General features: G+C 55.4%; 60 protein-coding genes (2 of these 60 running past the window's edge). 35 read left to right on the top strand and 25 right to left on the bottom strand.

Annotation, left to right across the window (positions count from 1 at the left end):
- Positions 1–631: the 5' portion of a tRNA pseudouridine(38-40) synthase TruA gene (gene truA, locus OSB_RS11750; RefSeq protein WP_049835186.1), read on the bottom strand. 140 nt of this gene lie to the left of the window's left edge; the window shows 631 of its 771 coding nt (coding positions 1–631); its start codon is at positions 629–631; the stop codon falls past the left edge of the window.
- Positions 632–731: 100 nt separating this feature from the next.
- Between truA and OSB_RS11745 the strand changes: the two genes are divergently transcribed.
- The 6 genes from OSB_RS11745 to OSB_RS11720 all read left to right on the top strand — a co-directional run bounded on the left by OSB_RS11745 (position 732) and on the right by OSB_RS11720 (position 6045).
- On the top strand, positions 732–2147 hold the full coding sequence (locus tag OSB_RS11745; RefSeq protein ID WP_049835185.1) for a YcjX family GTP-binding protein: 1416 nt from the start codon (positions 732–734) through the stop codon (positions 2145–2147).
- A complete protein-coding gene (locus OSB_RS11740) occupies positions 2144–3145 on the top strand; it encodes a YcjF family protein (RefSeq protein ID WP_049835184.1) in 1002 nt (333 codons plus the stop codon). The genes OSB_RS11745 and OSB_RS11740 overlap by 4 nt, the downstream gene beginning before the upstream one ends.
- A gap of 235 nt (positions 3146–3380) precedes the next feature.
- Positions 3381–3884: a type III secretion system chaperone family protein gene (locus OSB_RS11735; protein WP_049835183.1), complete on the top strand. Its 504-nt coding sequence runs from the start codon at positions 3381–3383 to the stop codon at positions 3882–3884.
- Positions 3885–3956: 72 nt separating this feature from the next.
- The gene (gene proC, locus OSB_RS11730; protein WP_049835182.1) at positions 3957–4769 is read left to right on the top strand and encodes a pyrroline-5-carboxylate reductase; all 813 of its coding nucleotides are present in this window, start codon (positions 3957–3959) and stop codon (positions 4767–4769) included.
- Positions 4766–5101 carry a tRNA-binding protein gene (locus OSB_RS11725; RefSeq protein ID WP_049835181.1) on the top strand — a complete coding sequence of 112 codons (336 nt, stop codon included), beginning with the start codon at positions 4766–4768 and terminating at the stop codon, positions 5099–5101. Before proC ends, OSB_RS11725 begins: the two co-directional genes overlap by 4 nt.
- Positions 5095–6045, top strand: a complete 951-nt coding sequence (locus tag OSB_RS11720; RefSeq protein WP_049835180.1) for a 2-hydroxyacid dehydrogenase — start codon at positions 5095–5097, stop codon at positions 6043–6045. Before OSB_RS11725 ends, OSB_RS11720 begins: the two co-directional genes overlap by 7 nt.
- A 50-nt stretch (positions 6046–6095) precedes the next feature.
- Here the strand turns inward: OSB_RS11720 and OSB_RS11715 are convergent, their stop codons facing one another.
- Together OSB_RS11715 and OSB_RS11710 are read right to left on the bottom strand one after the other, a co-directional pair.
- Positions 6096–6521, bottom strand: a complete 426-nt coding sequence (locus OSB_RS11715; protein WP_049835179.1) for a hypothetical protein — start codon at positions 6519–6521, stop codon at positions 6096–6098.
- The gene (locus tag OSB_RS11710; RefSeq protein ID WP_049835178.1) at positions 6499–7095 is read right to left on the bottom strand and encodes a thymidine kinase; all 597 of its coding nucleotides are present in this window, start codon (positions 7093–7095) and stop codon (positions 6499–6501) included. The genes OSB_RS11715 and OSB_RS11710 overlap by 23 nt, the downstream gene beginning before the upstream one ends.
- A gap of 317 nt (positions 7096–7412) precedes the next feature.
- Here OSB_RS11710 and OSB_RS11705 point away from each other — a divergent pair, with 317 nt between their 5' ends.
- Together OSB_RS11705 and arsH are read left to right on the top strand one after the other, a co-directional pair.
- Positions 7413–7865 carry a phage regulatory CII family protein gene (locus OSB_RS11705; RefSeq protein ID WP_049835177.1) on the top strand — a complete coding sequence of 151 codons (453 nt, stop codon included), beginning with the start codon at positions 7413–7415 and terminating at the stop codon, positions 7863–7865.
- Between the two features lie 16 nt (positions 7866–7881).
- Positions 7882–8574: an arsenical resistance protein ArsH gene (arsH, locus tag OSB_RS11700; protein WP_200802543.1), complete on the top strand. Its 693-nt coding sequence runs from the start codon at positions 7882–7884 to the stop codon at positions 8572–8574.
- 91 nt (positions 8575–8665) lie between these two features.
- Here arsH and OSB_RS11695 read toward each other — a convergent pair whose 3' ends face one another.
- A complete protein-coding gene (locus OSB_RS11695) occupies positions 8666–9784 on the bottom strand; it encodes a beta-ketoacyl-ACP synthase III (protein ID WP_049835175.1) in 1119 nt (372 codons plus the stop codon).
- A gap of 185 nt (positions 9785–9969) precedes the next feature.
- Between OSB_RS11695 and OSB_RS11690 the strand changes: the two genes are divergently transcribed.
- Positions 9970–10461: a BrnA antitoxin family protein gene (locus OSB_RS11690; protein ID WP_049835174.1), complete on the top strand. Its 492-nt coding sequence runs from the start codon at positions 9970–9972 to the stop codon at positions 10459–10461.
- A gap of 238 nt (positions 10462–10699) precedes the next feature.
- Here OSB_RS11690 and OSB_RS11685 read toward each other — a convergent pair whose 3' ends face one another.
- Both OSB_RS11685 and carB read right to left on the bottom strand, forming a co-directional pair.
- Positions 10700–11389 carry a DUF3800 domain-containing protein gene (locus OSB_RS11685; protein ID WP_049835173.1) on the bottom strand — a complete coding sequence of 230 codons (690 nt, stop codon included), beginning with the start codon at positions 11387–11389 and terminating at the stop codon, positions 10700–10702.
- Positions 11390–11436: 47 nt separating this feature from the next.
- Complete coding sequence (gene carB, locus OSB_RS11680) at positions 11437–14877, bottom strand: carbamoyl-phosphate synthase large subunit (protein ID WP_049835172.1); 3441 nt, start codon at positions 14875–14877, stop codon at positions 11437–11439.
- Between the two features lie 174 nt (positions 14878–15051).
- Here carB and OSB_RS11675 point away from each other — a divergent pair, with 174 nt between their 5' ends.
- The 4 genes from OSB_RS11675 to OSB_RS11660 all read left to right on the top strand — a co-directional run bounded on the left by OSB_RS11675 (position 15052) and on the right by OSB_RS11660 (position 20109).
- Positions 15052–15432, top strand: a complete 381-nt coding sequence (locus OSB_RS11675) for a DUF1761 domain-containing protein (RefSeq protein ID WP_049835171.1) — start codon at positions 15052–15054, stop codon at positions 15430–15432.
- Between the two features lie 111 nt (positions 15433–15543).
- Positions 15544–17397: an aspartate--tRNA ligase gene (aspS, locus tag OSB_RS11670; protein WP_049835170.1), complete on the top strand. Its 1854-nt coding sequence runs from the start codon at positions 15544–15546 to the stop codon at positions 17395–17397.
- Between the two features lie 120 nt (positions 17398–17517).
- On the top strand, positions 17518–18897 hold the full coding sequence (locus OSB_RS11665; RefSeq protein ID WP_049835169.1) for a DUF1800 domain-containing protein: 1380 nt from the start codon (positions 17518–17520) through the stop codon (positions 18895–18897).
- Between the two features lie 3 nt (positions 18898–18900).
- Complete coding sequence (locus OSB_RS11660) at positions 18901–20109, top strand: DUF1501 domain-containing protein (RefSeq protein WP_049835168.1); 1209 nt, start codon at positions 18901–18903, stop codon at positions 20107–20109.
- Between the two features lie 5 nt (positions 20110–20114).
- Here OSB_RS11660 and OSB_RS11655 read toward each other — a convergent pair whose 3' ends face one another.
- Positions 20115–20303 carry a Flp family type IVb pilin gene (locus OSB_RS11655; protein WP_049835167.1) on the bottom strand — a complete coding sequence of 63 codons (189 nt, stop codon included), beginning with the start codon at positions 20301–20303 and terminating at the stop codon, positions 20115–20117.
- Between the two features lie 111 nt (positions 20304–20414).
- Between OSB_RS11655 and OSB_RS11650 the strand changes: the two genes are divergently transcribed.
- Positions 20415–21131 carry a GNAT family N-acetyltransferase gene (locus tag OSB_RS11650; RefSeq protein WP_049835166.1) on the top strand — a complete coding sequence of 239 codons (717 nt, stop codon included), beginning with the start codon at positions 20415–20417 and terminating at the stop codon, positions 21129–21131.
- On the opposite strand, the gene OSB_RS11645 is transcribed toward OSB_RS11650, so the two are convergent.
- Positions 21128–21844, bottom strand: a complete 717-nt coding sequence (locus tag OSB_RS11645; protein ID WP_049835165.1) for a response regulator — start codon at positions 21842–21844, stop codon at positions 21128–21130. The two genes, OSB_RS11650 and OSB_RS11645, sit on opposite strands and share 4 nt — an antisense overlap.
- 155 nt (positions 21845–21999) lie before the next feature.
- On the opposite strand from OSB_RS11645, the gene mce reads away from it, so the two are divergent.
- Together mce and OSB_RS11635 are read left to right on the top strand one after the other, a co-directional pair.
- On the top strand, positions 22000–22398 hold the full coding sequence (gene mce / locus OSB_RS11640) for a methylmalonyl-CoA epimerase (protein WP_049835164.1): 399 nt from the start codon (positions 22000–22002) through the stop codon (positions 22396–22398).
- Entirely contained in the window at positions 22398–22685 is a 288-nt protein-coding gene (locus tag OSB_RS11635) for a DUF1467 family protein (RefSeq protein WP_049835163.1), read from the top strand. The genes mce and OSB_RS11635 overlap by 1 nt, the downstream gene beginning before the upstream one ends.
- Here OSB_RS11635 and OSB_RS11630 read toward each other — a convergent pair.
- Together OSB_RS11630 and OSB_RS11625 are read right to left on the bottom strand one after the other, a co-directional pair.
- On the bottom strand, positions 22675–23376 hold the full coding sequence (locus OSB_RS11630; protein ID WP_049835162.1) for an EI24 domain-containing protein: 702 nt from the start codon (positions 23374–23376) through the stop codon (positions 22675–22677). The genes OSB_RS11635 and OSB_RS11630 overlap by 11 nt on opposite strands.
- A complete protein-coding gene (locus OSB_RS11625) occupies positions 23373–23951 on the bottom strand; it encodes a nitroreductase family protein (RefSeq protein WP_049836141.1) in 579 nt (192 codons plus the stop codon). Before OSB_RS11625 ends, OSB_RS11630 begins: the two co-directional genes overlap by 4 nt.
- A gap of 83 nt (positions 23952–24034) precedes the next feature.
- Between OSB_RS11625 and OSB_RS11620 the strand changes: the two genes are divergently transcribed.
- Positions 24035–24376 (top strand): RidA family protein, encoded by a 342-nt coding sequence (locus tag OSB_RS11620; protein WP_049835161.1) that lies wholly within the window; start codon positions 24035–24037, stop codon positions 24374–24376.
- A 97-nt stretch (positions 24377–24473) separates the two neighbouring features.
- A complete protein-coding gene (locus OSB_RS11615) occupies positions 24474–25274 on the top strand; it encodes a hypothetical protein (protein ID WP_049835160.1) in 801 nt (266 codons plus the stop codon).
- Between the two features lie 2 nt (positions 25275–25276).
- Here the strand turns inward: OSB_RS11615 and OSB_RS11610 are convergent, their stop codons facing one another.
- Entirely contained in the window at positions 25277–26377 is a 1101-nt protein-coding gene (locus OSB_RS11610) for a class II histone deacetylase (protein ID WP_049835159.1), read from the bottom strand.
- A gap of 56 nt (positions 26378–26433) precedes the next feature.
- On the bottom strand, positions 26434–26670 hold the full coding sequence (locus tag OSB_RS11605; protein ID WP_049835158.1) for a hypothetical protein: 237 nt from the start codon (positions 26668–26670) through the stop codon (positions 26434–26436).
- A 146-nt stretch (positions 26671–26816) separates the two neighbouring features.
- Here OSB_RS11605 and OSB_RS11600 point away from each other — a divergent pair, with 146 nt between their 5' ends.
- A complete protein-coding gene (locus tag OSB_RS11600; protein ID WP_049835157.1) occupies positions 26817–27560 on the top strand; it encodes a M48 family metallopeptidase in 744 nt (247 codons plus the stop codon).
- On the opposite strand, the gene OSB_RS11595 is transcribed toward OSB_RS11600, so the two are convergent.
- The 3 genes from OSB_RS11595 to OSB_RS11585 all read right to left on the bottom strand — a co-directional run bounded on the left by OSB_RS11595 (position 27557) and on the right by OSB_RS11585 (position 29609).
- Positions 27557–27853 carry a CBU_0592 family membrane protein gene (locus OSB_RS11595; RefSeq protein WP_234967378.1) on the bottom strand — a complete coding sequence of 99 codons (297 nt, stop codon included), beginning with the start codon at positions 27851–27853 and terminating at the stop codon, positions 27557–27559. The genes OSB_RS11600 and OSB_RS11595 overlap by 4 nt on opposite strands.
- 185 nt (positions 27854–28038) lie before the next feature.
- Complete coding sequence (gene trhA / locus OSB_RS11590) at positions 28039–28692, bottom strand: PAQR family membrane homeostasis protein TrhA (RefSeq protein ID WP_049835156.1); 654 nt, start codon at positions 28690–28692, stop codon at positions 28039–28041.
- 86 nt (positions 28693–28778) lie between these two features.
- Positions 28779–29609, bottom strand: a complete 831-nt coding sequence (locus OSB_RS11585) for a DUF1444 family protein (RefSeq protein WP_049835155.1) — start codon at positions 29607–29609, stop codon at positions 28779–28781.
- Positions 29610–29712: 103 nt separating this feature from the next.
- On the opposite strand from OSB_RS11585, the gene OSB_RS11580 reads away from it, so the two are divergent.
- From OSB_RS11580 to OSB_RS11570, 4 genes are all read left to right on the top strand, one after another.
- Positions 29713–30063, top strand: coding sequence for a YigZ family protein (locus OSB_RS11580; protein WP_049835154.1), 351 nt, complete (start codon positions 29713–29715; stop codon positions 30061–30063).
- Positions 30064–30408, top strand: a complete 345-nt coding sequence (locus OSB_RS11575; protein WP_049835153.1) for a diacylglycerol kinase — start codon at positions 30064–30066, stop codon at positions 30406–30408.
- Positions 30409–30514: 106 nt separating this feature from the next.
- Complete coding sequence (locus OSB_RS16710) at positions 30515–30691, top strand: hypothetical protein (protein WP_158454119.1); 177 nt, start codon at positions 30515–30517, stop codon at positions 30689–30691.
- A gap of 177 nt (positions 30692–30868) precedes the next feature.
- Positions 30869–31972 carry a Hint domain-containing protein gene (locus OSB_RS11570; RefSeq protein ID WP_049835152.1) on the top strand — a complete coding sequence of 368 codons (1104 nt, stop codon included), beginning with the start codon at positions 30869–30871 and terminating at the stop codon, positions 31970–31972.
- A 247-nt stretch (positions 31973–32219) separates the two neighbouring features.
- Here OSB_RS11570 and rimO read toward each other — a convergent pair whose 3' ends face one another.
- Positions 32220–33605 (bottom strand): 30S ribosomal protein S12 methylthiotransferase RimO, encoded by a 1386-nt coding sequence (gene rimO / locus OSB_RS11565; protein WP_049835151.1) that lies wholly within the window; start codon positions 33603–33605, stop codon positions 32220–32222.
- 120 nt (positions 33606–33725) lie between these two features.
- Between rimO and OSB_RS11560 the strand changes: the two genes are divergently transcribed.
- From OSB_RS11560 to OSB_RS11545, 4 genes are read left to right on the top strand one after another with little or no spacing between them, the layout of a single operon-like run.
- Positions 33726–34388 (top strand): tyrosine-protein phosphatase, encoded by a 663-nt coding sequence (locus OSB_RS11560; RefSeq protein WP_049835150.1) that lies wholly within the window; start codon positions 33726–33728, stop codon positions 34386–34388.
- On the top strand, positions 34389–35090 hold the full coding sequence (locus OSB_RS11555) for an acylneuraminate cytidylyltransferase family protein (RefSeq protein ID WP_049835149.1): 702 nt from the start codon (positions 34389–34391) through the stop codon (positions 35088–35090). It abuts the gene before it with no gap.
- Positions 35077–35877 carry an SDR family NAD(P)-dependent oxidoreductase gene (locus OSB_RS11550; RefSeq protein WP_049835148.1) on the top strand — a complete coding sequence of 267 codons (801 nt, stop codon included), beginning with the start codon at positions 35077–35079 and terminating at the stop codon, positions 35875–35877. Before OSB_RS11555 ends, OSB_RS11550 begins: the two co-directional genes overlap by 14 nt.
- The gene (locus OSB_RS11545) at positions 35871–36803 is read left to right on the top strand and encodes a Gfo/Idh/MocA family protein (RefSeq protein WP_049835147.1); all 933 of its coding nucleotides are present in this window, start codon (positions 35871–35873) and stop codon (positions 36801–36803) included. The genes OSB_RS11550 and OSB_RS11545 overlap by 7 nt, the downstream gene beginning before the upstream one ends.
- Here the strand turns inward: OSB_RS11545 and OSB_RS11540 are convergent.
- Positions 36800–38077, bottom strand: a complete 1278-nt coding sequence (locus OSB_RS11540; protein ID WP_049835146.1) for a 3-deoxy-D-manno-octulosonic acid transferase — start codon at positions 38075–38077, stop codon at positions 36800–36802. The genes OSB_RS11545 and OSB_RS11540 overlap by 4 nt on opposite strands.
- Positions 38067–39185, bottom strand: coding sequence for a UDP-N-acetylglucosamine 2-epimerase (neuC, locus tag OSB_RS11535; RefSeq protein ID WP_049835145.1), 1119 nt, complete (start codon positions 39183–39185; stop codon positions 38067–38069). Before neuC ends, OSB_RS11540 begins: the two co-directional genes overlap by 11 nt.
- Before the next feature lie 83 nt (positions 39186–39268).
- Between neuC and OSB_RS11530 the strand changes: the two genes are divergently transcribed.
- A complete protein-coding gene (locus OSB_RS11530; RefSeq protein ID WP_049835144.1) occupies positions 39269–40030 on the top strand; it encodes a glycosyltransferase family protein in 762 nt (253 codons plus the stop codon).
- Between the two features lie 39 nt (positions 40031–40069).
- Positions 40070–40741: a class I SAM-dependent methyltransferase gene (locus OSB_RS11525; protein WP_049835143.1), complete on the top strand. Its 672-nt coding sequence runs from the start codon at positions 40070–40072 to the stop codon at positions 40739–40741.
- Here OSB_RS11525 and OSB_RS11520 read toward each other — a convergent pair.
- From OSB_RS11520 to OSB_RS11505, 4 genes are all read right to left on the bottom strand, one after another.
- A complete protein-coding gene (locus OSB_RS11520; RefSeq protein ID WP_049835142.1) occupies positions 40738–41427 on the bottom strand; it encodes a sulfotransferase family 2 domain-containing protein in 690 nt (229 codons plus the stop codon). The two genes, OSB_RS11525 and OSB_RS11520, sit on opposite strands and share 4 nt — an antisense overlap.
- Entirely contained in the window at positions 41424–42452 is a 1029-nt protein-coding gene (locus OSB_RS11515) for an N-acetylneuraminate synthase family protein (RefSeq protein WP_049835141.1), read from the bottom strand. The genes OSB_RS11520 and OSB_RS11515 overlap by 4 nt, the downstream gene beginning before the upstream one ends.
- Positions 42453–42585: 133 nt before the next feature.
- Complete coding sequence (locus tag OSB_RS11510) at positions 42586–43083, bottom strand: hypothetical protein (RefSeq protein WP_049835140.1); 498 nt, start codon at positions 43081–43083, stop codon at positions 42586–42588.
- A 178-nt stretch (positions 43084–43261) separates the two neighbouring features.
- Positions 43262–44131, bottom strand: a complete 870-nt coding sequence (locus OSB_RS11505) for a lysophospholipid acyltransferase family protein (RefSeq protein ID WP_049835139.1) — start codon at positions 44129–44131, stop codon at positions 43262–43264.
- 133 nt (positions 44132–44264) lie between these two features.
- Between OSB_RS11505 and OSB_RS11500 the strand changes: the two genes are divergently transcribed.
- The 3 genes from OSB_RS11500 (at position 44265) to OSB_RS16825 (ending at position 51334) form a co-directional block, all read left to right on the top strand.
- Complete coding sequence (locus OSB_RS11500; RefSeq protein WP_049835138.1) at positions 44265–45176, top strand: pirin family protein; 912 nt, start codon at positions 44265–44267, stop codon at positions 45174–45176.
- Positions 45177–45353: 177 nt separating this feature from the next.
- Entirely contained in the window at positions 45354–47462 is a 2109-nt protein-coding gene (locus OSB_RS11495; RefSeq protein WP_049835137.1) for a hypothetical protein, read from the top strand.
- Positions 47459–51334, top strand: coding sequence for a peptidoglycan-binding domain-containing protein (locus OSB_RS16825; protein WP_049835136.1), 3876 nt, complete (start codon positions 47459–47461; stop codon positions 51332–51334). The genes OSB_RS11495 and OSB_RS16825 overlap by 4 nt, the downstream gene beginning before the upstream one ends.
- 88 nt (positions 51335–51422) lie before the next feature.
- Here OSB_RS16825 and OSB_RS11485 read toward each other — a convergent pair whose 3' ends face one another.
- Positions 51423–52019, bottom strand: coding sequence for a GcrA family cell cycle regulator (locus OSB_RS11485; protein ID WP_049835135.1), 597 nt, complete (start codon positions 52017–52019; stop codon positions 51423–51425).
- Between the two features lie 144 nt (positions 52020–52163).
- Here OSB_RS11485 and OSB_RS11480 point away from each other — a divergent pair, with 144 nt between their 5' ends.
- A complete protein-coding gene (locus OSB_RS11480; protein ID WP_082166459.1) occupies positions 52164–52970 on the top strand; it encodes an ABC transporter permease in 807 nt (268 codons plus the stop codon).
- Here the strand turns inward: OSB_RS11480 and OSB_RS11475 are convergent.
- Together OSB_RS11475 and OSB_RS11470 are read right to left on the bottom strand one after the other, a co-directional pair.
- A complete protein-coding gene (locus OSB_RS11475) occupies positions 52967–53401 on the bottom strand; it encodes a hypothetical protein (protein ID WP_049835134.1) in 435 nt (144 codons plus the stop codon). The genes OSB_RS11480 and OSB_RS11475 overlap by 4 nt on opposite strands.
- 42 nt (positions 53402–53443) lie before the next feature.
- On the bottom strand, positions 53444–54379 hold the full coding sequence (locus OSB_RS11470) for a DMT family transporter (protein WP_049835133.1): 936 nt from the start codon (positions 54377–54379) through the stop codon (positions 53444–53446).
- An 82-nt stretch (positions 54380–54461) separates the two neighbouring features.
- On the opposite strand from OSB_RS11470, the gene OSB_RS11465 reads away from it, so the two are divergent.
- Together OSB_RS11465 and OSB_RS11460 are read left to right on the top strand one after the other, a co-directional pair.
- Positions 54462–54956 (top strand): ClbS/DfsB family four-helix bundle protein, encoded by a 495-nt coding sequence (locus OSB_RS11465; protein ID WP_049835132.1) that lies wholly within the window; start codon positions 54462–54464, stop codon positions 54954–54956.
- A 224-nt stretch (positions 54957–55180) separates the two neighbouring features.
- Positions 55181–55588, top strand: the 5' end (the start) of a protein-coding gene (locus tag OSB_RS11460) for an aspartate aminotransferase family protein (RefSeq protein WP_049835131.1). It continues 774 nt past the right edge of the window; 408 of the gene's 1182 nt are visible here — the first part of the coding sequence; it begins with the start codon at positions 55181–55183; the stop codon falls past the right edge of the window.

Below are 55588 nucleotides of genomic sequence, written 5' to 3'. Positions count from 1 at the left end.
GTTCCAGTGTTCCCACAAAGCTGCGTACCTGATTGTGCAAGAAGGACCGCGCACGTACGTGAAAGCGGAATTCTTGTGCGCCGTCGTCGCGTTCGATTTGTTCAATGTCCAGCGTATCAAGGGTGCGCATCGGGCTGTTCGCCTGACAAATTGTAGATCGAAAGGTTGTGAAGTCATGACGCCCCAACAGGCGGTTCGCCCCCTCTTGCATCGCCGCAAGATCAAGCTTTTGGCGCACTTGCCAGATTTTTCCAGTTTCCAAAACCAGCGGCGCACGGCGGCTGACGAGGCGGAACAAATACCGCCGTTCAAGCGCGGAAAACCGTGCATGCCAGTCTTCTGAAACCCGCACGCAGGCTGAAATCGCGACTGGAGCTGGCTTGAGGTGGTAATTCAGCGCTTCAAACAAACGGAAAGGCTCCCAATCCTTTTCCATATCGCAATGCGCTACTTGGCCCGTCGCATGAACACCCGTATCCGTTCGTCCCGCCGCCGTAATCGCGTGTTCACGTGGTTCCAGCTTCGCCAAAGCGTCCTCAATCGCGCCCTGAACTGTGGACAGGTTCGGCTGGCGTTGCCAACCACAATAGGGCTGGCCGTCATATTCGATTTTGAGGGCATAACGGGGCATAAGGGCGGCTTAGGGGGACAATCGCGTGAAATCAATCCCTACACATCGTGAGGCGCGGCGCTTATCTTAACGGGGACAAGTTTTCGAAAGGTACCAAAGCGTGGTGATCACAACCGTAGCCGACACGATCACGCGCAGCGTTGGTGCTGTGACAGACACGCTATCGGCCCCGTTTACTGATCCGGTGATCCGCCTTGGGGTGACTGGATTAAGCCGAGCAGGAAAGACGGTGTTTATCACGTCCTTGGTGGCGAACCTGTTGAACCGTGGGCGCATGCCGCAGCTTCAGGCGGCGGCGTCTGGGCGTATCGAAACGGTATACTTGCAGCCGCAGCCGGACGATACTGTGCCGCGCTTTGACTACGAGAACCATCTTGCCGCCCTGACGGCGAAACAACCGTTCTGGCCGGAAGGCACGCAGCGTATATCTGAGCTGCGTTTGTCGCTGAAAGTGAAGCCCAGCGGGTTCTTCAGCGGGCTACAGGGGCCGCGCACGGTGCATTTGGATATTGTGGACTACCCTGGTGAGTGGCTGTTGGATCTGTCCCTTTTGGACAAAGACTTTGCGACATGGTCGGCCGAAGTTCTGTCGCGTCTACCGACCCGCCCCGCTTCCGAAGCGTTCACAGCTGAACTTGCGTCCTGTGACCCTGCAAGCGGGTTTGAAGAACCGCAAGCGCAAGCTCTCGCGGCATCTTTTACGGCGCATTTGAATACCGCCCGCGAAGCCGGGTTTTCAGACTGCACGCCGGGGCGGTTCTTGCTGCCCGGTGAACTGGAAGGGTCACCCGTGCTGACCTTCGCGCCGCTACCGCTTGTTGATAAGCCGGCACGTAAATCGCTTTGGCGAGAATTTGAGCGTCGCTTTGAGAGTTACAAGAAAAACGTTGTCCGCCCGTTCTTTCGCGATCACTTCGCCAAGATAGACCGCCAGATTGTCTTGGTGGATGTGTTGGGTGCGATTCATGCTGGCCCGCAAGCGGTTGAGGATATGCGCCGCGCGATGGGCGATATTCTGGGGGCATTCCGACCGGGGCGGAACAGTTTTCTTAGTCAATTGTTCCAGGGCCGTCGTATCGACAAGATCCTTTTCGCCGCGACAAAAGCGGACCACCTGCACCACCAACAACATCCGCAACTGACGGCCATAACGCAGGCCTTGCTACGCGACGCGCAAGACCGCGCTGAGTTTTCAGGTGCTACGACAAACGCGATGTCCATTGCCGCGTTGCGCACTACGGTTGAGGATACCCGCAACCATAATGGCGCGAACCTTGGTGTTGTGCGTGGTCAACTTTTGGATGCGGATAAACAGGCAGCGTTCTATCCCGGTACGCTCCCCAGTGATCCTGCCCATTTGCTGGGGCCCGCCCGATCGGGCGCTGAAAACTGGCTCGATGCGGATTACGAAGTGATGCGTTTTGCACCCGCGCCGCTGACCCTGAAACCGGGGGACGGGCCACCTCACATCCGACTTGATCGCGCAACGCAATTTTTGTTGGGGGACAAGTTATGACAAACGGTCCGGTTCTTTTTGACCTTGAAGACAATGATGACGTTACGCCGTCTACTGCGCCGCCCGTTCCTGAGTTGGACGTTGCTGCAACCCCCGCCGCCATGCAGCGCGTTGCGAGCATGGCCGCCAAGCGCCCAAACCGATTGGCACGTTGGTTTTGGGGTTTGCTGGTCTCGCTTGTGGGGTTTTTCGTCGGTGTTGCGGTGTGGGATTTTGTCACTGGGCTACTTGCACGGTCCCCGATTTTGGGTTGGATCGCGGTTGGTCTTGTAGGTCTTTTCTGCGCTGTTTTGTTGCTTATTGCGTTGCGCGAATTGGCGGCCTTCGGGCGCTTGCGTCGTGTGGATCGCATTCAGCTCGGCGCGGCTGAGGCTTTGTCGGATCACAATTTAAGCCGCGCACGCGAAGTCACAGCGCAAATTACGGCACTTTATCGTGGGCGTGATGATACCCAATGGGGTCGCGAAGCGTTCGCGGAACGGCAGGGTGATGTTCTGGATACTGATGGACTGTTGGGCTTGGCGGAAACCACGATTCTGTCCCCGCTTGATGCCCGTGCCCGCCTAGAAGTTGAAGTAGCAGCGCGGCAAGTCGCAACTGTGACTGCGATTGTTCCACTGGCTCTGGCGGATGTGTTCACGGCCCTGACGGCTAATATGCGAATGATCCGACGGATCGCTGAAATCTATGGCGGGCGATCTGGCACGTTGGGGTCGTGGCGGCTTACGAAACAGGTTCTGTCACATCTTGTGGCGACGGGCGCGGTTGCGGTTGGTGATGATTTGATTGGATCCGTTGCCGGTGGTGGCGTGTTGTCCAAGGTTTCGCGTCGTTTTGGCGAAGGCGTAATCAATGGCGCGCTTACCGCGCGGGTCGGCGTCGCCGCGATGGAGGTGTGTCGTCCAATGGGCTTTGTGGCGGAATCCAAACCTTCGGTGACGTCTCTTGTGAAACGCGCGCTGACGGGGCTCTTTGGTGGCAGCCCAAAACCCGAATAGCTTCCTAATACGCTTCAGAATCAGGACAAAGGTTAACAGTTTCACCTGAAAACGAAGCTTATCCCCTGATTTTTGTGCCGAAACCCTGCTTATCCCCAAGAAAAGGGTTTACAGAATGCCCCTCCAGACCGCACGATATGTAGTAAGGAAGGGGCTATGTATCCTTTCCCATTGAGCAGTACACCAGATATAGCCTCTGCCAAGGCGCTCTGGATTGGACAGGAGGCTACATCGCATGGCACTCATCGAGCACTTTGAAAACGGCGACGACACGCATCCCATCGACTTGGTCGAGCACATTGCGGAACATCACGCGTGGGAATTTGATCGCATCCACGACGACCAAATCGCGTTTCAAATCGAAGGCCAGTGGCGCACCTATGCCATTACGCTTGCATGGTCAGCGTATGACCAAACCCTACGTCTGATTTGTACGTTTGAAATGGAACCACCTGCGGATCGCATGGCAGAACTTTATGAATGCCTAAACCTGACCAACGACATGTGTTGGGCGGGCGCGTTTACCTTCTGGGCTGAACAAAAGCTGATGGTTTACCGCTATGGCTTGGTGCTTGCAGGTGAGCAGGTTGCCGGACCAGAACAGATCGACACGATGATTAACGCGGCGGTCCTTTCAGCTGAACGTTTCTACCCAGCGTTTCAACTCGTCACATGGGCTGAACGCAAACCTGCAGACGCATTACAGGTCGCGATAACGGAAGCCTACGGTCGCGCGTAAACAGTTACCGACTATCGCTTGAACCCCCGCTTGGCGCGCCCTACGATCCGCGCAAACAGGTGGGGGTTTTTCATGTCACTGGCATCAATCGAAACACACGGCATGGTTTTGCTGGGGTGCGGTAAAATGGGGTCCGCAATGTTGGCGGGCTGGTTGGCGAACGGGCTTTCGCCCTCTGCGGTTTGGGTGTTGGATCCGTATCCGTCCGAGTGGTTGAAAAGCACGGGCGTGCATATTAACGAAGGTGTGCCTGAGGTGCCCGCGGTTGCCTTGATCGCAGTTAAGCCACAGATGATGGGCGAGGCATTGCCGTCAATGAAGGCGTTAGGCAACGGTGAGACCGTGTTCTTGTCAGTTGCAGCGGGCACATCGATTGCCACGTTTGCTGATGCCCTCGGTGCGCAAAGCCCGATTATTCGCGCTATGCCAAACACACCTGCGGCCATCGGGCGCGGGATTACGGCGATTGTCGGCAATGAACATACCAGCGATGTGCAAATGGACCTCGCGGACGCGTTGCTAAGCGCGGTTGGTCAGGTCGTGCGTTTGGATGATGAGGACCAAATGGATGCGGTCACGGCTGTGTCTGGCTCCGGTCCGGCCTATGTGTTCCACCTTGTTGAAACACTCGCAGCGGCAGGGGAAGCCGAAGGGTTGCCAGCAGAATTGGCAATGAAATTGGCCAAGGCAACGGTTGGTGGTGCTGGGCAATTGGCCGAGGACGCAGAAGATGAACCCGAGCAATTGCGTATTAACGTGACCTCACCCAATGGTACGACCCAAGCAGCGCTTGAGGTCTTGATGGAGGCTGAAACCGGCTTTCCGAAATTGCTACGCCGCGCTGTAAAAGCCGCCGCAGATCGCAGTCGGGAGTTGGGGAAATGAGCGACATTACCTTTGACGATTTCATGAAGGTCGACATCCGCGTTGGTCGCGTGACCCGCGCAGAACCTTATCCAGAGGCCCGCAAACCCGCGATTAAGATGTGGGTAGATTTCGGAGATGAGATTGGCGAGCGTAAGACTTCGGCCCAAATTACCGACCACTACTCTCCTGACTCGCTTGTCGGGCGGCAAGTCATGGGCGTGATCAACTTTCCACCACGCCAGATCGGCAAGTTTATGTCCGAAGTCTTAATATTGGGCGCTTACGACGACACCGGCGTTGTCCTGATCGCACCGGATAAAGAAATCCCATTAGGAGCGCGAATGTGCTGAAGAAACTATTGATCACCCGCCCAATCGCGACCCCAGTTTTGGAACAAGCGCAAAAAACGTTCGATGTGACCCTGCATGAGGGCGGGGCGCTGTCCGTAGAGCAAGCAGCACTGGCATTGGCAGAGTATGACGCGATTTTGCCAACCTTAGGCGATGCATTCACGGCTGAAGCCTTTGGTGGTGACATTCGCTGCAAGATGATCGGGAACTTTGGCGTTGGCTATAACCATATCGATGCGGATGCTGCTGCGGCGGCGGACGTGATCGTGTCCAACACACCGGATGTCCTGACGGACGCAACCGCCGACATCGCCCTGACGTTGTTGTTGGCCACGGCGCGACGTGCGGGCGAGGGTGAACGTATGGTGCGCAGTGGCGCTTGGGGCGGTTTCGATGTTAAAGGACTACTTGGCACCCATGTTACCGGCAAAACGCTTGGCATCGTTGGGATGGGGCGGATCGGTCAGGCGATTGCAGAACGCTGCCACTACGGATTTGGGATGAAAGTGGTGTTCCACAACCGGTCCCCGAAATCGACGAAAGTTGCCGCACTGCAGTTGGATGACTTGAATGCCGTAATGACGGAGGCGGATTTCGTTGTCGTTGCGACCCCAGGGGGCGCAGAGACAATGAAACTGATTGATGCGGCTGCGATTGCGGCGATGAAGCCGACAGGCATTTTCATTAACATTTCTCGCGGCGAAGTCGTGGATGAGAACGCGTTGATCGATGCACTCGAGAAGGGTGCTATCGCTGGTGCCGGGCTTGATGTTTATGAGAACGAGCCGTTTGTGCCTGAACGTCTGCGTGCCATGGAAAACTGTGTTCTGCTGCCGCATCTTGGGTCAGCCACGCAAGAAACCCGTCAAGCGATGGGGCAAATGGCGCTTGATAACATCATTGTGTGGCGGGACGGCGGTAACCCACCGCAGCGGGTGAACTAGGCTGGCTTGGGCGTTTTGAGTATTTACGAGCCAAAGAAGGCGGGGGGTGGCTAGTTGGGACAGGTCGTGCCTTCGCCACTAGCGTAAGACCAATCGACTGAACAACCGTCGCTATCAAACCCGTAGAAGGCCGCGTTCTCGTCTTCTGTGGACATGAGGAGTGAGGGTTCGACTTGGACGCGCAACCAATTTGAAAGACCTGTTGGGGCGTGGCACCAGAAGAAATCTGACTGGTCTCTTACAGGCCAATCGCGCCGATTTGCTTCCTCGATAATGGTTTCGCGTGTCAGGCAAGTTTGCGTACTAAGTGAGGCTTTAAATTCGTCACGCGCGGCCAAATGCGCATCATCCATTCCTGAAAGTTTCCAAGAGGAGTCGCCTATGGTCCAAATGACGTAGGCGAAAGCCGCGGCGGCACAAATCGCAAGGCTGCAAAGTGCAATTAGGGTGATCTTAAACCAACGTGTCGTCGCCATCGTCCATCGCTTCGCGCCAATGACGGCGGCACAGGCTGACGTAGGACTCGTTGCCCCCAATCTGAACTTGATTGCCGCCGGTAACCACATCGCCATTCGCATCTTTGCGCACCACCATCGTGGCTTTTTTACCGCAAAAACAGATAGTCCTGACTTCGCGCATTTCATCAGCCAGCGCGAGAAGCGTTGCAGAGCCGGGGAATAGCTCTCCTTGGAAATCAACACGCAGACCGTATGCCATGACCGGAACGCCAAGGTCATCAACCGCGCGGGCAAGCTGCCAGACTTGATCGGAACTCAGGAACTGTGCCTCGTCGATAAACACGCAAGCGCAAGGGCCTTTGCCAAGGCGGCCCTCGATTTTGCGGAAAAGATCATCGCTGATGGAAAACGTATCTGCTGCTTCGCCAATCCCGATCCGACTGGCGATTCGTCCTTCGCCCGCGCGGTTGTCGAATTGCGCCGTAAGCAGGTAGGTCTGCATGCCGCGTTCGGCATAGTTATGCGCCGCTTGGAGCAAAACAGTCGATTTGCCAGCGTTCATCGTTGAGTAGTTGAAATAAAGTTTAGCCATGCGGCGGAAAATGAACCGCCATCGAGGGTGTTGCAAGCCTCGACAGCGGATCAATTCGTATGTTTCGCCCGTGAGTGGCGGGCTACAAAGAGCCCTTCGAAACAGTGGGCCAAGGGAACCGGGATACAAATGGCGAGCCACCTGTCCGTTGGATGGGGTCCGGGCCTTGGCCCTTCGACGTTGGGGACGCCGATCTCTGTGGTGTTCTGGTCTTCCCAAACGAACCCTACCGCTATATCTGTCAGGGATGGATAGGGTGGTTTATGGGAAAAGCATTGGGGCATTCCCCGCTTCCATCAGATAGAGGGACGACAAATATGTCTGGTATTGGCAGCTACTTGAAAAAGCACACTGAGGCTCTCGTGAAAGACGTTGGGATTGAGCCCGCGTGTGAATTGACGGGTAAATCAAAGGCAACGCTTGGGCGGTACTACTCGGATTCAGATGAACATTCTGACCGCTTTATGCCCGTAGACGCAGTGGCACAGTTGGAGGCTGCGGCGAGTTATCCGCATGTCACATCCGCACTGGCAGAGCTGCACGGGAGCATGTTGAACAAAGACACTGCCCCCAAGAATTCCGAAGGCGGAATTAATTCGGATGTTATTTCACTTAGCCAGCGGTTTGCGATGCTGATGGGTGAATATCAGCTCTCAATCGAGGACGGCGTTATCACCGTGAACGAGGCCAAGCGCCTGTTGCGTGAGACTGTTGAACTGCAAAAGGTGCTGGTTGATATGAAGCTCCACCTGGAAGATGAAAGTGGCTGAAGTAGACACGACTGATATGCCCAACATCGTTGTTGGGGTATTGAAAAGGCTGGATTTTTCGTCTCTTGTCGGCCCCGATGAACCAGATCATGCACCGCGCATTTTGTTGCTGTATGGTTCTGTTCGAGACACCAGTTATTCACGTGCAGCAGCTGAAGAAGGCGCGCGTGTTTTGCGTGCCCTCGGGTGCGAAACCAAAATGTTTGACCCGCGTGGGCTGCCCCTGCCTGATGACGCGCCAGCAGATCATCCGAAAGTTGCCGAACTGCGTGACTTGGTCATGTGGTCTGAGGGCATGGTTTGGTCATCGCCGGAACGTCACGGAGCTATGACGGGCATCATGAAATCGCAAATTGATTGGGTGCCGCTGGCGCCCATCGGAGGCATCCGCCCGACCCAAGGAAAAACGCTTGCCGTGATGCAGGTGTCTGGTGGGTCCCAGTCGTTCAACGCCGTGAACCAGATGCGAATTCTGGGCCGTTGGATGCGCATGGTGACGATCCCAAATCAATCTTCGGTTCCAATGGCATGGAAGGAATTTGAAGACGGACGCATGAAGCCATCGTCGCTCTACAACCGAATCGTCGACGTCATGGAAGAACTGGCGCGATTCACCGTAATGACGCGCGGACGCAAAGATATGTTGGTGGATCGCTATTCAGAGCGCGTTGAGACCCTCGAAGACGTTCATAAGCGCGTGAATGGCTAAGTTATTCTAAACAAAAGGAATAAATGGAATTCCGCAGGCGGATAGCACTGTTAGAGCCATAATTGCGATAAATACTTTCATTTTCATGCCCTTACGCGCGTTCGAGGATGACAGAACCGACAGAGTAACCAGCACCAAACGAACAGATCAACCCTATATCCCCTGGGTTAAGATCGGATGAATATTTCGAAAATGCGATGATGGACCCCGCCGAGGACGTGTTGGCGTAATCTTGCAGGATATTTGGTTGCTCATCCGCTTCCGGTTCGCGGCCCAAAACCTTTTTGCCGATGTAATCATTCATCGTTTTGTTGGCTTGGTGCAGCCAGAGGCGTTTAAGATCAGCCGCTTGAACGCCGCTATCGTTCAAATGCTCAGTGATGTGTTTGCTGACCATTGGAAGCACTTCTTTGAACACTTTGCGGCCATTCTGCATGAATTGCATGTCGCGGCGGTCTTCCATTTGGTCACGTGTGCGGCGCAAGAAGCCGTTGTTATTGCGGATATTATTCGAAAATTGCGTCGCCAGATTGGTGGACTTGATCTTGAAATGATCCCCTTGCAGGCCTTCGTCACGCTCGACCAAAACGGCGGTTGCAACGTCACCGAAGATGAAATGGCAGTCGCGATCACGCCATTCCAGATGGGCGGAACAAATCTCGGGGCAGACAACAAGCGCGCTTGAAATACTGCCAGCCTTGATCATGTCGGCGGCCATTTGGATGCCGAAGGTCGCGCTGGAACAGGCGACGTTCATGTCAAAGGCGAACCCTTTGATTTCCAGAAGGTCTTGAATTTCAACGGCAATTGCGGGGTAGGCGCGTTCGTGGTTGGAGGCCGCACAGATCACAGCATCAATATCATCGGCGGATTTTCCGGCCTGCACCATTGCCTGAAGTGACGCATCAACGGCCATCTCAGCCATCAAGCTCGGTTCATCATCTGCGCGATCCGGCAGCTTAGGGTGCATACGTGTTGGATCAAGAACGCCCGTTTTATCAAGCACATAGCGCCGTTCAATCCCTGAGGCGGCAAAGACAAACTCGCTGGAGGATTGGGGTTTCGCATCAACGGTCCCAGCGGCAATTGCATCGGCGTTTTCGGCATTAAACAGATCGGCGTAGGCGTTGAATGCGGCCACCAATTCGTCGTTTGTGATGGTGTGTTCGGGGGTGAAAACGCCGGTTCCGGTAATGGCTGCGCTGAACATCTTTAATCCCCTATTTACTGAGCAATCATAGGGGCCTAAGGGCGCAAAAAACGCAAGGGGAACGCTGCGTATAGAAACCGTATATATCGCGTATAGATTGCGTATAGCAGCGTGCAACGTTCGCTGGGGCAGGGATTTGTTGCGGATTTGGTCGCAGACTGGCGCCAAATCCGAGGAGTGACCCCATGCGCAAAGTTGAACCCGACAAGATGACCAAGACCGAGAAACTGCATTGGGGCTACGGCGTCGATGCGATGAAGATGATGGAACACGAGCTGCTGGGCTATCTACACGAATATTCCGCATTGCCGCGCGACTGGGACCGCATTTGGGAGGACAAAGACCGTCGCGACCCAAACCGCACGGCGATTTCAATCCGGCTGGATACGGATGTGGTGAAGTTCTTCAAAGGGCTTGGGACGGGATATCAGGCGCGGATCAACCGCGTGCTGCGCGCCTATATGCATTTCCGGCTGGCGAAACTGATCGAGGGGCCGGACACGTCGGATTATGTGCTGCGCCCTGAAAAGGTGCTGGAGAAGGCACGGCGCAAGCCGGAGTGGGGCGATACGGATCGGATGCTGGCTGAGGTGGGGAAACCGAAGGTGGCGAAGAGAAAGGCTTCGGGGAAACCGCGTAAGCGGGTGTTGAAGGGGACGGAGCGGCCTTTGATGTGATGGGGAGAAGGGGAGGTGAGGGGGACGTGAATTGAGAAAATTCTTGCAAACCACTTGTCCAAATTTACTTAAATTTTGTGAAGCGAACGTACTGAACGTATCAAGCGGTTAGTTGACAAGTCGCTTGGTGCATACTACCTTCTGATTGTTGCGGTAAGTCCTAGAGCCAACGTCTGAATAGATAAGCTATGTGTGTCATAGCCGTTTCTAGGGTCGTAACACAAAAAAGCCTGCCTTTTTAGGCGGGCTTTTTTGTGTAGAAGTGATCGGTAATACTGCAGTTCGGATAGATGATCTTGCAGAACTGATCATCTCCATGTTCGAAATGGCGAAACATCCCCCAAGAAATGAAATCAACCGCCTGAAGACCCAACCATTTTTCGGAGTTCTCATGTGAGATTGTAAAGCCGGCAGCGTGAGCGTTGTCAGCGATCACCTTAGTTTGAAGGTAGCCGTCGAATGGCATATGTGCGTGCGTCTCCTTGTTACGTTGGTCTACTATCAGTTGCAGACCATCCTCCGGGTACTTTTCAGCAAGTTTACAGAAAAGCCGAGCGGCAAAGAAGTTGTAGGCGATTCCATAGGGTGCGGTTCGAAGGTTCTCACTCAAGCGGTCCTTTTCAACACAAATGTAGTTTGGGTGTGTGTCACAGGAGAGGATTCGGCGAATAATCCGCTGGAGGTTTTCTTCTCGATGATCTGAGATTTCTGATGGAATTTGTTCATTCAAATGTGAACGGAACAACGAAGCCCCCTTGATCTCAACATCCCTTGGCCAGCCAAGATCGTGGAGACGCTTCTTTTCTTTACGCAACGCGTTCTTCAACCGCTTGGGCTGTCTCGCTTCAATAATTGCTATTAGAAACCTTTTACTCGACCTTTTAGAAAAGCCAAGTTCCCCAGATTCGTCTAAGAAAAATTCCCGCACCGCATTCCACCAAAAAATTCAATCTTTGGTTGAGTATCAAACAAGTATCACCCCTGCAACGCCCGCACTTTAACATCCCCTTCAACCTTCGCCTTCATCGCCAGCGCTGCTGCGTGCGAACCGGAGAGGGTCGTGTAGTAGGGGATGCGGTCGTTTAGGGCGACGGCGCGGATGGAGCGGCTGTCTTCTACCGCGGCGGTGCCTTCAGTTGAGTTGAAGACCAGTGCGATTTCGCCGTCTTTCAACAGGTCGGCGACGGTGCGGCCGCCCTCATAGACTTTGTTCACCACGTCGGCTTTGATGCCTTGCTCAGCCAGCCAAGCGGCGGTGCCGCGGGTGGCGCAGATGGTCATGCCGAGGTCGGTGACGATCTGAGCGGTCTCAACCAGTTGTTGGTTTTTGTCGGTGTCTTTGATGGAAAAGAACACGGTGCCTTTGGTCGGCAGGTCAACGCCCGCGCCCATCTGCGCCTTGAGGAAAGCGCGATCAAAGCTGCGCGCCCAGCCCATGACTTCGCCGGTTGAGCGCATTTCTGGCCCCAAGATTGTGTCGACACCGGGGAAGCGGTTGAACGGCAGCACGGCCTCTTTCACGGAGAACCACGGTGTTTTCGGATCGGCCAAGGTGAACGGGTTGCCCAGCGGCATGGTGTCCATCGGGTCGGCGGCGGCGGCGTAGGGCGCGCGCATCGGGAAGTTTGTCAGCGGCTCACCTGCCATGAGGCGCGCGGCGATGGAGGCGATGGCGGAGTCGGTGGCTTTGGCGACGAAGGGAACCGTGCGGGATGCGCGGGGGTTCACTTCGATCAGGAAGACCTCTTCTACGCCTTGATCGTTGGCTTTGACGGCGAACTGGATGTTCATCAGGCCGACGACCTTAAGGGCCAAGGCCAGCGCGTTGGTTTGGCGTTTGATTTCTTCGATGATGTCGTCGGACAGGGTGTGTGGCGGCAGGGAGCAGGCAGAGTCGCCTGAGTGAACGCCGGCTTCTTCGATGTGCTGCATGATGCCTGCGACGTGGGTGTTTGTGCCGTCAGAGAGGCAGTCGACGTCGACCTCAACCGCGCCGGACAGGTAGCTGTCGAGCAGGACGGGGCTGTCACCAGAGACGACCACAGCCGTTGAGATGTAGCGTTCAAGCTGGGACATGTCGCGCACGATTTCCATGGCGCGGCCACCGAGAACGTAGGACGGGCGGATGACCAGCGGGAAGCCGATGCTTTCAGCGATTTCAAGGGCTTGCGCGTCTGTGGAGGCGATGCCGTTCTTTGGCTGAAGCAGGCCGAGGTCGTTGACGAGAGCTTGGAAACGCTCGCGGTCTTCGGCCCAGTCAATGCTGTCGGGTGAGGTGCCGAGGATCGGGATGCCTTCGTCTTGTAGGGCTTGCGCGATCTTCAGCGGGGTCTGGCCGCCGAACTGCACGACGACGCCGTGCAGGGTGCCGTTTTCTTGCTCAACCCGCAGGACTTCCATGACGGATTCAAACGTCAGCGGTTCGAAGTACAAGCGATCCGAGGTGTCGTAGTCGGTGGACACAGTTTCGGGGTTGCAGTTGATCATGATGGTTTCGTAGCCCTGATCGGTAAGGGCGTAGCAGGCGTGACAGCAGCAGTAGTCAAATTCGATGCCTTGGCCGATGCGGTTTGGACCGCCGCCCAAGATCACGACCTTCTTGCGGTCAGACGGGCGGGCTTCGCATTCGACTTCGCCCATCATTGGGGCTTCGTAAGTGGAATACATGTAAGGCGTTTGCGCTTCGAATTCGGCGGCGCAGGTGTCGATGCGTTTGAACACGGCTTTGACGCCGAGGTTCAGGCGTGCGCGGCGCACGTTGTCTTCATCGCGGCCAGTCAGTGTAGCTAGACGTGCGTCGGAGAAGCCGAGCATCTTGAGCTGGCGAAGACCGTCTTCGTTTGTCGGCAGGCCGACCTTCTTAACCACAGTTTCGGCGTCGATGATTTCGCGGATACGTTCGAGGAACCATGGATCGAACGCGGTGACGTTCTGGATTTCATCATCGGATAGGCCGTGACGCATGGCTTGAGCGATGACGCGGATACGGTCTGGTGTTTGTTTGGCGAGCGCCTTGGTGATGGCGGCTTTGTCTGGTGCGCCCTCAATTTCAATATCGTCAAACCCTGTGAGGCCCGTTTCCATAGACGCGAGGGCCTTTTGCATGGATTCGTGGAAGGTCCGGCCAATGGCCATAGCTTCGCCGACGGATTTCATCGCCGTAGTGAGGTAGGGTTCTGAGCCCGGGAATTTTTCAAATGCAAAGCGCGGGATCTTGGTGACGACGTAGTCGATGGATGGTTCGAACGATGCAGGTGTGACGCCTGTGATGTCGTTGTCGAGTTCGTCCAGTGTGAAGCCAACGGCCAGTTTCGCCGCGATCTTGGCGATCGGGAAACCTGTGGCCTTGGATGCCAGCGCGGAGGAGCGGGACACGCGAGGGTTCATTTCAATCACGACCATACGGCCATCAGCCGGGTTCACGGCCCATTGAACGTTGGAACCACCTGTTTCGACGCCGATTTCGCGCAGCACGTTAATAGAGTGCGTGCGCATCAGTTGGTATTCTTTGTCGGTCAATGTGAGGGCAGGGGCGACAGTAATAGAGTCGCCTGTGTGAACGCCCATCGGGTCCACGTTCTCAATTGAGCACACAATAATGGCGTTATCGGCTGTGTCGCGCACAACTTCCATTTCGTATTCTTTCCAACCAAGCAGTGATTGGTCGACGAGAATTTGCGCAACGGGGGACGCTTCCATGCCTGTGCGGCAGAAGTGTTCGTATTCTTCGCGGTTGTACGCCACGCCGCCGCCTGTACCACCCATCGTAAAGGCGGGGCGAATGATCGCGGGTAGGCCGATTTCTTCGAGTGCGTCCATCGCGATGGCAATACCGGCAGGAATGTCGAATTTGTCGGTGATGCGTGGGGCAGTTTTGTCTTTCGTCGGGGCGGTCACGATCGTCGCCTTCGGGTTTTCGATGCCAAGGCGATCCATGGCTTCGCGGAACAGTTGGCGATCTTCGGCCATTTCAATGGCTTCGCGTTTCGCGCCGATCATTTCAACGCCAGCGACTTCGAGAATGGATTTGTCGGCGGCGTCTGCGCCGAATTCTTTCAGAACGGCGTCCAGCTCAGCGCCTTCAAAGAGCTGCGAGATTGTCATTTCATCTGCGGCGAGGGCTGTGTTCAGGCCCGTTTGCCCGCCCATCGTTGGCAGCAACGCATCGGGGCGTTCCTTGAGGATGATCTTGGCAACAACGGCTGGCGTGATGGGTTCGATGTAGGTTGCATCGGCCAGGCCAGGGTCTGTCATGATCGTCGCAGGGTTGGAGTTCACCAGAACCACACGGTAGCCTTCTTCGCGCAATGCTTTACAGGCTTGGGCGCCGGAGTAATCGAATTCGCAGGCTTGCCCGATAACAATAGGGCCCGCTCCAATAATCATGATCGATTGGATATCGGTTCTCTTTGGCATGGCAGCGCCCCCTAATTTTGCAAATTGTCCTGCGTTTAGGGAGTCTCGCGGCAGGGTGCAAGCGGATTTGGCGGGAAAAATGACGGGGTTTTTGCGGCACGCGTGTTAAACTTTTGGATCAATTGAAAAATGGGCTAATGTAACCCCATCTGAGATGGAAAAGAGGGTTCAGACATGGGAATGATTTTAGCGAATACGAGCTGGTTGGCGGTGATCGTCAGCCTCGTTTTGTGCATGGGGCTGGGGTTTGCTTGGTACAATCCAAAGTCGCCGACAGGGCAAATCTGGATGAAGGGCGCAGGTGTGACTGAGGACAGCCCGCCTGTTGATATGGGATTGGCAATGGGGATGAACACCCTTGGGCTGTTTCTGGCGGCGATATTCGTTGGCGGGGTCGGGTTCTCGGCGTCAATCCTTGCGATTTTGGCGTATGGGGCATTGAACACGGCGGGTGGTTTGTTTGCGGGCAAGTCGGTGAACGTCGGCTTGATGCACACCGGCTATTGGTTGGTCGGAGCGATCATAATCACACTCGTTCACGCCATTCTTGGGTGATCTGACGCAAGAAACAGGCGGTGCCCCTTAAAAGACGGGGCGCTGCTCTTGACTTAGCGCGTTCAAAGGGGTGTATCGGGCCGACCGTTTGACCCGTTAAGGACCTATATTATGCACGCCTATCGCAGCCACTCATGCGCCGAATTGAACAAGGATAACGTGGGCGAAAACGTCCGTTTGTCCGGCTGGGTGCATCGCATTCGTGACCACGGCGGGTTGTTGTTCATCGATTTGCGCGACCATTACGGTATCACGCAGGTGATGGCTGACCCTGATAGCCCTGTGTTCAAGGACATCGAAAAGGTCCGTTCCGAGTGGTGTATCCGCATTGATGGCAACGTCATGGCGCGCGATGAAAGCCTTGTGAACGACAAGCTGCCAACGGGTGAGATTGAGGTGTTCATTCGTGACATCGAAGTTTTGGGCGCTGCGAACGAGCTGCCTTTGATGGTGTTTGGCGATCAGGAATACCCTGAAGATACGCGCCTGAAGTACCGCTACCTCGACCTGCGTCGCGAAAAGATGCAAGACAACATGAAGCTGCGTTCCGACGTTGTGTCGTCTATGCGCAAGCGGATGTGGGACAAAGGTTTCCGCGAATTCCAAACGCCGATCATCACAGCATCGTCCCCTGAGGGCGCACGTGACTTCTTAGTGCCGTCACGCTTGCACCCGGGCAAGTTCTACGCGCTGCCGCAGGCGCCACAGCAGTTCAAGCAGCTGATTATGGTGTCGGGCTACGACAAGTATTTCCAGATCGCGCCGTGTTTCCGTGATGAAGACCCGCGTGCGGATCGCTCGCCCACCGATTTCTACCAGTTGGATTTGGAGATGAGCTTTGTTGAGCAGCAGGACGTTTTCGACACGATCCAGCCGGTTATCACAGGCATTTTTGAGGAGTTTGGCAAAGGCCGTAAGGTTGACCAAACGTGGGAACAGATTTCCTACCGTGATGCCGCGCTTTGGTATGGTTCTGATAAGCCTGACCTTCGCAACCCGATCAAAATGCAGGTTGTTTCCGAGCACTTCAAAGATTCCGGTTTCGCGATCTTCGCTAAGTTGTTGGAGCAAGAGGGCACAGAAGTGCGTGCAATTCCGGCACCAACTGGTGGCGGGCGTAAATTCTGTGACCGCATGAACGTATTCGCGCAAAAAGAAGGACTGCCTGGAATGGGCTATATCTTCTGGCGCAAACAGTCAGCGGATAGCATCGCGCAAGAGCGCGGGATTACCGTTAAAGAAGTGAACGCGCTGATCAAATCCGGTGAGATTGTACTGGGTGATGAAGCAGCTGGCCCATTGGCGAAAAACATCGGCCCTGAGCGCACGGAAGCGATCCGTCAGCAGTTGGGCCTTGGTGTTGGTGATGCGGCGTTCTTCCTTGGCGGCAAGCCGAAGGCGTTTGAATCTGTTGCTGGTAAGGCGCGTCAGGTTATCGGCGATGAGCTGGGCCTGACAGACACGAACCGTTTTGCATTTGCATGGATCGTTGATTTCCCAATCTACGAACGCGATGAAGAAACCGGCAAAGTCGACTTTGAACACAACCCGTTCTCTATGCCGCAGGGCGGAATGGCAGCGCTGGATGGCGACCCTGAGGATGTGCTGGGTTACCAATATGACCTTGCTTGCAACGGTTATGAGCTGGTGTCTGGTGCGATCCGGAACCACCGCCCTGAAATCATGTTCAAGGCGTTTGAAATTGCAGGCTACGGCAAGGACGAAGTCGAAAAGCGTTTTGGCGGCATGGTTAACGCGTTCCAATACGGTGCTCCGCCACACGGTGGTTGTGCGGCTGGTGTTGACCGGATTGTTATGCTGCTCGCGGATGCGGACAACCTGCGCGATGTCATCATGTTCCCGATGAACCAGCGTGCGGAAGACGTCATGATGGGCGCGCCGAACCTGCCGATGAACGAACAATTGCGCGAGTTGAGCCTGCGGGTCGTTCCGCAAGAAAGCTAAACCACGCGAAATAGTGACTGATGGGCGGGGCAATTCCCCGCCCATTTTCGTTTTGAGCGCAGGACACGGGTTGATTGCGCGTATAAACTGCACAAATTGATCCCGTAGGAGGAGCTATTCGTGCCGTTTGACCCAACCATTGCAGCGATCCGTTTTGGTATGGGGCTGTCCCCGACAATTGCGCCACCAAATTCCGTTGCGGATATGCTGGGGATTCTGGCCGGGCCTGACACGATTGCGGCCGAAGTACCGATCCCGACTTACACTGACGTATACCCGTCGCCTTTGGATTATAGGCAAGCAACACGGGGCCTGCGCCAAGCACAGGGGACGGATGCGGAGGAGGCGGCAGATCAACACCGCCGTCAGGTTCGTGAAGATGGCCATGAGTTGTTGCTGACACATGTCAGATCGGAAATGACCCGCGCGGCCCATACGCAAGACGGGTTTCGCGAGCGTCTTACGCGGTTCTGGGCCGACCATTTTACGGCCCGCCCAACCAAGGGCATTGATCGGCATTTGGTATCTCCGTACATCGAAGAGGCCATTCGCCCGAACGTGACCGGTCGTTTTTCAGATATGTTGGTGGCCGTTGTCGGTAGCCCGATGATGATCTGGTTTCTGGATCAGCATCAGTCGATGGGGCCAAATTCGCAGGCGGCCCGTGGTGGAAACAGGGGGCTGAACGAGAACCTCGCGCGGGAAATTCTTGAACTGCACACGCTTGGGGTCGGTGGGGCATATCAGCAAATAGACGTTCGCGAATTGGCTAAGCTTTTGACAGGGGTTTCTGCGAGCGCAGACCAAGGTGGATACTTTAGACCAAGTCATGCGGAACCCGGGGCTGAGCGAGTTTTGGGCATTGAATATGGTGGAGGTGAGCCTTCAATCGAGGATGTGAACGCTGGATTACGCGGCATTGCAATGCATCCCGATACGGCGCGTCATCTAGCGCGAAAGCTGGTGGTACATTTCATAGCGCCGACGCCAGATGCGGATCTAGTTGAGGCGATGGCAACGCGATATTTGGAAAACGGCGGCATCCTAATGGGGATGTACGAGGTGATGCTGGCGCATGAGGCGGCATGGGCGATCGGGGCACTAAAGGTTAAGCAACCGTTTGATTTTATTGCATCATCCGTGCGGGCGCTGGGCGTGTCGCGCGAAGATATTTTTGCGTCAGAAAGATCGTTCATTCGCGGCGCTGTGCAAAGGCCCATGACGGTGATGGGACAGACGTGGCAGCGCCCAGTGGGTCCGGATGGTTGGCCTGAAGAGGAAGAAAACTGGATCACGCCGCAGGGCATGGCGGGGCGCATTACATGGTCGATGCAGGTGCCGGGACGACTGTTGGATCGGCTGCCTGACCCGCGGGAGTTTGTGTTCACGGCACTTGGCCCGACGCCGCCCGAAGCGGTAGTATTTGCTGCAAATGCGGCTGAAACTGTGAGCGACGGGGTTGGCCTTGTGCTGGCCTCCGCCGCGTTCCAGAGGAGATGAGGGATGGATCGTAGAAACTTCCTGATTGGTGGTGCCGCGTTAGGGTGTTCTGCTGCGGCGTCACCGTTTGTGACGCCTGTCGCGATGGCGGCGGCACCTTGGGACGCGCGCTTGGTTGTGATCATTTTGCGCGGCGCGATGGATGGGGTGGATGTAATCCAGCCCTACGGTGATCCTGCATTGGCGGGGCTAAGGCCGACCTTGTTTACCGGAAAAGCAGCTGATCTTGATGGATTTTACGCGCTGCATCCATCCTTTGAACCGCTGCGCCCCCTTTGGAATGCGGGCGAGTTTGGAGCTGTACATGCGGTGTCCACGCCTTATCGCGACAAGCGTAGCCATTTTGACGGGCAGGACATTCTGGAGGCCGGATTACCGGACCTTTCAGGTGGGGGGCTGCGAGATGGCTGGTTAAACCGTATGTTACAGGTGGTACCGGGGCTCGAGCCTGAAGTGGCGTTCGCGATTGGGCGTGAGCAGATGTTGGTACTATCAGGGGACGCACCCGCGTCGCGCTGGTCACCGGATGCGCGACTGACGATTTCACCGAATGCGCGGGCTTTGTTGAATGTTGTCCATCACGATGACCCGCTGTTTCGGGATGCATCCGATGATGCGATCGCCATTGCTGAGCAGATCTCGCTTGAGGCGGATTTGGCGGAAGAAACCGAAGCAATGATGGCCGAAAGCCCGATGATGGAGGCCGTTTCGCGAGGGGGCGAGCATGTGAAGATCGCTGAATTTGCGGCTTCGCGCCTGCGGGCGGACACGCGGATCGCGTCATTTTCGATCAATGGGTGGGATACCCATGCGCGTCAAAGCAATGGAATGAAGAACGGGGCACGGGCGCTGACGGATACGATTTTGACGCTGAAGGCAGGGCTTGGTTCTGCGTGGGACAAGACTGCTGTGCTGTGTTTGACAGAATTCGGGCGCACGGCGCGCGAAAACGGCAGCAGCGGAACGGATCACGGCACAGGCGGTGCGATGCTTTATGCTGGCGGTGCGCTTCGCGGTGGTCAGGTGATCGGGGATTGGCCGGGATTGGGTGAAAGCGACCTATATGCTGGTCGCGATTTGCTACCAACGCGGGATGTGCGCGCGTATTTGGCTTGGGTGATGCGGGGGCTTATCGGGCTTGATCAAGCGGTACTTGAGCAAGCAATCTTTCCAGGTCTCGAACTTGGTCCGAACCCTGGTTTGGTGCGTTAGGGCGCTTATACGCCTGTGTTTGGCTCGATCGTCTCGATGATGGCGTTCGTGTCTTCGGCCAATGATTGTGCTGGCTGACCAACGGTTGCCATAACAGCTGCGCCCAACAAAACGAGGCCGGCGGTCAACACCATCCAGTCAATCGTTGTGTTACCGTCTTCTTCAGTCCAAAATTTCTTAACAAAGCGTTCCATTGCGCTATTTCCTCTTGCTGCCTCAACTCGTTCTGGGAACTCTATGACGAGCAATTGGGGCAGCTTTCTGCCCGACCTGCGGCGGGCGTGAGGGCATTTGGAGGAATTGTAATGGATAAAGAAGCGCGGCCTATCGGGCCTTTCGTGGCGTTTGAAGGTGCTGAATTTCCAACTGGGCAGACCTTGGTTGGTCGCCATGTTCGCATGGAAAAGATCAATGTTGAACGGCACGGATCTGGGCTTTGGGCGCAGATGGCGGGTGCGGATCAGTTGTGGGATTACCTGTTTGAGGAAGCTCCAATCGACGAAGCGGAGTTCCTTGCAGGGTTGCGCATTACCGTCGCGCGCGACGATTGGAGCGGTTATGCGGTGTGCCTGCCGGATGGATCGCCCGTGGGGTATGCATTTCACCTCAACATTGTGCCTCAGATGGGCACGATTGAAGTCGGCAACATCAATTTTTCACCTACATTGCAAAGAACCCCTGCCGCGACAGAAGCGATGTTTTTGATGATGCAACATGTCTTCGCTCTTGGATACCGGCGGTATGAGTGGAAGTGCAACGCGTTGAACGCACCGTCCCGACGTGCTGCACAACGGTTGGGGTTCTCTTGGGAAGGTATTTTCCGTCAGCATTTGGTTGTTAAGGGGCGCAACCGTGACACGGCGTGGTTGGCGATGACAGATGGCGAATGGCCCGCATTAGAGGCGGCGTTTCAGACGTGGTTGTCGCCCGACAACTTCGATGGAAACGGACACCAACGCCAAACATTGCGTGCGTTGACGACGCCGTGCCGTGTTGCGTCTGATCCGAACCAAGCGACCTAGATAGGGCTGGTTCGCGCGATCCGGTCTTGCACCATTGCTGCGACGCGGGCGACTTGGGATTGCAGGGCCGCGTCGGATGTTTGCAGATTGGCCAAAGCATCCATTTCACGCTCAAGCGGGGCGTCATCAACGCTGCGGGCGATGCCACCTAAAAACTGCGTCAGATAACGTAAGGATCGATGATCCGTTGCGTCTTCCAGCACAATCGCGGCCGCTTCGAGGTCATCACGCAGAGCGACCTCATCCGGGACGATGACCTCATCGTTGAGGGCGCGTAGACCTTTGGGCTGGCGGTCGGCGGGGAGGTGTTCAAGGACTTTGGACTGGAAGTACCCGATGCTTGAAACAGGCTTGGCCATAAACCCGTCAGCGCCGGCTTTGATCGCGAGGCGTTCACCATCGGGATCACCAGAAGTTCCGAACACAACTTCAACACGGCTCGCCCCTTGGGTGAGGTCGCGAATGAGGTCAACGCCTGAACCATCCGGCAAGCCAAGGTCGATAATCACCACGGCAGGGCGATAAACGGCGAGGTGGCGCTGCGCGTGATGCAGGCTGTCGGCGCGTCTGATCCGTGCGCCAGATCGCAGGCAAAGCAGGCGCATCGCCTCGGATGCAAAACGACTGTCTTCAACGACAAGGACGGTTAGCCCCAACAAAGGGCGCGCCGCGGTTGGCGGGCGGGTCTGCATAAAGTCATCCAAGCTGTCCATGATCGGTCCCCCGTTACGTGTTTCGACTCACTAGACGACATGTTGGTGAATCTTAGGTTAATGGAGCCGCCGCCGCGCCCGCGACATGCTGTACGTTGCACGCATGCACGCCATGGCCGATAAGACAGACAAATTAATAGAGAACAGGTGTGGATATGATCGGACGTTTGAACCATGTGGCCATTGCGGTGCCAGACCTTGAAGCCGCATGTGCGCAGTATCGCGGTGCTTTGGGCGCCAACGTGGGTGAGCCGCAGGATGAGCCTGACCACGGGGTAACGGTTGTCTTTATTGAGCTGCCCAACACCAAGATCGAATTCTTGTACCCGTTGGGCGACAACAGCCCGATTGCTGGATTCCTTGAGAAAAACCCAGCAGGGGGCATTCACCATATTTGTTATGAGGTCGAGGACATCGAAGTCGCGCGTGACAAGCTGTTGGCTGAGGGCGCGCGCGTTTTGGGCGACATCAAGATCGGTGCACACAACAAGCCTGTGCTGTTCTTGCACCCGAAAGACTTTAACGGCTGCCTCGTTGAACTGGAGCAGGTCTGATGGGTATTACATCAGCCATCGTTTTGTTTGCCGTGGTGTGGTTCATGACGCTTTTCGTTGTGTTGCCGCTGCGGATGAAAACCCAAGGTGAGGTGGGGGACGTCGTTCCCGGTACGCACACGTCCGCGCCTGCTGACGCGCAGATCGGGCGCAAGGCACGTATCACGACCTATTTCGCGATCCCAATCTGGGCGGTTTTGGTTGCGATCATCCTGTCGGGCTGGATTTCGGTACGTGACTTGGACTGGTTTGAGCGCATGGGCCCACCGAGCAGCACTAGCGAGTAACGCTTCGCGCCGCGATGCGGTGATAGAGATGTGTGAAGGTGGCCGCACCCAAGATCGGGATGAACAGGTTCATCAACGGAATGACCAGTGGAATTGCCATCAACACCCCTGCCATCCAGATTTCTGCACGGTGTGCGCGCGCCATTTGCTTGGCCCGCACACGCCCTTCGCGACGTAGTGCGGCGACCGTGAAATACTCGCGCCCAAGCAGATACCCATTCAGTAAAAAGAATATTGGCACTGCAAAGAACGGCAAGAAACCATAGGCGATAATAGCCAAAAGGTTTGCGCCAATCAAAAAACCAAAGAATGTAATCGTGTCGATGATCGCCTCTGAGAACGGAACTTTGGGGGCAGGCATGAGGTCAGGGTAGTGCTTGGCCTCAACCGCGTCAGCCACATCTTCGAGGAAGAAGGACGTTATCGCGGAAGCAACGGGGATCATCAGGAAGATCGACGCTAGGATAATGACGCCAAGTCCGCCCCAACCAAGCAATGAGCCGATCCAAGTGACTTCACCGACAAAGGGTAGCGTGATTGGGCCGGCGGTGAAGTTGCCAACCAACGCCAGCCATGCGGCGTATACCCCAACAAGCAGCGCAACCGTTAACCCGAGCCCAAGAAATAGAACACGACGAAAGGCGCGGTCGTCCATTTGACCGAGGGCCTTAAGGAAGTCGGTAAAAATCATTCTGAAACCCAAACGACCTTTTGCGAAAGGTCAGGGCGTGGGCGTTCCGGTGGGGCGCTGGTTTCAGTGCCCAAATGAATGAGGCCGGCAATGCGTTCATGGGGTTCAAGACCAAGTCCGTCTTTGCAAAACACAGCGTCATGGGATGCCCAGCCGGACAGCCAATTTGCGCCCCATCCCGCAGCAAGGGCTGCATTCAGAAGGGACAAACAGACGGCACCGGAGGAATAGGTTTGCTCAATCTGAGGGACCTTTTCGGACGCGACAGGGCTGTCGACAACCACAACCGCGAGGTCCGCATCGCGGTATTGCGCCACGGCTTTGTCGAGCTTATCTTCGGGGATTTCGAGGGCAGCGGCCCGTGCGGGGATCATTGCGGCGAGGCGTGTGAGCGCAGGTTTTTCCAGCACGATAAAGCGCCAAGGTTCCAGTTTGCCGTGATCGGGCGTGCGTGCAGCAGCCGTCAGCAGAACCTCAAGCGTGGCGCGGTCCGGCACGGGGGCGCGAAGGGTTTTGGCAGGGCGCGAACGGCGGGTTAGCAGAAAGTCGAGGGCGGCTTGGTTACGATCAGGCATGGGTGTCTCCAGTGATGTGCCAAACAGATAGTTGTTTGGGGTGCGCTCTGCTAGGTCAGGGAGGAACATCAAAGGAAAAATCCATGATTGAACGTATTGAAACCGGTGAACGCTCAAGCAAGATCGTGAAACATAATGGGGTCGTTTACCTGACGGGGCAGGTGGCCGAGGGCGACACGATCCAAGAGCAGGTTCAGACCTGCCTTGATAAGATTGACGCGCTGTTGATTCAGGCGGGGTCTTCACGCGAACAGATGCTGCGGGTCACAGTATGGCTGGCGGATATGGACGACTTCGCAGGCCTCAACGAGGTTTGGAATGCATGGGTTCCCACGGGCCACGCCCCTGCGCGCGCTTGCGTAAATGCGAAACTGGCACGCGATGTGCTGAAGGTCGAATTTATGGTCGATGCCGCGTATGAGTGACGCGCCCTAGGGTTGATTTGCTTTGGTCGCATTGCAACCTTAATTTATTGCGACTTTAGGAATACGCAAAAAGCAAAGACGTTGAGTAAGGGGTAGCATGGACGATTTACCAAAGACACTTGGTGAAAAGTTAACGGTAAAGGTTCCGCAAGTTCCCGTCGAAAAGGACGGCTGGATGGCCCATGTTGCGCATCTAGTCGCCAATGTTTTCGTGTTGAGTGGCCTGACTGTTTTGCCATTGTTATGGGCACAAAATCAGGCCCTTGGGACATGGCTTGGTCCTGTCTTCTTGGGATTGATTGCGCTTTGGGCATTCATTGCGTGGGTTGGACCGCGAGTGTCTGTTCAACGTTTCAAACCCATCAAACCCGCCGCGAAACATTTCCTTTTGGCGGGGGATCAGCACGGGTTCATCGGGAAGCTAGAACTCGATGCCAAGACCGTCCTGTTTGACGGCAGCAACCTTTATCATTTCGGGTTGGAGAATGGGCTTGGTGCGCAACCTGTTCGCTTGCTGGCCAAGCAATTGCGATCGGAAGGATATCGGATCGTTTGTTTCTTTGATGCCAATATCTTTTACACATTGATCGAAAACGGAGATTACCCAGCGGGTCAGATTCATGAACTGAATGGGTTGCTCGCCGTGTTCGGGATTTCTGCAGGTGAAACCTATGTCGTGCCGAGCGGCGTTCAGGCGGACAATTACATCCTGAGCAGTCTTAAACACCTGCCCAAGTCATTCGCCGTCAGCAATGATCAGTTTCGTGACTATGCAAAGACCTACGGCGAACAGATGAAGGGCAGTTTGTGGCGCAAAGGGGTGAGTGTGAAGGGGAATGAAATTAGGTTGAAGCAACACAAATTCAAAACACCGCTGCACCTGAAGCAGGCGGCCTAGCGTTAAAGCGCTGCCAGCATTTCGTCTAATACCCCATCCACAAATCGATCAAACGCCGCGTTCGGTTGGCGTAGTGGAAAAACTTCACCGAACGGATCGGGCGCAGTGATGTCGCTGCCCGCCATTTCAGCTAAGACGTGATGCCCGCAGAACGGCACATAGACCTCGGAATAACCGCCTTCATGGGCCATCATCAATCTGCCACCACAAAGGTCTTGCGCCAGTGCTTTCACCTGCTGTGTCATCACTTGGAACGTTTCTGCTGTGGCGAGCATACGCCCGAGCGGGTCAATCGCCGCCGCGTCATAGCCGCAAGCAATGACAATCACATCTGGGTTGAAGGCGCGAATTTGCGGCAACACGATGCGCTCCATCGTGGCGATGTAGCCGATATGGCCGGTTCCAGGAGGCAGCGGTATGTTGAGGTTGAAACCCTTACCAGCGCCGCGGCCGCGATCTGCAAAATCGCCGGTATCCATTGGGTAATTGCGCTCTTGGTGCATGGAAATGGTCAGCACATTGGGGTCTTCATAAAAGATCGCCTCGGTTCCGTTACCGTGGTGAACATCCCAATCCAGCACGACCACGCGTTCAACCAACCCCTTGGCGCGCGCAGATTGAATGGCGAGGGCAAGATTGGCAAACAGGCAAAAACCGTTGGGATAGTCGGGCAGGCAGTGATGCCCCGGCGGGCGCGACAGGGCATAGGCATTGTCCACCTCGCTGCGCAACACGGCCTCAAGTGCGGCGATAGATAGCCCCGCAGACAGCGCCGCCATTTCATAGCCACCTGGCCCAAAGGGGGTGCGTCGTCCCAATTCGCCGCCGCCTGCGTCTGACGTCGCTTTGAACGTGTCGAGGTAGGACGCCGGATGAACGCGCAACAGATCCTCGCGCGTGGCCTCGGGTGCGTGGCGCAGGTCAAGTTCACGCGCCAAGCCCGTCACATCCATCAGGTTCATCAAACGCCGCTTGCTTTCAGGGCTTTCGGGCAAGCCGCCACTGGCCATGGGCTGCACCAACCCGCCAACCGGAAGCATGCCCGCGAAATTCCCGCCACCATGCCAAAAGCACCGCTCGTCCCAGAAAAATCCTGTGCTCATGTCCTGATCCTCTTCCCGCTTCTTTGGCTCTTAAATACTCAAATTCCGATCTGCGCCTATTCGTCCTTGCGTAAACGATAGGCCCCTTCTGGCAAATCAAGTGCATGGGACAGGTCGCGCAATTGCTCCATCGACAGGGTCACGACCACTGGCATGTCTGTGCGTGGGTCGATCTGGGTGACGGTGACGCAATCCGCAAAGGCAGAAATGATGACATCTTCGCGCAGTGGCGCGTCGCCGTCATCCACCAAGGTGACAACCGTTGCGTCAAATTCGTGTTCGATTGTAAACATTTGGACCCCGTTCTTTGCCCTACACTGAAGGCGCTGATCTATGGGCGTCAAGGGCGCTTCATCGCTTACATCTTCGTGAAGGGGCTGGCGGGCAGGTGGTTCCCTGTTAGATTACGCGCAACAAGGCGCGAAAAGGGAACGCTGATATGCAGGTATTTAAAGTCTTGGCTGTCGTCGCGTTTGCATTGGCTGGCTGTGATGTCGTGGAGCAACCCAACGTTAGCCCCGTTAGCGTGCCCGCAGCGGACACACCCATCGCTGTAGCCGCTCCGAACACGCCTTTCGAAATTCCGCGTACTGAGCGTGGCATTGCGCGTGCCTTTATTGAGGTGGTCGAACGGGTTGAACCCATTGCCGAGCGTGAATGCCGTAATCGGTCTCGTGGGTTGAACTGTGATTTCTTGATTGTTGTAGATGACCGCCCAAACCAGCCAGCAAATGCGTTTCAAACCGTAAATGAAGATGGGCGTCCTATCATCGCTTTCACGCTCGCGTTGATTGAAGATGCGCGCAACCGCGATGAGATTGCGTTTGTCATGGCCCATGAAGCCGCGCACCATATTGAAGACCATCTCGGCCAGCAGCGCCAGATTGCAACACTGGGTGCAGTGGTGTTTGGCCAGCTCGCAGGCGTGACGGGCGGCGGTGATGAAGCGATCCGCACCGCACAAGAACTTGGCGCCGCGGTGGGCGCGCGTACTTATTCCAAAGATTTCGAGCTAGAGGCGGACCGCCTTGGGACCATTATTGCGGCACGTGCAGGGTATGATCCTGTGCGCGGCGCAGATTTCTTTTTCCGTGTCCCTGATCCCGGCGACCAATTCCTTGGCACCCATCCGCCAAACGCCGAACGGGTGCAGGCTGTGTTGCAAACTGCGGCAGGGCTTTAAGCGGGTTTTACCGACAGCGCGCCACCCTTTGAGGCGCGAACACGTACGATGATCGCGGCGACAGAAATGCCGATCCAAAACAGCTGGATCAAAGCGGATGCGAGATTGAATGAAAACGTCATCCCAATCAGCACCATGCTGGCGGCCACAAGATTGATGGCGAAATAGCTTTTGCAATGGGACGTGACGCGGTGAAATGTGAGCATCGTGTAATTCAGGACATATAGCCCGAAGCCAAACACACCGACGGCGTCAAATAAGGCTGGAGGCATGTTGGCAATCGTTTCAAACATTATCTTATCCTTTGAATATATGGGGTCGTGAAAAAGCGGCCTCGTGGTCGGGTCGAAAATATTGACCCTGAAAAAGCAGCTAAAAATAAGCTGATCGAAAATATCGATATGGAGAGACTAAGCGCAGGCGTGCCTTACGTCAGGTCAGCAAATCCATACGGTCAGGATTTCCAGACTATGTCGGGCTAGGTGGTCGGCAAAACGCCAAGCGCGATGGCGATGCAAAAGCAGACCGAGGCGGTCAAGACCAGCCCGTGCCAGATCGCGTTTTGGAAGCGCAGCCCGTCTATGCTGAAAATAAACGCGCCGAGGGAATAGACCAAGCCACCGACAATGATGAAGGAAAGGGTTGCCCCTGACACAAGAGGAACCAGCGAGGTCAGTAGCGCCACGCTCAGCCAGCCAAGCCCCAGATAAAGCCCAACGCCCCAGCGCGTTGGTCGCCCCCAAAAGAACAATTTGGCGACGGCACCAAAGGTGGCCAACACCCAAACAATGCCGAGGATTCCGTAGGCAAATGCGGTACCGATCAGCACGACAAGCGGTGTGTATGTGCCTGCGATTTTCAGGTAAATCGCTGCGTGGTCGATGCGGCGCAATAGGTGGCGTGGGCCTTCCCAAGGTGTGAAATGATAGAGCGCCGAGGCCACATATGAGCCGATCAAAGTCGCGCCATAGATGCTGAGCCCGACAACGGTTCCAAGACTTGCTTCACCGCTTGCCCAAAGGATCAAAAAGATTGTCGCGGTGATCGCAAAGGCGATCCCGAAGGCATGCATAATGGCATCTGCGATCCGCTCGGCGCGGGTGAACTGGGGGTATGGGTCAACGGGTGTCATAAAGCCAATGTAGGCGGCTATTCGTGAATGGCAGGTTATGCCGTTGCGTCACGGTGCCAAAAGTATAGGCCGTCGCCGAACCGCAGCTAGCGATCAAATATCGACCACGCGCCGTCCATCCAGATGTAGCTGAGTTCTGACAAAGGGTGCGCACCGTCAGCGATAATTTCATCGCGATAGTCTTGCATCAATACAATCGCCTCAGTTGCGGCCATGGGCGTGAACATCAACAGGTCGCGCGCGGGGACAGACATGACAATGTTGTCGCCCAGTTGTTCTGCAAAGCTGGCCCAGATGGCCTCATCCACGACAAGCGAGCTTTCATAAAATCCGTCGCTAACAACGAGAAATATATCGCCGTGCTGTTGGAATTCCATCTCGTCAATCTTGCGGGACAGGTTTTGTGCAGCGGTGGCATGCAGCGCGTCTATCGTTAGGCCGTCATCAAAGTGGTCCTTGGTGACATAGGCCACGTAGGTTGGGTAATCGATGGCGTAGACTTTCACCATGTCGCCAACGAACGGCTCTGCGTACAGGCCCATGCTGCGGTTGTCTTGGGTGAAGCTTTCATGCCGTACGACCGGGTAGAGGGCGTCGAGCGGCGACACGCCCTCAATCGCGGCTGCATTGTTTGCTTCGATCATGGCGGCGATAAAACCGTTCAGCTCTGCCTCGCGGTCGGCACCGCTATCTATATTGCGCAGAACGGAGTGGATGTTGTCGGGGTTGAACACTGCGTCACCGGATGGGTCCAGCACGATGTTGCGGTTGGCGCGGTCAATGCGTGCGTCCGGGAAGTCCGACAATAGACGCTCGAGCATCAAATCGAGCGTGTCTTCGATCGTGATCGGCTTGGGAATATCTGCCTGTGCTGCACTGGACAGGGCAATGAAAAAGGCAAACAAAATCGTGCGCATAAAGGGCTCCACAAGGTTTGGGGCAATTTAGATTAGCGTTTTGAGACCCGCAATACGTGTGAGGCGAATTGTAACCGGCACGGGGCTAGGGCAGGGTGGCGCGATGCAGGTGTTTGAAAACATATTTACCGACCGCGGGTCGAAATACGCGGTGTCGGGCGGGCCTTGTGCATCGCCCACCGAGGCCAAGGCGTTCATCAAATCACTGTGTCGCCGCAAGAAGTTCGCTAAGGCCACGCACAACACATGGGCCGTCGTTTTGCCCGATGGCACGCCGCTGAAAAACGATGACGGCGAGGCGGGCGCAGGCATGGTGATTTTGCGCATGTTGGAACGCGAAGAACGCGTGGGGGAAATCATCGTCGTGACGCGCTGGTTTGGTGGCGTCCATTTGGGCGGAGACCGCTTTCGCCGCGTGCAAGACGCCGTGCGGTTCTATTTGGGAGAGACGTAAATGGAATTTTTCACGCGGCTGAAATGGCGCTGTATCTGGTCATGGAACGGCTTGCGCGACACATGGGCGTCGGAACATTCGTTTCGCTCATGGGTTTGGGCGAATGTGGTGTCGGGTGGCTTGGCGATCTGGCTTTTGTCGGGCGCGGAACTGGCGTTGATATTGGCGCTGGGCGTTTTGGTGTTGGCGGCTGAGCTGATCAACACAGGGATCGAGCGGGCGGTTGATTTGGTGTCACTTGAGCAAAGCGATCTGGCACGGATGGCCAAGGACGCAGGCAGTGCAGGAGTGGCCGTAACTGCGGTGGCTGTGGGTGTTGCGTGGGTTGTTGTTTTACTGGGCTAGGACGCCCTTACCTTTTGAACAGGCTTACGTATCGTCACGCTTGTCGTGACGCGTGAAACGGTGTTTTCCCCTGAAAAACGAGGCAAAAACCTGAGACAGTAGCAGTATGAAACAAACACCTTTCTTTGACAGCACCGCATCAAACTCCAATGCTACACGGGTACAGGAAACTTGTACGCCAACCGAGGCCATGAACGCCCGCGCGGCTGGAAAACTCGGCAAGTTTCTCGACTTCTTGGACAATGAGATGGCCGACCAAAGGGCGCAGAAATCCGCCGTTTAGGTGGTTTGGGTTAGCGACGCGAATTTCGACGACTGCTTAGAGCCCAAAATCACTGTTGAAAACGGACAAAAACTCGACACAATCCTGTATTATTCCTATCAAAGTTGATGCCGTTTTGGTGGCTCGCAGCATATAAAGTTTGATCCGGCAGGGGTTACATCTGCCGAGGGAGTAATCATGGCGTTCGTATCAGAAGTGCATTTTCGTGGCACAGGTGTTGCAAACTCGGGAGAGTTTGTTGAGATCACGCTTGGCCCCGATGATGACCCTGCCGACTTTGTTGTTTCGGTTTATGATGATGACGGAACCTTGCATACGGGTGCTGGGATTGCTGGCGGTGAAGTTAACCTTGGAACGCTGACTGGAACACCACACCCAGACAATTCGGATTTCACCATCTACACCATCCCTGTAGGGCTGCGTAACGCGGCAAGTGACGCCAACGAAGGTAGCGGCATTGCGCTGACGAATATCGATACCGATACGGTTATTAGCTTCTATAGCGCGGACAATATTTCAGCATTCACCGTAACCGAAGGTGCGGCGGATGGCGCGACTTCTGAATCTATTTTAGAGCATACGGATATTGCAGTAGGGGAAAGCTATCAGTGGGACATCTTTGGTAACCTCACGTTTGAGACAATCGAATCTGGTGATTCCGTCTTGTGTTTAGCCGGCGATACGCGCGTCCGAACAGAACGTGGCGGATTGCACGCGAAAGACCTAGTTGTAGGTGATATGGTTTGGACAGTAGACCATGGTTTTCAGCCTATTCAGTGGCTTGGAAAAACAGAACTTTCAGCTGAGTATTTGTCACGAAACCCAAAGCAGCAACCGATTACGTTGATGAAAGACAGCTTGGCTCTCGGCTTTCCCCAATCCGATCTAACTGTCTCAAGGCAACATCGTGTGTTGATCGCGTCGCCTGTTGCCGAACGTATGACCGGCGAATACGAAGTCTTGGTCCCTGCTGTGAAACTGCTCGAAGCTGAGGGTATCGAGACGAGAGTTCCTGACGATGGCGTAACTCTTGTGCATGTCCTTTTTGACCAACACGAAGTCATTTCGGCCGAAGGTGCGTTGGTCGAAAGCTTGATGGTCACGGATCACGTCAATGCAAAGATTCACGGTGAACATTTAGGTGGTCGAACGAAAGACGGACCCGCTCGCATGATTGTCGATAACAAACGGGCCAAGCAGCTTGTGTCGCGTATTCTTAAGAACCAACGGCCATTATTCGAAACTAGATTGCGACAAATTTCTGGGGCGAACGCTGCATAATTTTTTCATGCCCTTAAGGGCGAGGCTCTTTGCTACCAATTGCCCAATGTCGGTTCCAAAATCATTAATTTCAGGCGCAACCATTCGTTCGGGCATGAGCTGAAGCTGGTTTTGCAGTATTCTGCTATCCAAAGTTGAAGCGTAAAGGAGCAGCTTCCGATCAGTTGATTTCCTCATATCTTGAGCTTAGCGCGCCGTTTTTTGAAGGTCGGTTTTGTCCCGTAAATTCAGGAAATGATCCCCCAGATCATTTCTTGACCGGAATTTGCCCCCACAAATCATATTCGCCTGCTTCATCAACGTCGACACTCACGATCTCGCCAACCTTCAACCCGTCGGTTCCTTCGTCGATAAACAGGTTCCCGTCGATCTCTGGGGCGTCCGCCTTCGTGCGGCACGTCGCGATGCCGTCTTCGTCGATGTCGTCGATGATCACGTCCATGGTTTGCCCAACCTTCGCCGCCAGTTTCGCCTCGGAGATGGCTTGGGCTTTTTCCATGAAGCGGTCCCAGCGGTTTTGTTTGACTTCGGCTGGTACGTGATCAGGCAGGGCGTTGGAACGGGCGCCGTCGACGTTTTCGTACTGAAAACACCCGACGCGATCCAGTTGCGCTTCATCCATCCAATCGAGCAGGGTTTGGAATTCCTCTTCCGTTTCACCGGGGTAGCCGACGATGAAGGTTGAGCGCAGAGTGATGTCGGGACACATCCCGCGCCATTCTTCAATGCGGTCCAGCGTGCGCTCGGCGTGCGCGGGGCGGGCCATGCGGCGCAGGGTTTCGGGGTGGGCGTGTTGGAACGGGATGTCGAGATAGGGCAGAATGAGGCCATCTGACATCAGCGGGATCAACTCGCGCACATTGGGGTAGGGATAGACGTAGTGCAGGCGCACCCATGCCCCGAGCGAGCCAAGGTCACGCGCCAGTGTGGTAATGGGTTGTTCGGTCAACCCGCGGCGCTGCTCGGACGGCCAATCGGTGCCATACGCGGAGGTGTCTTGTGAAATCACCAGCAGTTCTTTCACCCCGTTTTCCACCAGCTTTTCAGCCTCGCGCATCACGGCCTTTGCCGGACGGCTAGCGAGCCTGCCACGCATGTCGGGAATGATGCAGAACTTGCACTTGTGGTTACAGCCCTCGGAGATTTTCAAATAGCTGTAGTGGCGCGGCGTGAGGGAGACGCCGGACGCGGGCAGCAGGTCGATGAAGGGATCAGGGGACGGCGGCACCGCGCCATGAACCGCGTCGAGCACCTGTTCGTATTGGTGCGGGCCTGTCACGGCTAGGATTTTGGGGTGATGTTCGCGGATGTAGTCCGGTTCGGCGCCAAGGCAGCCTGTGACGATGACTTTGCCGTTTTCGGTCAGCGCCTCACCGATGGCATCGAGTGATTCAGCCTTGGCGGAGTCCAGAAAACCACAGGTGTTCACAATCACCGCGTCCGCGCCGGAATAGTCGGGCGAAATGGCATACCCTTCGGCGCGCAGGCGCGTGAGGATACGTTCAGAATCCACCAGCGCTTTGGGGCAACCAAGGGACACCATGCCGATGGTCGGCTGGCCGCTGCGCGTGGTTTCTTGGATTTTGACCTTGGGGGCCAAGTCGGGGCGGAGTGAAGGAGGGTTCTGGGACATGCCCTCGACCTAGCGTCCTTTGAGTGTTTGAGGAAGGGTTTTTTGACAACGCTTTTTGTGATTATTTTTGACGAGGCTTGGGATGCTTGCCCGACGGTTTGACGCGGGCTAAGACGAGGTATGAGGGCGAGATCACGAAGAATTTACGACATTAACACCGATGCGGGTCGCCGCGCGGCGACACGGGATTTTCTTTGGAAAGATCACCAGATTTTGCGCAAGAGGTGGACGAACCTTGCAGAGTTTGCGCCCGGCCTATGGCGATCAAACCAACCCTGTGGCGAGCGGCTAAGTCACTATAAGACTTTGGGAATTCGCACGATTGTGTCCCTGCGTGGTAAAATCGGACGCAGCTACAATCTGTTCGAACACGAGGCATGTAACGCGCTTGGGCTAGATCTGCATTATATCCATGTTTGTAGTGCGCGGGCATTGCCGGAAGGCGCGAAAATACTGGAAAGAATAGACGCGCTTGGCCAATTGCCGCGCCCTTTTCTGTTGCACTGTAAATCTGGTGCGGACCGAACTGGATTTGCGGCGGCTTTGATTTTGATCCTGATCGAAGGTTGCAGCGTCGAAGACGCCGCGCGGCAGCTCGCACGTAAGCACATCCATTTTCCACGCAGCAAATCAGGTGTTTTAGGGCACGTCTTTAGAGTCTATCTGCGAGATGCCGAGCCGTTAGGTATCGGGTTTCGGGCTTGGCTTGAGAAAGGTTATGATCCGGAAACGATTACAGCAGATTTTCAGGACTGGCGTGCAAACGCTGGAAAGTGGGCATAAATGATAATTGGACATATCGGGGCGCGTAAGGGCTCTAAGGGTGTGCCGGGAAAAAACTTTCGGGATATGTGCGGCAAGCCATTGATGGATTGGTCGTTGGATCAATTGGCTGCGTCTGCGCGCATTGATGCGTTCGTGGTGAGCACAGATAGCCAAGAAATGTACGACCATGCGGTCGCCAAGGGTGCGTTGGACATCGGGTTGCGGCCTGCGCATTTGGCGACAGATGATGCGCCAAAATGGGGCGTTTGGCAGCACGCACTAGACGCGGCTGAGGCGATTGCTGGCAAAGCTACTGCGTTTGTTGATTTGGACTGCACGTCTCCGCTGCGACTGGCCGAAGACATCGACGGCGCATTGGATCTGTTTGAGGCTGAAGCGCCGGACATGGTGATGTCGTGCTGCGTCGCGTGCAAGAACCCCTATTTCAATATGGTCGAACCAGATCAGACGGGGTCGTTGCGGGTTTCAAAGCCGCTGCCGGGTGGCGTATGGGCGCGTCAGAACGCGCCTGTGGTTTATGAACACGCGGCAAGCACCTATGTGCTGTCGCCAGACTACTTGCGCAAAGCCAGCACCATTTATGAGGGGCGCGTGATCCCCTATGTAATGCCGTCCGAGCGGTGCATGGACGTGGACGACCCGCTCGATTGGAAGATCGTAGAATTTTTAATGAAGGACGCTCAAAATGGCGCAAGTTGAAGGCCAATTGGCTGGACGAACAGTATTTATCACGGGCTCGGGCGGCGTTTTGGGCAGCACTTATGTGCGTCGCATGTTGGAGCAAGGCGCTAAGGTTGTTGCGACTGATTTGCCAGGGCATCGGTTTGACGGGCTTCAGGAAACACATGGCGACAATCCCGACTTTGCGATTTACCCGCTGGATGTGGGCTCTGAAGAGCAGATCGTTGAGATTTTTAAGACTGTCGAGGGCGACGGATGGCAGCCGGATGTCGTGCTGAACAACGCAGCCATCACCGGTGAGATGCTGATGGGCGCAGGCGGGAGCTTCCCTGACTTTGCGGACACCACGTTGGATGACTGGGAAAAGACTATGCGCACCAACCTGACGGGCGCGTTTTTGGTTGCCCGTCAGATGGATCGTGACATCGTGGGCAAGCGTCCGACAACGCTGATCAACGTGGCGTCGATGTATGCGCTGAACGGCGCGCACCACCCGATTTATGATGGCATGCCGTTCAAGAATTTCAGTGCCTATGGCGTGACCAAAGCAGGTATTCACGGGTTGACCGTTTGGCTGGCCGGTTATTGGGCCAAGCGTCAAGCGACCGTGAACACCATCGCGCCGGGGGCTGTGTTCAACGGCCACTCTGACGAGTTTCAAAAGCGCGTGGGTGAGCTGATCATGGCGGGGCGTATGTGTGAACCCGATGAGATTGCCGATGCGATGTTGTTCTTGGCGTCCAAGCAATCTGGCTATGTAACGGGCCAGATGATCAACGTTGATGGCGGTTTTTCCGCGTGGTGATTTTGGTCATCGGGGCGGGGTCTATTGGGCGCCGCCACGCGGACAATCTAAAAGCGCTTGGTGAGGTGGCTGAGCTGATCCCGTGGCGGTCTTATGATCGCGCAGCGTTAGAAAAACGCAATGATGTGAAGGGTGTGGTGATTGCCACGGCCACGCAAGTGCGTCTTGAATTGGTGACACTTTGTGCCGCTAAGGGGTGGCCGTTTTACGTAGAAAAGCCGCTGCATTGGACGGCTGAGGGCGTCGCTGAGATTTATGACGCTGCTGGAGGTTTGGCGAAGCGGTCCATGCTTGGGTTTATGGCGCGGTATCATCCGGTGGTGAAGGCGCTTGCGGCGGATGATTTGACCGACGTTTACGGGTTTTCGTTTGAGATTGGCCATGACGTGCGCCAGTGGCGGCAGAATTGGTCTTTTCCAGACAGCTACGCTGCGAAGCCTGAGGGCGGCGGTGTTTTGTTAGACCTGTGTCATGAATTGGATTTGGCGAAGGCGCTGTTTCCCGATTTAGCTATTCAGTCTGTCGCGTCCGTGGGCCATGCGGATTTCGGTGGCGTCGATTTCGCCAGCCGGATTGCGCTGACTGATAGTGCTGGGCGTGCAGGCACCGTTGCCATGGATTATCTGTCGCCCGTTAGCCTGCGCCGATCCGAGATGTCGGGAACAAGGGGCTTGCGCAAGTTGGATATGCTGGCGGCCGAGATCACACGCGACGATGGGAATGGCCCAAAAGTTGAGAGCTTTGAATTTGACCGCAACGATATGTTCCGCGCGATTACACGCGATTGGCTGGCGTTGATTGAGAACGAGAATGCCGTGCTGACGCCGCTTGCTCCGCGCCTGTCAGATATGCGGGCGTCAAGTGATTTGATCGCGGATGCGTGGGGGAAACGTGTGTTTTCCGGTTCGGCCGAGATGACGTTCTAGACCTTCAGTAGCGATAGAAGGTTGTTGGTAATTTGCATTGCACCTCGGGACATACTTGCACGCGCTTCAATAGCTCCGCGCCGCAGCTCTAGCGTCCCTGGATCCAAAACCGCCGCTGCTAAATCTTCGGCATTGTGAACCAAACGACAACCTTGCACGGCGGTCAAAGCTTCATAATCGAGCGCGAAGTTTGATGTTCTTGATCCGTGCAAAATGGCCGCGCCCAGCGTCGCAGCTTCCCAAGGGTTATGGCCTTCAACAGCATCAAACGTGCCGCCAATAAGGGCAATGGACGCAGCGCGATACCAAGAACCCAGTTCGCCATAAGTATCGGCGATATAGACAGAAGTTGCGTGATCCGGCGTTGGGTTGATGCTGCGAAGGCTAGCACTTAGTTGGTGGTTTTGCGCATGTTCTACCACTTCACCTGCGCGAGTAATGATCCGCGGCGCGATGATTAATAGGGCACCGGGGTCGGTGTCGCAAATGATCTTGTGTGCAGCAAGGGCGATGGCTTCGTCCGCTGGATGCGACGACGCGAGCAGCCACATACGGCGAGTATTCTTGATGGTCTCAAACGTGTTTTTCACATCCGGATCAAAGGTTAGCGGGGCCCCCGCTGCTTTGATTGATCCGGTCACTGCGACTGGCGTATTGTCATCCATTAAGTCGGCCATGTGCTTAGCTGAGTTTGCATCTTGCGCATGCCGTGCGTCTAAAAGCCGGAACAGATCTCCATACGCAGCGCCGAACCGCGCTTTGGCCTTGGCGCTAGCTTTTCCGATGCGCGCGGCGACGTAGGCTTGTGGGATACCGCGTCTAGCGCAGGTCACAACCATTCGCGGCCAAATTTCCTGGTCCGACCAAACGGCAAGGTCTGGCTTCCAGTGATCCAAAAAGGCCTCCACAGGTGAAGGAAGGTCAAGCGGCAGATACTGATGGCGGGTGTTAGTTGGCAAGTTCTGTGCAAAGACTTCGCCAGAGGAACGCGCCGAGGACGTGACAAGAAATTGAAGGTCAGCGCGCTCAAGTGCAAGGTGTTCAATCAACCCGCGCAAGGCCATGACTTCGCCAACGCCCACGCCGTGCATCCACACAAGCGGGCCGTCTGGCCGGATCGCGGATGTTTCACCCAGCTTTTCGCGCCAACGTGCAGGGTCTTCTTTGCCTTTGGCGAGACGTCGTTTCAACAGCGGTTGGGCCAAAGGCGACAGCACGGCGCCTACGCCAAGCACCAGTTTTAGCATGGGGCCAATTTTGGGTTTACTGGTCATGGAACCGTTTTTGCAAATCTCCCGTCCAGAACGCATCGTCGCTGACGATATCGGCAAATCGCGCGGCCGCATCGCCTTGGCCGAACGCATCATGGCGCGCGTAACGTTTGCCCCATTCATCACGCAAGAAGGCTTCGATGCCTGCCGTGTCAGAGGCCGCACAGGCATGCAGCGACGGAGCTTGGGCGCGGTTGGTTTGGCGGGTGCCGACATCCAATGACGGCGTGCCAAGGAACGGTGCTTCGCGCACGCCTGCACTGGAATTGCCGATCATACAGGCCGCGTTTTTCATCAGCTCGGAAAAATGAGCGAACCGCATGGAGGGCAGGATGCGAAAGCGGTCTTTGGGCAGGGTATCCATCGCGGCGAAAATATCGTCTGAGCCTGGGTCATTGTTGGGGGCGATGACGACGAAGGATTTGCCCGAAGCATCGAGCGTGCCAAACAGGTCGCGGGCCTGTTGGCCCATGGTGTCGGCCTCGGATGTGACGGGGTGGAAGACGACAATGCCGAAGTCATCGCTCGGCAGGTCATAGTGGGCGCGTACGTCGGTCATCGGCACACCGGACGGGCCGGAATGAAAGTCGAGCTCCGGTGAGCCGATGACATAAATCTCGTCCTCTGGTTCGCCCATTGCCATGACGCGGCGCTTAGCATCCTCGGAACTGACGAAGTGGTGGCTGGCGAGCTTGGAATTGCAGTGACGGAATATTTCATCAATCGTTCCAGAGACTTCCCCACCTTCAATGTGGGCCGAGCGGATGTAATTCGTCGCCGCAACCAAGGCGCAAGCAAGGGCCTCAATCCGATCACCGTGAACGACAACCAAGTCGGGCTTATGTTCAGCCACGAAATCGGAAAATCCCATGACGGTCTTAGCCAGAACGTGATCTTGTGGGTCGCCGGGACGTTGATTGAGGTACTCATGAACACCCACACCCTGTGTGCGCGCGACCTCCTTTTTGGTCAGCCCGTAACGGTCCAGCATATGCATGCCGGTCACCCAAAATCCGACATCATGCCCCGCCTCACGCGCAGCGATAGCGAGCGGTTCCATTTTGCCGAAATCAGCGCGCGTGCCAGTGACGAAGAGGATGGATTTTTTCATAACCCTATCGTTACAGTCCCTTTGAAACCCTCACAAGCGGTCTATGGCTAGACTGGACCGATTGGACAGGCTAGGCCAATAACATGTCATTGTCTCAAACTATCCTCTGCATCAAATGGGGCACCGTGTTCACCGCACGCGAGGTCAACACGCTCTATCGCGCGTGCATAGCGCACACCGACGGTCCGTTGCGGTTCATCTGTCTAACGGATGACAGGTCGGGTTTGGACGCGAGCATCGAAATCCGCGATATCCCTGATATCGGACTAAGTGAAGCAGACATCCGCCGCACCGGCGTATGGCGCAAACTGGCGTTGTATCACAGTGATCTGCACGACCTTGGCCGATGCCTATTTATTGACCTTGATATGGCCGTGGTCGGGGATTTGTCACCGTTTTTCTCGGTCACGCAGGATGTGACCTTTTTGAATACGGGCCAAGACTGGCGTCCCGTTCCCAAGGGCAACCGTAAAGAAGCAGGCACTGGCGTATTTTCCTTTGATCCTAAAGAGCAGGCGCATATTTTGGCCGCGTTTCTGGACGACCCGCACGTGGCGATGGAGGAGTTTGCCAACGAACAGGACTTTGCCTCGGCCCATGCGAGCGGCGTTGCCTATTGGCCTGAGGGCCGCGTGCTGAGTTTCAAGCGACATCTGTGCTTTCGTTATAGCGTTGGATTGCTGCGTAAGCCTATTGCGCCTGCATCGTCGGCGGCTATCGTTGCATTTCACGGGCATCCGCGTCCGTCTGAAACCCGTGACCGCCTGATCTGGGGCGTGCCGCCCCATTGGCACCTAGGCACCGTGCCTTGGCTTGAAGACTATTATGTGCGTTATTATGAATGACGACAAAGCGCGAATTCGCGCGTAAGGAAGGACAACGGCATGAGCTTGCTCAAGAAACTCCAAGCGAGGCTTCGTGCTTGGAAGCTGTCCCGCCGCAGTCCTGAAAGTGTCTTTTCGGCTTACTTCGCCAAAAACAAATGGGGCGATCCCGAGAGCAGGTCCGGCAAAGGGTCCAACCTCGCCTCCACCGCCGAATTGCGCCCACAGTTGGAGGCATTGATCCAAGAGCTTGGTGCCACGTCATTCTTGGATGTGCCCTGTGGCGATTACTTCTGGATGCAGCATGTAAATATGTCCGGCGCATCTTACTTGGGCGGAGACATCGTGCCGGATATGATTGCAAAAAATCAGGCAGAGTATGGCAAAGAGGGCGTCCAGTTTCAGGTGATCGACCTTATCGAAGGTCCCGCGCCCTCCGCCGACATCATCTTTGTGCGCGACTGCCTTGTGCATTTGTCAAACGAACATGTAGCTGCCGCGCTGTCCAATATCCGCGCGTCCGGCGGCAAATATCTTTTGACAACGGTATTCGTGAACGTGCCGGAAAACGAAGACATCTCAACAGGGCAATGGCGTGAACTTGATGTGCGCAAAGCCCCGTTCAACTGGCCCGAACCAGATCGGTTTATTGATGAGGGTGCCACAAATGTGCGCGGGCAACGTGCGGGTAAGATGTTAGGGCTCTGGAGGCTTAGCGATCTGGCCGCTTAGGTAGAGTACCCAAACGCTTTGGCGTCTTCTTTGAAATAGGCCCGGACGGTGCGCTCAAGCTCTGCCAGTTTTTCGGGCGAAAGGTTTAGCCTTGTCTGGTGGTCTGCCTTGTCGCGTTCGCTTTTGTTGGCGTGCGGGATCGTGGCGCTTGGCAGGTTAATCCCGTGTTCAGCCAATTGCGCTGGCCAGTCGTTAACCGTTTCTAACTTTAAAATGATATTAGCGCGCGGTTTCTGCGTGCTCGGATAATCAGACCAATTGCGCTGATGGCCGCCGTATTTCTGGTTCACATCCAGCAATTGCAGGTATTCAAACGGCGAAATATTTTTGATTTCGTCGCCATATTCTTTGACGAGCCCGTTCATATCGGGTCGCAGAATGTGCGAGTAATATCCGGACAAAAACCTTTCAAACGGATCACGCACCGCAACGACCGAGATAGTGTTATGCCATGCGGACGTTTTCAAACGCTCGGACGCGTAACTGTGGGACAACCGTCGCACACCCAGTTGTTTGCCGATGGAGTTGCCACCCGTCTTTGGGTTGTGCAGGAAAATGACAGGCATGCCATTCACAGTGAAACCGGTCTGCATCCCACTTGAAGGCTGCCCATGTGCACGAGCGAGTCTGTCCGCTATGGCAACCCGAAGGCGCTTCAACGGGCGCAGTTTGCGGCGCGGAATCATTCAAAATCATCCCAGGTAAGCTGCCTGTTGCGTGTTACTGCGACCTTCAACGTCTTCCCCACGACCTTGTCAAAATCATAGCCCGCAATGGCGCCTGATCCGGGGCGGCGGGCCCAGATGTCGGCTTCGGTGATGGTGTGGCCTGCGGGCAGGTCCGCGTCGGCGACGACGGAGGCGCGTGCGAAGCGGTAGACGTCTTCTTCGGCGGCGGTGCGTTCTTTGGGGTTGTGCAAAGCCGTGTGGATTTCGCGAGAGCGATCAATCAGGTGGCGCAGCTCGGATGGGTCCATTGAGCAGCTGATGTCGGGGCCTTTGCGGTAGCGCGTGTCGGTGTAGTGGCGTTCCAGAATGTTGGCGCCGAGAGCCACAGATGCCAGCGCCATTTCCGGTCCGATTGAGTGGTCGGAAAAGCCGACGATCGCGTTTGGAAATGCGTTGCGCAGGTCTGTAACACCTTGCAGTGATACGATTTCAGGTGGCGATGGATACAGATTGGTGCATTCTAGGAGCGCGTATTCAACGCCGCTGTCTTCCAGGATTTGAACGCTTGCTCGGATGCTTTCGATGGTCTGCATGCCTGTGGACATGATGACCGGTTTACCCTTTGACGCGACGTGGCGGATGAGGGGAAGGTTGTCCGCCTCACCAGAGCCGATTTTGTAGGCTGGCACGTCAAGAGTTTCTAGGAAATCGCAGGCTGCGCGGCTGAACGGGGTGGAAATGAAGATCATCCCCAGTTCTTCGATATAGGTCTTCAGCGCGGCTTCGTCTTCGCAGCTAAGCGCGCATTCTGCCATCACGTCCCAAATCGACACATCGGCGTTCGGCGGGAAGATCTGCTTGGCTTCCTCGGTCATTTCGTCTTCGACGATATGGGTCTGGTGCTTGACCATTTCACAGCCGGAAAGCGCCGCCAAACGTGCCATTTCTTTCGCAACCTCAAGGCTGCCACCGTGGTTGATGCCAATCTCGGCAATGACGAGGGGCGGATGGTCTGGTCCGATGTTGCGGTTGGCAATTTTCATGGGTCTCTCCGATGTATTCAAATCGGTTGTGCCAGCATTACGCGGGAAACTCTAGATAGAGATGTTCGCAGTTGTGATGAAGGGCAGCTGTGCGGACTTAACTGCCATAGGATAGATAGCCGAATTTGCCAATTCAGGGGAAAGTTTGCCGCCCCTCAGGGCCTATAAAATAGCATCGGGCAAAGATAGACTCTGAATGCGATATCAGGCCGTTTGGCCGACAGACAAACAGACCATTTTCGAACTGATCTAGCTCTCTAAGCTCGTTCTGCCAAGAACCATCGAGCGGGACGGGCAGACCCGAAAGGCAGATCGAACCGTCGTTGAGCACATGGGTAAGACGTCCTATGAAGAAGTATTCATTCCTAATTTCGATACGCCCTTCACGGTAACGTATCGCTTCTGATTCTTCAGGGTCGCAGCTCCGATTTCCTTGATACTGAACGATAAAATGGGCCAAGTGCGGGGGAAGTTCTTGCCATCGCGCTGCAATTTCAGATTCATCTAAATGTAAGCGCATTAGATTTGAATACTGGGTTTCTTCGGTATTTTGAGTGTCTGCAAATACACGTTCAACTTGAATACTGATCATCAGAATTGATGACCAAAGGAGCGAATTCATTATTCTCATGAGGAACTCTAACCTTCGTACAACCACACGTGACCAATCTTGCAATTAACTTGATTCACCACAGATGCGGCGATGTTATGTGAATTTCTTAAACGAAAACGGTAAGTCTATAACCGTAACCTATCAATACCGCAGCATCGGTAACTTTGGGCTCTAAGCCGCCGTTCGCTGTACCGTCTCACCCCCAGCGCCGGTGAACCCAGAAATATTGATCGGGGTGGGCGCGTATGCGGGCCTCGAGGCGGTCGGTGACGTCGCGCATGATTTGTTCTGGCGTGGTTAGCTCAACAGGGGTTTCGATGGTGACGTCGAAATTTAGGCCGTCTTCGCGACGGGTGCCGAAGTAAGGCAGGATCAGCGAACCGGTTTTCAGGGCAATCGCGCCAAGACCTGTCGAGGTATGCGCCGGATGGCCGAGGAACGGGATTGCTGGGTATTTCTTAACGCGCACATCAAACAGCATCGTGCCCATGCCACCGCCGTTCAGGAGGCGCATGAAACCTGCCATGCCTTCGCGATCGATTGGAAAAACGGGGCCAGACACGTCTTTGATTGTGCCTAGGTAGTGTTCGTTGAAATAGGGATTCGAGATCGGCTTATAGATGCCGCCGATTGTGTAACCCAAGCGGTTCAAGACATGGCGAGGTGCGTCGTGGTTGCCGAAGTGGCCGGTGACGAACAGAACGGGGCGCCCGTCTTCCTTGGCCTTGGCGAGATGTTCCATACCAGCGCCTGTCGGCATCGTGTCTGCCAGTTGCGCTGTGTAATCCCCGCGTGAATAGCCCTCGATCATGGTGCGGCCGAAGTTGTTGCAACAGGCGCGGGCGAGGCGGTTAACCTCGGCGTCCTCCATGTCGGGCCAGATCATGCTGATTTGTGTGCGCGAGCGTTTAAGATAGCCCGCAGTTGGGGCAACAAGTCGCTCCGCCATCGCCCCGAACCAGCGAACGCGTTGCTTATATGGCAAGGCCATCGCTGTCGCGATGATCGCGCGCAGGGCGCGGTCTGTGATCCAGTCGGACCGTGTGGCGGTTTCAAATGTACGCATCAATGTCCGTTTAGGGCGGTGCGGTGCCCCCTGCAAGTCCTGTGCGATTATGCACATCGTTCGTGGCTAGGCGCTAATTGATTGCAGGTACGCGCGGGGGTAGATGTTTTTGTAACAGCCGCTGGAGGCACCTATGTCCATTCGTCCAATTCTAGAGACCCGCAAGGCAACACCGACAATGGAAGGCGCGGGGGTGCAGTTGCACCGCGCGTTCGGATTTCAAGACCCTACAGAGCTGGACCCGTTCCTGCTGTTCGATGACTTTCGCAACGACATTCCAGCGCATTTCGAGAACGGTTTTCCGTGGCATCCGCACCGCGGCATTGAAACGATCACCTATGTCTTGAATGGAACGGTTGAGCACGGCGATAGCCTCGGTAATACCGGCACGCTGGGGGCGGGTGATGTGCAGTGGATGACGGCTGGTTCGGGGATCATGCATCAGGAAATGCCGCACGGAAACGCGGCAGGGCAAATGCATGGGTTTCAGTTGTGGGGCAATTTGCCGAGCGCGCAAAAGATGACGGACCCGCGCTATCAGGACGTGAACGCCCAAGAGATTCCGGAAATTACCGATGATGACGGCACCGTTGTGCGCGTTATCACGGGTGAATTTTGGGGCAAGCGTGGGCCTGTGGACGGCATTGCGGCCGACCCGCAGTATCTGGATGTGAGCATGCCTGCTGGCGTGCGCAAGACGTTCAAAATAGACACGTACCGCCGCGCTTTTGCTTATGTGTTTGAAGGCACCGCCGCGTTTGCGGATGCAAGCCCGCCATCTGGTGTGTTGTTGGAAAAAGAAGTTATGGGCGAAGAGGTGAACATCCGCGATATGTCAGGTGATCGCACGTTGATCCGGTTTGGCACCGGCGACGAAGTGACGGTGCAAGCCGGCGAGCAGGGCGTGCGGTTCTTGCTGATTTCGGGCGCTCCGATTGAAGAACCCGTCGCATGGCACGGCCCCATCGTGATGAACACCAAAGAGGAGTTGCAAACAGCGATCCGTGATCTGCGCAATGGGACGTTTATTAAACCAGCCCATTGAACCAAACGACTGACGAAGAAACATGTGGCGGCTTGATTTGATGGAATTCAACCGTGGCGCAGTTTCGTATGGAATTCCGTACTTTGTCCTAAAAACCGAGCGAATTGGTTGATGTGTTCACGGATACGTGTACGGTTGACCAATTAGTCAAATATTTTTGGGCGGCACATTTTTACTATGAAGCACCATGTTTGTACGTTTGCAGCGACGATTGCTGCCACTTTTCTTTCCCTTTCCCCAGCGGTTTCTCAAGAATCGGACGACCCAAGTCTGTTGCAGCAGGACGTCGAGCGCCAAGTGCGTGCGACCCGTGAGGCATTCTTAGCCGGAACGATTGCGACCACGGGTTTCGCTGAAACCGTTGATGTGCGGCCGAGGCCGACTGACACCCTGACGCGCGAAATGATCCAGCTTTTCGCTGATGCTGAGATGTATGACTTTATCGACCTTGATGGGCCGTCGACGACCTTGGTCGCAGGTGGCCGTATCGGCCATACCTATAATGCTGCTGAGTTGGACCGCGATTACTATGACGCTGTATTGGCGCGTGATGTTGGGCAGGTTTTCGGGCTCGCCTTTGATAACGAAGAAAAACCGAACCTCTATATGACTGCGACCTCGGTGTTTGGATTGCAGATTGTTGGGCTTGATGCGTTGGTTGATGGCGTTCCAGATCGACTTTGGCTTGGTGCTGAGAACAGTGAATGGATGAACGGCCAATGGGGTGGTTTTGACCAGTCCGGTCCTGGGTCCATCTATAAGCTTGTTGGCGAAACTGGGCAGGTAGAATTCTTTGCGAACGTCGCATTGGATGAACGGGACAATACGGGTGCTGGGCTCGGCAATATTGCGTTTGATGCAGTTCATGACCAGCTTTTCGTTTCTGACCTTGAAACAGGCATGGTGCATCGCTTTGATTTGGACGGAAACGATTTGGAGCAGTTCGATCACGGAGTTGACGGACGTCCGACGCAAGATCTTGAAGGCGTATTGTTTGATGCCGCGACTGGCATTGATATCGCAAGCGACAGCTTCGAACCACTTGATCCAGCAACTTGGAACTTCGCGACACCTGAACGACGCGTTTGGGGTTTGGCTGTCCATGGCGCGCGGCTTTATTACGCCGTGGCCGATGGGCCTGCGGTTTGGTCCGTTGGGATTGATGGTGAAACGGGTGAGTTTGCGAATGATCCCCGTTGGGAGCTAACGGTTTCTGACGATCATCCTGATCTCGACGTGTCTGACATCGTGTTCACCCCGCAAGGTGCGATGATTATGGCGCAACGCGGTGCGTGGGATGCGACGAAAGACTATACACATATGGTCGATGACACCGAGGCCGAAGTGCTTCGCTATGTCTACGAGTCCCCTGAGGATGACCCAGAGACGCCATCGGTTTGGTTTATCGATCCGACGGTCTTGCCCGTTGGGTTTGAGGACGGAAATCGCGCAGGTCTAGGCGGTGTTGACCTTGGGCTGGGCTATGATGAACGCGGTCGTTTCGATTGGCGTAATTGTTCCGGTACGCTTTGGTCGACGGGACAGAATTTGCGCGTGAATGAGGATTTGGTGGATGCGTTGCGCGCGGGTGGGATGTTTCAGGTCGATGGTGTGCAAGGCACGCCGCGTCTTTATCCTGTAAAGGATAACACGCCACCGTGGTTTTCGTATTTCGTGGACTATGATGGCACTGAAGTGACCGACGACGTGAGCGGGCATGTGGGTGACGTAGAAGTCCTTGGGTGTCATGGAACGACTGGTTCACAAACAGCTGGCGGTTTTGGTAGCCCAGCAGAGGTCCCACCGCAGTATGAACTGCCACCCGAAACTGGTGATCCCGATTTTTGGTGTACGTCTGGGGGCGCAAATGCGGCAATCTGCTTGTGTGCACTGTTCCCGAACACGTGTTTCCCAAGCGATCCGCCAGAGGAAATCGCGCAATGCGCCACAGTTGAAGCCGAAGTCACCTGCAACATAGTGACCGGCGTCTATGAATTGACGGCAAGCGTCACGGATATTTCAGGCGCTAACCTTGATCAGACCAAGGTCGAAGACCCAGCAGGTGCCATTGGTGCGCTGCCTATGTCGACCCCGCTGCCTGGCGCGTTTACAGTTGATCTGACAGGCATGTTCCCGGGCCAGACAGGACAGTTGAACCTGTGTTCCTTTAACGCCGCAGAACGCGACGAAGGAGAGCCCTTTTCGTGCTGCAATACCACTGTAAATTTCCAGATCCCGCCGTTCCAAATTCCCGGCGAGTATTGTGAAGAGGGGCCTGTCCAATGATCCGTTTTATCGCATTGGCTGCGCTGGCCGTTTTGATCAACGTAACGTCTGCCACCGCACAACCCGTTCTTACGAATGGTGGCTTTGAGCAAAACCCGCCAAATAATTACGGTAACAATATTTCTTGGTCTATTGCGCCTTGGGTTTTGACGTCAGGTTCTGCCAATGTTGTTACTGTCGATGGCCCCGGCGGGCAAACTTGGTACGGGAACAATGGACCTGCATCAGATGCGACGGGGGGAACAGGTAACTTCCAACATTATTTGGATCAAGCCGACACGTCCGGTACAATTTACCAAGAATTTACACCGCTTTGTACGGGTGAAGTACGATACGGGGCATTTTTCTCAACTCGTGGAAATGCTGGAGGCTATGCCGAGGTTTCGATAAAAGATGCCACAGGCAGTAACGTCATTGCCGGGCCAGCAAGCGTAACAGTGCCAGGGGGTAACTCTGAGAACGACCCTTGGCAGTTGGCCTCTTTTACCGCGACATTGACAGCGGGTACGACTTATCGGTTCGAAATCGATATGGATAACCAGCTCAATATGGACAACGCCTACGTCGCGTTTGGCCCCGAGTGTACGGAACACAGCTCGCCTGATTGGTCCGACCCTGACGATGAGACCGATCCTATTCCTGACCCCGATCCGGTTCCATTGCAGTGCACGCCCTTCACGCAAGAAGATGCGTCTTGTGATGCGACGACAGGCGAGATCACGGTGACCTTGGACAATGCGCTGACAGGTACGTTTGATCCCAATGATCTTGGGGTTGAGTGCCTGACCCCGGGCGTGATGGTTGTACAAAACCCCTTTAATCCGCTCGAACTTATCATCACGGGCGCAAGTGCGGGACAAACCGTTATGATCTCGACAAGCGCCGTTCAAGATGGCGCGGGCAACGGCGCGGGGCTTGATCTGTGTTGTACGGGTGAGGTTGAAATTCTTATCCCAGAAGACATGATCTGCGATGCTCCGGTCGATGTGTCCATCGATAAGGTTTGGAATGACGTCATCCTTCATGAGGATCAAAGCATTCCGCCACACGGGTTTGAGATTACGGTTGATCTGGAACTTGGTTCGCTTTCACCTGGTGATGTCATCACCGTGGATGACCCAGCGTCTGGCCAGATCAACGTGACGGCCTTTGGTACCCCTGTGGCGCCGGCTGGGTGGACCTGTTCCATATCTGCCGGTTCATGGAGTTGTCAGTACGTCGTGCCATCGACGGGTGCGGTTTTGCCTGCGACGATCATCTATCCATCGATCATTGATAGTTCTGCGCATGTGCTTAATTGTGCATCGGTTTCCGTCGCGACGGCCAACGGTACGAATCCAGACACCGATCCCTCAAACAACAGCGGCTGTTGGGAAACCAACGCACCCAACCCTGAAACGCCAACACTCGAGTTGGTGAAAACTGGACCGGCAATCTGCGATATTGATGCGCCATGTGATTTCACAGTCACGTTCACCAATACAGGTACCGAGGCCTACACCGGCAACGTCTTGTTGCAGGACCAGACCACTGTCAGCGGTTTTGACGTGACGAACGTTTCGCCGATGCCTGCGGGCTGTGGTGGCAATTTGCCGGCCAATCCGTTTGCCTGCGTTATCGCGCTGAACAATTTTGCAGCAGGTGCGTCCCAGATGTATACCATCACAATGGCCCCTAACTTTCCGGGTGGACAGGTCGTGGCGAGCTCGGGTGAGAACTGCGCCGACGTTGTGTCCGTTCCAGATAGCATCACACCGGGTGACTATTCGTGGAACTACTATCAGGACGGCGAAGCGGCGATGCCATCGGGTTACGCTGATCTGCTAGAATTTGGCCAGCCTGTCGCGCAGTCTTGTGTGCAATACTCGACTGAAGACACAAGCGATGAGCTCGGCGAGCTTTCGGTTGAAAAGATATGCGAGCGACAGCCGTCGTTGGGTAGCAGCGTTTTCTTTATTTGTGGCATTACCGTTTCATCAACGGGGCCAATCACAGGAACTGTCGATCTGAACGATTACTTTTCGTATGATAGCTTCAACGGCGATTCAAATTCGCTTGTTGGACAGCTAACATCATCTGATCCTTGGACCTGCGCAACTGCGCCCTATAGCACAAGCAACACGCCGCAATGTTCTATCTCTGGCGCGGATCTTCTGGCTGCTGGCGGGACGTCAACCCTGACTTCCGTTGTCGTCGTCCAAGGGCAAGACTTGGGTGAAACGGACATCGTGAACTGCGCCCAGATTGTGAATGGAGCAGCCGAACCTGAGCCGTCTTGTGTTCAGATTTCTGAAGATACTTCCGACGACACGGGGCAAACAGGCGATTCCAACGATGATCCTGAGACGCCCGAGTTCAATGTATTCAAAGACTGTGACAACAACTTTACGCCCGTTGAAGGAACCGATCAGCTTACGGTTAACTGCTCCGTTCAAGTCACGCCTCTGACCCCGTTTACGGGGACACTTACGATAGACGACAGTGCGACCAACACCGCTGGCGGTGGGCAAGCAAGTTTTGTGAGCGTAACAGGTTATGACACCAATGTTTGGGCCTGCATTACTAACGCCAACCCAGTTGGCTTCAATTGCGGAGTATCCGGAGCAAATTATCCAGTCGATGGGAATGGATCGCCTGTAACAACAACGTTCAACACAGTGCTGAACGTTGACAATACCGGTGCCGATACTGGCAGCCGTGTCGGTTGGAATAACTGCGCAAATGGAATCTATGCTTCCAACACTGGGCAATTTGTTAGTGCTTCAGGCTATTGTGACCAAATTGTCTATGACAATCCGCAATGCACCCCGGTTCCGGAAATCCCAGATGACATGATCGACAATGATTGCGACGGGGAAGTGGATGAAACCACATCATCGCGCCAGAGCGTGGATACGGTGCCCGAGCTTACGCTCACGAAGTCACCGCTGGGGGACTGCATCGTAAACGAGCAGTCGCAGACCTATTCATGTGACTTCGCACTGACTGTGGAAAATGCCGGTTCGGAGCCGTTCGACGGCCCACTGAACCTGCTAGATGCATTCGGATCGCCATCACCACGGAACGTGGGCGGCATCACGGGAGACGGATGGCAGTGCCTCACGGCATCCGGTGTGGATGAGGTCAGCTGCCTTGCGCCGGATACGCCGCTTGATGCGGGTGCCAGCACGACGGTTGAAATGTCGCTAACCTTGCCAGGCGCGCGTAACGGCGGCGCGTTTGAAAACTGCGTCAGCTTCGCACTCCCTAATAATTCGGTTCTTCAGGCGAAGATCTTGCAAACCTTGCTGAATGATATGGGCATTGATGTCGGGACCGTAGACGGCGCAGTAGGGCCAAACACCCTCGCTGGTATCGCTGAGTTCCAACGCCAAGAGGGCTTGCCGGAAACAGGCGAGGTGTCAGAGGAGCTGTTGCAAGCATTGGGCCTGAATGCGCCAGCGGGAGAGCAGACCTGCGTGTCCGTGAACTTGCCACCGATGCCAGAACCACCGTTGACCTGCGATCCAAGTACAACGGTTCTGATTGACGGGGCATGCGAATGTCGCTTCAGCCGAATGATGCAAACCAGCGTATCCAGTTGTTCATGCATTAGCGGAACCGAATTCGATGCTGGTCGCGGCTGCATTCGGCCGGAACGCCAAGTTTCGGAACCGCGTCGCCCAAGTGCACCGTCCTCAACGCCATCAACACCGCGCTGCCCTGCTGGGTCAACATTCAATGCAGCGCGCGGAGAATGCGTTGCACCGGTTTCACGGCCATCTTGTGGTGCCAATCAGTTTGAGCTGAATGGATCCTGCCGCTGTGTTCGGGGATATGTCCCGAGATCTGGTACTTGCCGCAGAGAAAGCAGCGAAAATGATAACCCGTAGGTAAAGCGTACAGTTCGTTAAACCTGCATTTGTTGCGCAACAAAAAAGCCCGCCGATAACGGCGGGCTTTTTCTAAATGGAGTGCCGTTTAGCGGCGTCGGTCGCGGCGTGAGGACATTGGCTGGAAGGCAACGCTCACGTGTGCTTCGCAATATGGTTTGCCTTGCTGCACGGCCAGACCACAGAACCAGAACTGTTCTGTTGCAGGGTCACCAACAGGCCATTTGCATGTTTTTTCCGTCAATTCCATCAGCGTGATCTTCTTGGCGGTCTTTTCAACTTCGTTGACCTTGGCCAAGACTTCAGGGCTGATCTCGTTGGCGGACGGCTGTGGCGGCAGAGGCTGCCCAGCTGGAATGATCTGACGGCGCGCGTGTGGCACTTTGGGCTGCGGGGCAGGGGACGCAGATTCTGTCTTCGGCTCCTGAATTTCCGCAACAGCGGTGCTCGCGGCCTTTTTGGGCGCGGCCTTGGGCTTGGCGGGTGCCTTGGGTTTGGTATCTGCTTTTGGCGCTGCAGCTTTGCCGCCACCGGAACCGGCGCGGTTGCTGAGCCCCAAACGGTGCACTTTGCCGATCACGGCATTGCGGGTCACGCCGCCGAGTTCTTTTGCGATCTGGCTGGCGGATTGACCCTCGCCCCACATCTTTTTCAACACATCGACGCGTTCGTCGGTCCAAGACATATTCGTTCCACTTATCTGGCCAGAGGTTTGGCATGGGCCCCAAACAACCGAATTGGCGGTTATGGGGTTGAGAAATCTTTGATCCCCTATTCTAAGCACCCCAGCGGCGGATACAACCACCCGTGAGCGAAAAAGGAATCAGCGATGCACAGTAGCAAGACCGACATGGGTGTTAGACGTTTTGGCGCCGTGAACTGGCTGGGGACTTGGACGTTGGCGCGGCGTGAAGTTTTGCGATTTATGAATGTTTGGTCGCAAACGATTATGGGGCCGCTGGTCAACGCCGGATTGTTCCTGCTGATTTTCACGATAGCCATTGGCCCGACACGTGGTGACGTTATGGGTGTGCCGTTTATGGTGTTCTTGGCGCCAGGTATCATGACGATGACCGTGATCCAGAACGCATTTGCCAACACGTCCAGCTCGATTGCGTCGGCCAAGGTAGGTGGCAATATCGTGGACACCCTCATGCCGCCACTGTCTGCGCTTGAGTTGCTCGTCGGCTATATCGCGGGGGCTGTTGCGCGCGGGATGATCGTGGCGGTGGTGATAACCGCTGGCGCGATGTGGCTGATCGGCATGCCAATGATCCATCCGCCGTGGGCGTTGGTGTTTGTGGTGCTGGGGTCGATCTTGATGGGGGCGCTGGGCATGGTGGCGGCAGTGTTCGCCAACAAGTTCGACCAACTTTCCGCGATTTCGAACTTTCTTGTTACGCCATTGGCGTTCTTGTCGGGGACGTTTTATTCTATCGAAGCACTGCCACCATTCCTGCAAACGCTGTGCCACTGGAACCCGTTTTTCTACATCATCGACGGCGTGCGGTTTGGTACCATCGGCGTAAGCGACAGCAATCCTTGGCTCGGCCTATGCGTTGTAGCGCTTTGGTCTGCGATTGTGCTGGCGATCGTGTGGAACTGGCTGCGGACTGGCTATCGGATGAAAGCCTAAATCCCAAAAATCGTTTTGATGTCGACCGTTACACCGCGTGCTTCAAGTTCAGCACCTAATTTGCGCGCAGATGGTAAGGCCGCAAAGCTCAATTCAATGGGCTTGGATTGCTTCATATGAAGGCGGAACCTAAAGCCCAAATCACCACCGCTATCTCTCACAGACAAATGGTCAATGTCCGCAAGCTTAATTGTGCGCGGCTTTCCCATCGAGATGATCGTAAGCTCGGAATCTGAGAGGTCTATTCCGTGTTTTGGATTGTAGATCAGGCTCCACATCGCCAAGCCCAGCATCCCCCAAACAAGGACTCGCCCCAACAGCGGAGGATCATTACTGGCTTCAAGTCCCCAAGTAATAAAGAGCGCGAACGCAAGCATGGCCCAAACCATTGGGCTGCGTCCGTTTGAACGATAGCGATAAATCTTTTCCATTGGCTCTACATAGCTCTCTCAATTGGCGATTTTGTGACCGTATTAGACCCGACCGCCAAGGCTGGTTGGAACACGCCGAAATCGGCTTCGGTTCACGCCTTCGCGCCATGCGAGAAGCGCCGCCCCTGAGACGATGATGCAGGCCCCTAATACGCTGATCCAATCTGGGACGGATTTGAAGATTGCCCAGTCATAAAGGCTTGCGAAGATCAGTGTCAGGTAGCTGAACGGCGTCACGTATGATGCATCTGCGCGCGCCATTGCGTTGATGAAGCAGGTTTGTGCGGAAGCCATCATGAGGCCCAAGGCGGCGAGCGCGCCCCATTGTGCCAATGTCGGGGGTGCCCAATAGGCGGCGGCTGCGATGCTCATCAGCACACAACCGAGCGCGTTGTTGATCAACAGGATTTGCAGGGGCGGCTCACGGTCTGCAAGTTTCTTAATGAAGATCAGCTCAAGCCCCATCGTAAAGGCAGCACCAAGTGCGAGCATTGCCGCCACTTGAAACGTGTCCGGTCCGGGGCGCAGCAGGATCAAGGCGCCAACAAAGGCAATCGCGGCGGCCGCCCAGCGCCACGGGCCGACCTTTTCGCCTAAGAATGGAATAGCCAGCAGCATCCCGAAGACGGGGTTGAGGAAACTGATCGCGGTGGCGTCTGATAGGGGAATAAAGGCCACAGCCGCAAACATCAGCGTTACCCCCGTCGCGCCGCAAATGGTGCGCGAGATATGCAGGCGTAGATTGGGGTTGCTGATCTTCGGGCGCAGGACTGCGGCCACGCTGAGCAAACCGAAGAACGCGAAAACAAAACGCCCTTGGCTGATTTGCAGCGGGTGGAGGCTTGTCCCGAGCGTATCTGTGCCCAAAGCTTTCGCGCAAAGGGTCGTGCCTGCAATGAACACAGTCGCCAACACCATCAACGCAACGGCGGCTGATGGGTTTTGCGGGCGCGGCGTGGGCTGCGGTGTTTGTACCATAACATGCGTGTTTCACGGCGCTTGTGCCAGATCAAGGCGCGTCGTTCGTCCAGTGGTTAGGATCGGGGAAAAGGAGAAAGCCATGCCAGCTGCCACCACAAAGATCGACCTTCAAGCCGTCACCCAAAAGGAGTTTATCAAGCTTCAAGCGTTGATCGTGGATATCCCCGAGAGTGACGCGATGCGTAAACGCGAAGACGATACCTCGATCAAGGACGTGATCGCCCACCGTGCCCATTGGATCACCCTATTTTTAGGTTGGTATCGCGACGGGCAAGACGGACGGGAGGTTTTCTTTCCGGCCAAAGGTTACAAATGGAATGACCTAAAAACGTACAATGCCAAGCTGCGCCTTGATCAGGCTGAATTGGGCTGGGAAGAAGCAAGGCTTCAACTCGAACAGGGGCAATTCGATTTGATGCAATTCATTGGTGGCAAGTCGGACACCCAGCTTTACGGCGGGCCAATGAAAGGCGCCAACAACGCGTGGACCACAGGGCGCTGGGCAGAGGCAGCAGGTGCGTCGCATTATCGTTCTGCCGCAAAGTGGGTTCGTGCTTGTTTGCGCACGGCCTAACCGTTTGACGCATAATGCTTGCAAAACCGCGCCGACCCAGCGTAAGACAGCCCCATGATGATGAATTTGACACGAAATGAATTGCGACGCCGACGCTGATCTATTGATCGCGCCTATTGGCATCTCTGACACGTTCTGTCGAAAAACTCATCTAACACCCCAACATTATTGACACCTGGCCCGCGTTCCAACACCTATGGGCCTTTCTTATAAGGAAGATCACGATGATCCTGTCTGTACTGCCCACTTACAACCGTGCTCCGCTGAATTTCGTCAGCGGCGAAGGCTCTTGGCTGGTTGAGGCAGATGGCCGACGTTTCTTGGATCTTGGTGCGGGCATAGCAGTGAATGTGCTTGGTCACGCGCACCCTGAGTTGGTTGAGGCGCTGACGACGCAGGCAGGTAAACTTTGGCACACCTCTAACCTGTATCACATCGGGCCACAGCAAAAGCTGGCGGACATGCTGGTTGAGACGACCTTTGCCGACACCGTGTTTTTCACGAACTCGGGTACTGAGGCCTGCGAAATGGCTGTGAAAATGGCGCGTAAGTATCATTTTGAGAATGGCGCGCCTGAACGGACGGACATCATCACCTTTGACGGGTCTTTCCATGGTCGCTCTAGTGCGGGA

The organism is Octadecabacter temperatus (genome assembly GCF_001187845.1).
GTDB classification, from domain to species: domain Bacteria; phylum Pseudomonadota; class Alphaproteobacteria; order Rhodobacterales; family Rhodobacteraceae; genus Octadecabacter; species Octadecabacter temperatus.
Note: the sequence above shows the minus strand (reverse complement) of the source record. Positions and strands in the feature narration are given on the sequence as shown.

Coding starts and splice junctions, on each gene's coding strand:
- OSB_RS11740 (WP_049835184.1), top strand. CDS start 2,144: ATGACAAACGGTCCGGTTCTTTTTGACCTTGAAGACAATGATGACGTT.
- OSB_RS11645 (WP_049835165.1), bottom strand. CDS start 21,844: ATGGACAGCTTGGATGACTTTATGCAGACCCGCCCGCCAACCGCGGCG.
- OSB_RS11495 (WP_049835137.1), top strand. CDS start 45,354: ATGAAGCACCATGTTTGTACGTTTGCAGCGACGATTGCTGCCACTTTT.
- OSB_RS11710 (WP_049835178.1), bottom strand. CDS start 7,095: ATGGCTAAACTTTATTTCAACTACTCAACGATGAACGCTGGCAAATCG.
- OSB_RS11475 (WP_049835134.1), bottom strand. CDS start 53,401: ATGGAAAAGATTTATCGCTATCGTTCAAACGGACGCAGCCCAATGGTT.
- OSB_RS11630 (WP_049835162.1), bottom strand. CDS start 23,376: ATGATTTTTACCGACTTCCTTAAGGCCCTCGGTCAAATGGACGACCGC.
- OSB_RS11735 (WP_049835183.1), top strand. CDS start 3,381: ATGGCACTCATCGAGCACTTTGAAAACGGCGACGACACGCATCCCATC.
- OSB_RS11470 (WP_049835133.1), bottom strand. CDS start 54,379: ATGGTACAAACACCGCAGCCCACGCCGCGCCCGCAAAACCCATCAGCC.
- OSB_RS11635 (WP_049835163.1), top strand. CDS start 22,398: ATGGGTATTACATCAGCCATCGTTTTGTTTGCCGTGGTGTGGTTCATG.
- OSB_RS11575 (WP_049835153.1), top strand. CDS start 30,064: ATGGAATTTTTCACGCGGCTGAAATGGCGCTGTATCTGGTCATGGAAC.
- mce (WP_049835164.1), top strand. CDS start 22,000: ATGATCGGACGTTTGAACCATGTGGCCATTGCGGTGCCAGACCTTGAA.
- OSB_RS11715 (WP_049835179.1), bottom strand. CDS start 6,521: ATGGCGACGACACGTTGGTTTAAGATCACCCTAATTGCACTTTGCAGC.
- OSB_RS11695 (WP_049835175.1), bottom strand. CDS start 9,784: ATGTTCAGCGCAGCCATTACCGGAACCGGCGTTTTCACCCCCGAACAC.
- OSB_RS11485 (WP_049835135.1), bottom strand. CDS start 52,019: ATGTCTTGGACCGACGAACGCGTCGATGTGTTGAAAAAGATGTGGGGC.
- OSB_RS11610 (WP_049835159.1), bottom strand. CDS start 26,377: ATGAGCACAGGATTTTTCTGGGACGAGCGGTGCTTTTGGCATGGTGGC.
- OSB_RS11555 (WP_049835149.1), top strand. CDS start 34,389: ATGATAATTGGACATATCGGGGCGCGTAAGGGCTCTAAGGGTGTGCCG.
- trhA (WP_049835156.1), bottom strand. CDS start 28,692: ATGACACCCGTTGACCCATACCCCCAGTTCACCCGCGCCGAGCGGATC.
- OSB_RS11480 (WP_082166459.1), top strand. CDS start 52,164: ATGCACAGTAGCAAGACCGACATGGGTGTTAGACGTTTTGGCGCCGTG.
- rimO (WP_049835151.1), bottom strand. CDS start 33,605: ATGTCCCAGAACCCTCCTTCACTCCGCCCCGACTTGGCCCCCAAGGTC.
- OSB_RS11615 (WP_049835160.1), top strand. CDS start 24,474: ATGGACGATTTACCAAAGACACTTGGTGAAAAGTTAACGGTAAAGGTT.
- OSB_RS11510 (WP_049835140.1), bottom strand. CDS start 43,083: ATGAGAATAATGAATTCGCTCCTTTGGTCATCAATTCTGATGATCAGT.
- neuC (WP_049835145.1), bottom strand. CDS start 39,185: ATGAAAAAATCCATCCTCTTCGTCACTGGCACGCGCGCTGATTTCGGC.
- OSB_RS16710 (WP_158454119.1), top strand. CDS start 30,515: ATGAAACAAACACCTTTCTTTGACAGCACCGCATCAAACTCCAATGCT.
- aspS (WP_049835170.1), top strand. CDS start 15,544: ATGCACGCCTATCGCAGCCACTCATGCGCCGAATTGAACAAGGATAAC.
- proC (WP_049835182.1), top strand. CDS start 3,957: ATGTCACTGGCATCAATCGAAACACACGGCATGGTTTTGCTGGGGTGC.
- OSB_RS11540 (WP_049835146.1), bottom strand. CDS start 38,077: ATGACCAGTAAACCCAAAATTGGCCCCATGCTAAAACTGGTGCTTGGC.
- OSB_RS11600 (WP_049835157.1), top strand. CDS start 26,817: ATGCAGGTATTTAAAGTCTTGGCTGTCGTCGCGTTTGCATTGGCTGGC.
- OSB_RS11505 (WP_049835139.1), bottom strand. CDS start 44,131: ATGCGTACATTTGAAACCGCCACACGGTCCGACTGGATCACAGACCGC.
- OSB_RS11520 (WP_049835142.1), bottom strand. CDS start 41,427: ATGATTCCGCGCCGCAAACTGCGCCCGTTGAAGCGCCTTCGGGTTGCC.
- OSB_RS11570 (WP_049835152.1), top strand. CDS start 30,869: ATGGCGTTCGTATCAGAAGTGCATTTTCGTGGCACAGGTGTTGCAAAC.
- OSB_RS16825 (WP_049835136.1), top strand. CDS start 47,459: ATGATCCGTTTTATCGCATTGGCTGCGCTGGCCGTTTTGATCAACGTA.
- OSB_RS11550 (WP_049835148.1), top strand. CDS start 35,077: ATGGCGCAAGTTGAAGGCCAATTGGCTGGACGAACAGTATTTATCACG.
- OSB_RS11690 (WP_049835174.1), top strand. CDS start 9,970: ATGCGCAAAGTTGAACCCGACAAGATGACCAAGACCGAGAAACTGCAT.
- OSB_RS11660 (WP_049835168.1), top strand. CDS start 18,901: ATGGATCGTAGAAACTTCCTGATTGGTGGTGCCGCGTTAGGGTGTTCT.
- carB (WP_049835172.1), bottom strand. CDS start 14,877: ATGCCAAAGAGAACCGATATCCAATCGATCATGATTATTGGAGCGGGC.
- OSB_RS11605 (WP_049835158.1), bottom strand. CDS start 26,670: ATGTTTACAATCGAACACGAATTTGACGCAACGGTTGTCACCTTGGTG.
- arsH (WP_200802543.1), top strand. CDS start 7,882: ATGCCCAACATCGTTGTTGGGGTATTGAAAAGGCTGGATTTTTCGTCT.
- OSB_RS11725 (WP_049835181.1), top strand. CDS start 4,766: ATGAGCGACATTACCTTTGACGATTTCATGAAGGTCGACATCCGCGTT.
- OSB_RS11580 (WP_049835154.1), top strand. CDS start 29,713: ATGCAGGTGTTTGAAAACATATTTACCGACCGCGGGTCGAAATACGCG.
- OSB_RS11655 (WP_049835167.1), bottom strand. CDS start 20,303: ATGGAACGCTTTGTTAAGAAATTTTGGACTGAAGAAGACGGTAACACA.
- OSB_RS11620 (WP_049835161.1), top strand. CDS start 24,035: ATGATTGAACGTATTGAAACCGGTGAACGCTCAAGCAAGATCGTGAAA.
- OSB_RS11705 (WP_049835177.1), top strand. CDS start 7,413: ATGTCTGGTATTGGCAGCTACTTGAAAAAGCACACTGAGGCTCTCGTG.
- OSB_RS11585 (WP_049835155.1), bottom strand. CDS start 29,609: ATGCGCACGATTTTGTTTGCCTTTTTCATTGCCCTGTCCAGTGCAGCA.
- OSB_RS11625 (WP_049836141.1), bottom strand. CDS start 23,951: ATGCCTGATCGTAACCAAGCCGCCCTCGACTTTCTGCTAACCCGCCGT.
- OSB_RS11465 (WP_049835132.1), top strand. CDS start 54,462: ATGCCAGCTGCCACCACAAAGATCGACCTTCAAGCCGTCACCCAAAAG.
- OSB_RS11560 (WP_049835150.1), top strand. CDS start 33,726: ATGAGGGCGAGATCACGAAGAATTTACGACATTAACACCGATGCGGGT.
- OSB_RS11525 (WP_049835143.1), top strand. CDS start 40,070: ATGAGCTTGCTCAAGAAACTCCAAGCGAGGCTTCGTGCTTGGAAGCTG.
- OSB_RS11595 (WP_234967378.1), bottom strand. CDS start 27,853: ATGTTTGAAACGATTGCCAACATGCCTCCAGCCTTATTTGACGCCGTC.
- OSB_RS11500 (WP_049835138.1), top strand. CDS start 44,265: ATGTCCATTCGTCCAATTCTAGAGACCCGCAAGGCAACACCGACAATG.
- OSB_RS11515 (WP_049835141.1), bottom strand. CDS start 42,452: ATGAAAATTGCCAACCGCAACATCGGACCAGACCATCCGCCCCTCGTC.
- OSB_RS11530 (WP_049835144.1), top strand. CDS start 39,269: ATGTCATTGTCTCAAACTATCCTCTGCATCAAATGGGGCACCGTGTTC.
- OSB_RS11650 (WP_049835166.1), top strand. CDS start 20,415: ATGGATAAAGAAGCGCGGCCTATCGGGCCTTTCGTGGCGTTTGAAGGT.
- OSB_RS11675 (WP_049835171.1), top strand. CDS start 15,052: ATGGGAATGATTTTAGCGAATACGAGCTGGTTGGCGGTGATCGTCAGC.